Raw genomic sequence first — 57,671 nt, forward strand, 5'->3', positions numbered from 1 at the left:
CGTTGATCTTCACCATCAAGGACAATACTATGTAGAGGGAACTGACGACATCGTGACTATGTCCTTGTCAGGCGAGTTTGTGCCTGATCCAAATACTACGGCAGGAGCGAAATATGCGGAATATGCTGATCAATATAATGTTGAGTATTCAAAGCAGCTGAACTTAGCAGCATATAATGCACTTCAATCAATCGGCAACTCTCCTTTCAATAATATCACCCTCTATCAGCAGAACCTGGACCTTCCAGGCACTGCATTGGGAAGCTTCGCCCTTAACGGAAGCGGCACGGTCCTATTCGAGGTCAGGGGCCAGTCCCATACGCTTGGACAAAAGAAAAAAGGACAGCTTGTGAAGGCGGTTGAAACCGGCTTGAATGCCATTATTAAAGGAGTAGCGGATGGCTCGGTGGACAATCTAGATGCGGATGATTACAGCGAGATTCCGAATACCGCTTATGAGCCAGGGCTGTAAAAGATAAAAAAAGCCTCCATCCTGGATCCCCGGCAGGATGGAGGTTTTAATTCTATTAGTTACAGTTATATGTCATTAAACGCTGGCCTACATAAATTTTGTTCGGATCTGAAATATTGTTCAGTGATGCCAGATAGGAAGCCGTCACCCCATACTTAGCTGCAATTTCAGATAGAGTGTCCCCTGACTTTACATAATAATAGACCGGGCCAAAGCAGCCTGGAGGGGCAGCTTCAGCGGTGGATGCGCCGATATTTCCGACTCCGCCCAGGATACCTAAAGACATAGCAGACGCTAATACAATTTTCCCGAGTTTTTTCATAATATCTCCTCCTAAATAGTTTCGGGTCCTTCCCTTCAAAACTATCAGATATATTCCATACCAACAATGGTTTTAGAATTGGGAAAACCAGCTAATATACAGCAGTTTAAAACTAGGCATAATGGCGTGTTTATTACTGGATATATCTAAATTCAAAAGAAATAAATTCTTTATTAAGCAAGTTGGACAAAGCTGAAGCTGACAGGCTGTTCTTTATCGCATATCCTGCTTGGGAAAATAATAAAAAAAAGGATTTCTGCAGAAAAAAAGGAGACAAAGTACCTGCCCCCTTTTGACTCACATATCCTTAGACCGGGCGGATGGACCTGCCTGACACAGCTTTAAAACAGAGTTTAGGTCCTGTGAAAGCTGGCGCTGTCCTTATGTACATGCCTGCGGGTAAAATTTTTGATTACCAGGAAAAGAATAAGAGCAATTGCAATGCCTGCGCAGTCGACCCATACATCCAGCAGCCGGCCGCTGCGTGTAAAGTAAAGCTGCAGAATTTCTGTTGCAAATGCATATAAGATAGAGAGGACAGCGGCATATCTATAGGGAAGGATTTGCAGCAGCCCGCAGGCAAAAACAAAAAATGCAAGTGCATGCCCTGCCTTCTGGAAAGCAAAATTTCTGTCAGCATCTGATGGCCAAGGCAGCAGCAGCTCTCCAAATGCAGGGTTACCCTGCCATTCAAAATGAACTTCTCCTGATTCTTTTAAATCAGCAAAACTGCTCGAACAGGTACAAACAAATATAAAGGCACTCATCACAACTACAAAGAAAGTCCTCAAAATAGCGCACCGCCTTAGTTTCTTTAGGAACAGTCTCACCGCAGAAGATTTAAACTATACAGCGTACATCCCCGTGAGACCCCCGTTTCAGGCACCGCTCGTGGACAAATATGGGGAAAGTGTCTTTTCGCGGTGCCTGACACGGACTACACGGAAGACCAAAAAGGGGCAGCAGCTGCTGCCCCTTCTCTCTGTTCTATTTGCTATAATCTATAATTTCTCTTTCCTCCCCCAGCAGAATAGAAGTCTGCCTTGGGCTTGTCTGCGCAATGATTTTGCCGTTCTTAATAGAGTAAAGGACGGCTGCCTGTTTGCGGATGGCTTCGTATTCATTTTCAGCGTCGAGGACAATGAAGCTGGCCGGTTTTCCGGATTCTATACCGTAGCTGTCTTCGATATGAAGCGTCCTGGCGCTGTTATCGGTAATCAAGTCAAAGGAACGGACAATTTCTTCGTAGCCCATGAGCTGGGATACGTGGATGCCCATATGCAGCACCTGAAGCATATTGCCTGTTCCAAGCGGATACCACGGATCAAAGATGTCATCATGGCCGAAGCTCACATTCATTCCTGCTTCGAGAAGCTCCTTCACTCTTGTGATGCCTCTTCGCTTTGGATATGTGTCAAAACGGCCCTGAAGATGGATGTTGACGAGCGGGTTGGCTACAAAATTGATGTCGGACATCTTAAGAAGTCTGAAGAGCTTGTAGGCATAAGCATCATTATAGGAGCCCATCGCTGTTGTATGGCTGGCTGTCACTTTGCTGCCGAACCCGCGCTCATATGCTTCCGCTGCCACCACCTCAACAAACCGTGACTGCTCATCATCGATTTCGTCGCAATGAATGTCTACCAGGCGGTCATATTTTTCCGCGAGATCGAATGCAATCTTCATAGAAGAAACGCCATATTCTCTCGTGAACTCAAAGTGCGGAATGCCGCCGACCACGTCTGCGCCCATTTTCAGCGCTTCTTCCATCAGCTCTGCCCCGCTTGGATAAGAGAGGATTCCCTCCTGCGGAAAAGCGACGAGCTGCAGATCAACATGTGAAGCCATTTCTTCTTTTACCTCCAAAAGCGCCTTCAGCGCCGTCAAGGTTGGATCTGTCACATCCACATGTGTGCGGACATGCTGGATTCCCTGTGCGATTTGCCATTTGAGTGCTTTTTTAGCGCGCTCCTTTACATCCTCATGTGTCAAAGTTTCCTTGCGCTGAGCCCATCTCTGGATGCCCTCGAACAGTGTGCCGCTCTGATTCCATTCAGGCTCTCCTGCCGTAAGCGTTGTATCCAGGTGGATATGCGGTTCAATAAATGGAGCTGAAACTAGCGATCCTTTTACATCAAGCTCTTCGCCTTGCCACCCGGAGACTTCGCCCTGAGACAGCTCCGCAATCTTTCCGTCTCTTACTGTTATATTCCATAGCCCGTCCTTGCCTCTAAGCTGCGCATTTTTAATTAACATCATTCAGCTCACCTTTTCCATTTCTGTTATTGTGCCTGTGTTTGCCGTGAGAGCTGCAAGCTTGGTGATGACAACGAATGTGATCGCCGCTCCTAGCAGTGCATTGACCGGAGGAATTCCCGGGATGAAATTCGCAGCAAGCACACCCGCTCCCCATGCAATCATGGCCGGCCAGTTGACAGCTTTGAATGTCATTTGCTCAAATTTCTTATACTTGCCTCTGTTGATGATAAAATAGTCCGCGAGAATGATGGCTCCCACCGGCGGCAGAGCTGCCCCGAGGATAGTCAGCCATCCGACGAAGTTATTGTAGAGCCACATTGCCAGGATTGTACCGACGATTCCGTTAAAAATGACAACCTTGCTTTTCGCGATTTTTGTAATGCTTGAGAATCCAAGGCCGGATGCATACAGCGCATTATCATTGGTTGTCCAGATATTAAGCCCGAGCACCAGGATGGCCGGGAGGATCAATTTTTGAATGAACATCACTTCGGAAATATCAGATTGGCCGGTCGCAATGGCCCCGATGGCTCCGAAGATGAACATGAGCGAATTTCCGATAAAGAAGGCAATCACAGTCGTAATGACTGCTGACCGCTTCTTGTTGGCGAAGCGGGCAAAGTCAGGCGTAAGCGTCCCAGCACTGATAAAAGAACCCACACAGATCGTTAATGCTGCAGCAAGCCCGATCGCTTCTGTTGGCTGATACTGCATAAGGCCGTCAAGCCCTCCAACCGTTTCCGTTGCCTTGAACACTGAAAAACTGCCAAGAATGGTGATGAGCGGAACCGCGATAAAGCTCAAGATCGCCAGTGCCTTCATTCCGAAAAATGCTGTCGCCGTCATCAGGATGCCGGCAATCACAATCAGCAGATACGCATCAAGCCCAGTCACCTTCTGGACAGGAAGAGCAAACATCGCCACACCGACGCCAAACCAGCCAACCTGGGTCGCTGCCAGTAAGAATGAAGAAAGATAAGAACCTTTTTCACCGAATGCATAGCGCGTCAGCAGATGTGTCGATAAGCCGGTCTTGGCCGCGATATAGGCAAGCGCTCCTGTATAAGCGCCAAGTATCAGGTTCCCAGCCAGGACGATGCCGATAAACTGCATAAAAGTCAGCCCTGAACCAAGCGTTCCGCCTGACCACATGCTCGCCGAGAAAAATGTCAGCCCCAGCATTACCACAAGCATCCTCCAAAAACCGCTGCGGTGCTTCTGCGGAACCGCACTCAGTGAAAAATCCAAATCTACTTTACTCATTTCCATTCCTCCTATAAGTTTCAATAGTGTTGAAACTGGTACCGAAGGAGCCTTCGATGATAAGAAGCTGGAACGAAAAAAGGCTTCTCGCCGTTTCCGACAAGAAGCCTTTTTCCTCATGAAAAACCAGCGGGCAGGATACACCTCACCCAATGATTCTCATAATTTCCGCTGTCCTTGCCAGCCTCACGGGACTGAATTAAAGGTACCAGTATTTAATTGGTTATTATTATTGCAGAAAAATAGGGGGATGTCAAATGGGTGGGTTAGCGGGAAGAGGTGAGGTTATAAGATATTGTGGGTTCTTTTCGGAAAAATTGGGCGTCAGCTCTGCAGAAGGAGGCTGAATCGGGAGAGAAAGTCCTGCTGGATCGCATTTGAGTGTGGTATAGCATGAAAAATGCCCCTCTACTATATGTAAAAGGGACATTTTTTCTTAATAGAGCTCCGAAATGTATATGATTCTACATAAAATCAGAGTTACCCAACAAAAATACATTTATTGGAAAAATACATCCATTCAACGACCAAAATCAATTTCAGCTAAAGACAGACAAAGAACCTGCTCCCATAACCCACGCCCGCGCCATCAGCATATCCCCAGCCGATGTCATATGCACCCCATCCGTTGTCAATTTAAGGCTTCCCCCCGACTCCAGATATCGGATGAATGCCTTATGCTCCGGCACAACAACTGCCTGGAACTGTTCAGCAAGCTCATGAACAGCCTCAACATATGGAGTAAGCAGCCTATTGCCTTCCGAATGAACATCTTCCTCAATGACAGTCGGCTCCATGAGCACAATTCGGGCTTCAGTCTCCTCTTTCACCTGTGTCAGCAATTCCCCGTAAACTTCTTTAAATCGCTCAGGTCCTATCTGCACAATCCCCGGACTGTCCAGCTGCCGCCATACATCATTTATACCAATCGAAATGGACACAAGATCCGGCTGAATATCAATAACATCCGCCTTCCAGCGGTCAGCAAGGTCAGTAACACGGTTGCCGCCGACACCTCTGTTGATGAACTCAAGCGCCTTTTCAGGAAATGCCGTCATATAATAGTCACGGAGATTCCTTACATAACCGAATCCGATTTGTTCAGGATCCTCCCTTCTGCTGTGATCTGTGATGCTGTCTCCAATAAATAAGATTTTTTTTGCCGCCATATGCTTCACCTGCTTTTATTTGATACTTTTAATATTAGATAATCTCCCCGGGGATTCCTGCTGGTGAGATAAGGTTACGTGCTGCTCGTCTTATCAAAATGGGATACTGTTTCTCTGTATGTCTGTAACGAAGTGATTTATGCTTTAAAATGGACCGCCGCCATACAAAAAGATGGCGAAAAAAGGTAAAATTGCTATGCCGATGATAATTAAGAATGGTGAACGCATGAAAAATGCCCTTCCAGCATGTGCTGGAGGGGCATTTCCATTAAATTAGATGATATCCTATAGAAGTCATCCTCGGTTCCGGTATGATTCTACCTACTTTTATAGTTATTCAACCTGCATTTGGATTTATTCTACCTACTTTTTCAGTTATTCTCCCCACTTTTTCAGTTATTCCATCCATGTTACATTTATTGGAAAATAACCGTTCCAAACCTCCTATTAAATACCACCGACACCTCCGCTCATTGAATCAGTGACTGATAATACTCATACCCCTCTTTATCTGTAAACCCTTCATGCACCACTTTCCCAACGGCCTGCACCATTTCCTCCGGATGTTGGGACTGGAAGATGTTTCGGCCCATATCGACGCCGGCTGCTCCTCCCTGGATGGAGTTGTAGGCAAGGGTGAGTGCCTCTTTTTCCGGAATTTTTTTACCGCCGGCGACCACCAATGGAACTGGGCAGGCGGATGCTACTTTCTCAAAGTCATCGCAATAATAGGTTTTGACGATCTGGACACCAAATTCCGCCAGCATCCTGGTGGCGAGCAGGAAGAACTCTGTAGTACGCGCCATTTCTTTCCCTACTGCAACGACACCCAGGGTTGGGATGGAATATCTCATCCCCAGATTAACAGCTTTGTTCAGCTCTTCAATCGTCTCTTTTTGCCCATCTGCGCCAATAAAGGTCTGAATCGCAATGGCACTGGCATTCATCCGGACAGCATCTTCAATATCGACGACCATGGATTCATGGCTTAAATCGCTTTGCAGAATAGATGATCCTGATGAAGCCCTTAGCGCAATGGCCTTATTGAATGAAGGCGGCACGCTGCTTCTGATCGCTCCCCTTGTTCCCATCAGGCAGTCAACATATTTCTCAAGCCTGGGGACGAGCAGATCGATCCGCTCAAGTCCTGAGGTTGGCCCCATAAAGTAGCCGTGGTCAAATGCGAGCATAATCGTCTTTCCGGTCTTCGGATTGAAGATCCGCGACAGCCGATCCTTCATGCCCCAATCATAATTGGCGGCCCCTTTTACATGGAATCCCTCACCGCCCGCAAATGGTACATCCTCAAAAAAATTCTTCGCCGCTTTATTGCCGATATTGTCTGCCATTCTCCGCAACTCCCCCTAATTAAAAGTCATAATCACCTGTATTTTCTTTTGTAAAAACAATCCGCTCCGGCAGCACGATGATTCCGGAATCGTCAGCTTCATAGTCATAGCCCTGGATGCTGTTCGGTTCGACTGTCACTTCACCAAGATCCGGCACCTCCAGCTTGTCGCCAACCTTCAGCTCATTACCCTGTGCCAGGTGGTAAGCGATATAAACAGCAAGCGCTCCCTGATCCTGGACATCCCATAAGCCATGATTCAAGATGGTGCCGTTCTCCAGGAATGGCCTCATGGAATTCGGTGACGCAAACCCAGTGATTGCAACATCTTTCGCTGTCAGCCCTTTATTCTCCGCTGCCTGTGCCATTGCTGGAAGAGCAGTGGAATCAGGGCAGATGATCGCATCAATATCTGGATAGGAATCAAGAATGCTTTCCCCTACCTGCAGGGACTTCTGCTCATTTCCCTCTCCAAATTGCCTTGTGACAATTTCCCACTTCGGATATTTCTCTTTTATATACTGATCAGCATATTCAACCCAGGAGTTTTGGTCCGGAACGGTCGGGCTGGAATAGAACCAGGCTACCTGCTGGGCTTCGTCCGGATTTTCAAGCTGGCCGGCGACCATATCGACGAGCATCGCACCGAGTATTTCCGGTGTGCCCTGATTCACATAAACAGAGCGGTATTCCGGATCAACGTCAGAATCCCAGGTGACTACCTTGATGCCGGCATCCAGCGCTTTTTTCAGCGCCTGGTTCAGACCGTCTGAAGAAACAGAAGAAATGGCAATGGCATCTGCCCCGCTGCTTACGGCGCTGTTGATGATCTGGACCTGATTGGCCACTGTCCCTTCCGGTGCCCCGTCATACTTGACCTTGAACCCTTCTTTCTCCGCCATAGCCTGGGCTCCGTTATTGCCTGATTCAAAAAATGCATTCCCAGTCATTTTCGGGATAAAGACAACTTCAATGTCATCAGCTTTTTTCCCGCCGGAACTGCCGCCGGAGTCTTTCTCCCCGCTGCAGCCTGCCAGCAGAAGCGAAGCCATGGCCATACCAAGGAACAGCTTATAAGGCTTAAATCTCATCTCAATCGACCCCCATTTTTTTAGGTGCAAGAATCCTTTTCACCGAATGCTTGAAATCAGATGACAGTCCCAGGAATGCGACAGAAATAATGAGAAGCAGGCCGGTCGCAAGGCCAATATACTGTGTGGAAACGCCGCCCATCTGCAGGCCGAGCTGCAGCAGGCCGACGATGATGCTGGCAAGCGCAGTGCCGATAACACCTCCTTTGCCTCCCGTGATCAAGGTGCCCCCAAGCACAACAGCAGTCAGGATCGGCATCAAATATTCAGAGCCAAAGTCCGCCCGGGCACTGCCCAGGTAGGAAGTCAGCATCACCCCTGCCACACCTGCGCTCAATCCAGATAGAACATAGGTGCTGGCAATGATTTTTCTAGTGTCAATGCCGGCGTATTCTGCCGCATTCTGGTTGATGCCGGTTAGATATATATACCTTCCGTATTTCGTTAAATGCAGAAGGACATATGCGATGGAAAACATGACAAGAAAGAGGAGAACAGAGTTCGGGATGCCCATCACTTCCCCATAGGCCAGGCTGCTGAAGGCCTCCGGAAAACCTGATATCCCTTCATACGTACTCACTCCTGACAGGCCGACGATGACAATGGATATGCCGCTGTAGAGCAGCATCGCTCCAAGGGTGATCACCATTGCCTGGACTCGCCCGTAAGCGATCAATATTCCATTCAAGAGCCCGCAAAGCCCGCCTGCCGCTATCGCTAAAATGACCGACAGCCAAATATTGAGCCCTGCCACCTGCGATAGAATCCCCGCAAGGACTGAGGTCAGCCCAATGATTGATCCGCCGGATATATCGATCCCCCCTGTGATGATGACAAAGGTGACGAAGAAGGCAACGAGGGCAATGCCGATAAAATCATTAAAACTTCCCAGCAGGATGGAGATATTCCAGAACCTCGGATTGATCAGGCCGAAAACGAGTATTTCCACCAGTAAAATAAACAGCAGCATAAGGTTCCATTTAGGAATCTTCCGAATCACTTATATTTGCACCTCCTTCTGAAGGATCCGCGCATTCAGCCTTTCCTTCTTCGCCTTTTTCATCGCTTTCCTGGTCAGCAGGGTGTCGATGACCACAATAAGGATTAAAAGAGATCCGGATATGGCCGCATTCCAGAAAGCAGGAACCTTCATGAACACAAGAGCCGAATTGATTGAAGTCATAATGATAGCGCCGATCCCCGCTCCGATGACAGACCCGACCCCGCCGCTGAGAGAAACCCCGCCGAGAACAGCGCCCGCAATGACGGTCATTTCAATGCCGGCTCCCGCTGTGGTTGAGATGAAGCCTATCTGGCTGGCGAAAATCAGTCCGGCTATAGAGGCGGAAATGCCGGAGATGACAAAGGCATAAGTTTTATAGCGCTGCACGGGAATTCCGAGCAATACCGCTCCTTCTTCGTTATCACCGATTGCGGCAAAATACCTTCCTTTATTGCTTTTTGAAAGATAAAAATGGACAAGGATCACCACTGCAATCACCATCATGGAGAGAATATTCACACCAGCAAGGCTGAACTTGGATAGACCCTTAAAGCCTGCCGGCAGATTCTCCACCCATTTCCCATCTGCATAGATCACATGGAGAACCCGTGTGATTTCAAGCATTCCCAGGGTCATAATAAAAGAAGAGATCTTCAGCCTCGTTACTCCCAATCCATTGATGAGCCCGATGGCCGCACCTATGAAAAGGGCTGCCGCTGCTGCCGTGAAAAGGCTGCCGCCGCTTTTCAGGATGGTCCCTGCCACCGCAGCGCTAAGCCCCATAATCCCCCCTATCGAGATATCAATATTTCCTGTCAGCAGCACAAATGTCATGCCCACAGCGAGGACAATATAAAGAAGGCTGCTTTTCACAGAGGCCTGTATGTTTGCCAGAGTCAGAAAGTCGCTGTTTACGAGGCCGACAAGCGCAAACAGCATAATTAAGAATAATAAAGTCCTGAATTCCCGCCGTGACGCCGCCCATTTCAACGCAGACATCTACATCACATCCTTCATAACGTTCCAAAAGCAGATTTCATCACATTGGCAGCATTGATTTCATCAAATCCGAGGCATACATTGCAGGTCCCCTGGTAGATGGTGTAGATTCTGTCGCTGAGCCTCTCAATCTCCTCCAGATCGGAAGAAATCAGCAGAATGGAATAGCCCTTTTCCTTTAAGTCGGCTATGATGCTGTAAATATCGCCCCTGGCACCGGCATCAATCCCCCTGGTCGGTTCGTCCATGATGATCACCTGAGGGTTCCCAGCAAGGATCCTTGAGATGACAACCTTTTGCTGATTCCCGCCGGACAATGATTTGATTTCATCCTCCTGGCTGCTGACCTTAATCCTCAGCCGGCCGACATACTCCTCTGCAATGCTGCTTTCCTTCTTCCGGCTGCTGAAGAAGCCCTGCCGCCTGAGTATTTGGGCCGTCAGATTATTCCTTACCGAGCTGATAGAGAATATCCCATTCAGAAACCTGTCCTCTGGTATATAAGCCAGGCCATTTTCAATTGTTTGGCGGACAGGCAGATTCGTAATATCCTTCCCTGCCAGGAAGACCTTCCCGCCCTTCACTTTGCCTATGCCATAGATGGCCTCAGCAATTTCCGTCCGGCCGGCTCCAACCAGCCCCGCCACTCCAACTACCTCACCTTTAAAAACCTGGATGCTGATATCCCTGAAGCCATCCCCGCTGATATTTCTCACATCAAGGACCGGCTCCTCATCAGCACGCTCCCTCTGACTTTTTTCAAAAACATCCTTACCGCTTTCCTGGCTTTCTTCCGGCAGCAGCCCTTTTATGAGCATCTCCTTCGTAAATTCATCGATTCTCCCTTTAAGCGTTATCCTGCCGTCACGGAGAATGACTGCATGGGTCGAGATTTGAAAGACCTCATCAAGCCTGTGTGTGATATAAAAAATGGCCACACCCGATTCTTTCAGCCTATCAATCAATTGAAATAATGCTTTTGTTTCAGCAAAAGTCAGTGCAGAAGTAGGTTCATCGAGTATAAGGACCTTCGCATCCCTGAGGAGCCCTTTAATGATTTCCAGCTGCTGCTGCTCTGCAATTGATAAGGAAGCGGCCAGCCTCCCAAGTTCAAGATTCCAGTCCAGCCGGCGAATGAGCTCAGCTGCCCTTGCCTTCACTTCAGCCTTATCCCGGGCAAAGCCAATCGTCAGATTCTGCTCAACTGTCATATTGGGAAAAAGCAAAGGCTCCTGCGGAACTAGATAGATCCCTTTTTCATGGGCAATGGCGGGATGATAGTGGCCGATTTCCTCTCCGCCAATCTCAAGGGTCCCTGAATCTGCCTTGTGCACTCCTGTTAAAATCTTCATTAATGTGCTTTTTCCTGCCCCATTGCCCCCAATGATCGAAATCACTTCTGATTCATTTATTTCAAGCGAGACCCCCTTCAGGACCTTATTCTGCTGAAAGGATTTATGGATATCCGCAAGCCGGATAAGGCATTGAAGCTCTCCCATCTGCATCCCTCCTTCTACATACCTACTTATTTGAAAACGCTTACTTGTTACATTTTATTCACGGCAAATCATTTTATTAATTTTTGTTTGAAGAAAATATGAATTTATTATTTTTCTTCTGAAGTTCTAACCGGCCATGGCCCCCTGACGCAGTGGCATCCCCTTGCCCCTGCCATTTTTTCGTATCAGACGGCACGGAGCCACTTTACTGTCATATTTTCTTTTTCCCTGAACATATGTTTAACTGTAAAGATTTTGTTTACATTCCAACAGAAGATGAGTGATGACAAAATGTCCTATGAAAATGATCTGATTACAAAGATTGCCTGGAAATACTATATTGAGGGGCTGACACAAAATGAGATTTCTGAATCTCTGAACCTTTCAAGGATGAAGGTGATCAAATACCTCGAAAAAGCAAAGGCCAATCATGTGATCCAATTCAGGATTGATCTGGAGAAGATCAATTATCAGGAGCTTCAACAAGAGATAAAAGAAAAGTACCAGCTGAAGGATATCTATATTGTCCCGGCCAGCAATGATACGGAAAGCGAGAATTTCACGCTGGCCGCGGCGCAGTATATTGAAGACAGGATTACCGGGGATACGCTGATCAGCATCGGCTATGGGGAGGCCGTCTCCAAGACGCTTGGTCATTTGCGCATTTCCACTAAATATAATGTGACATTCGTGTCTTTATCGGGAGGTGTAAAGTTTTATATGCCGACCGCAATTGATACACGTTCCGATTACTATACCAATCCAAACTACAAGCACTACATCATACCCTCTCCATTGATGGTCTCATCCGAAAAGCTGGCAAAGGAAATGCTTGCGGAAAAGCCCATCAGGAATGTGCTCGAAATGATCCCGCATTCCAATATGACGATTATGGGCATCGGCGCCCTTAATGACAAAGCCACCATTGTAAAAGAAGGCTATTTGAATTCTATGGACATTGACATCATAAAAACCCAGGGCGCTGCCGGCGATATGCTGAGCCAATTCTACGATATTAACGGCGATCTCATTGATTTAGATCTTCATAAACAGCTGATCAGCAGCGAAATCGGCATACTGAAGTCACTCAATCACGTGGTGGCCGTTGCCGGGGGCGCTCATAAAAGGGAAGCGATCATCGGCGCCCTAAAGGGAGGATATATTGATGTTCTGATTACTGACGAAGCAGCAGCAAGAGGCTTAGTTGAGTGAACCGGCCTAGGCCGGATTAGATCAGGGGAAGGATGACTGTGAATGGATCAATATTTAATGGCGATTGATGCAGGGACCGGGAGCGCCCGGGTCATTCTCTTTGATACAAAGGGAAACGAGGTCTGCACCTCACAGGCAGAATGGAAGCATTTAGAGGATGAAAGATATCCCGGGTCAATGGATTTCGATGTGGAGAAGAACCTGAATATCATTATTGCATTAATTAAGGAGACCATTGGAAAAAGCGGCGTAAACCCTGATGCGATTGTCTCTGTCTCGACAACCAGCATGCGGGAAGCCATCGTCCTCTATGATGAAAACGGCCGGGAGCTTTGGGCCTGCGCCAATGTCGACTCCCGCTCGGAAAACGAAACAGCCAAACTGAACAGCGGGAACAGCTCCCTGGAGGCTGAGATGTACAGCATCTCCGGCCAGACCTTTTCTTTAGGCGCCATACCCCGCCTTCTTTGGGTCAAAAATAATCTGCCTGACATCTATCAGCAAACAAAGTATGTGACCATGCTGAATGACTGGATTATCTACCATCTAAGCGGCATCCTCTCTGTTGAGCCTTCCAATGGATGCACGACCGGACTGTTCAGCCTGGCGAACCGAAGCTGGGAAGCTGAGATTGGCAGGAAAGCCAATTTGAGAGATGATATTTTCCCATCGGTATATGAAAGCGGAACAGCAGTTGGTAAGATCACCTCTAAAATGAATGCGCTTACAGGTTTGAGCACAGAAACACTTGTTGTGGCTGGAGGCGGAGATGCCCAGCTGGCCTGCATCGGGGCCGGGATCATCAATGAAGGAGACGCCGCGGTCATCGGCGGGAGCTTTTGGCAATATGAATATACAACGAAAAAGCTGCAGATGGATCCTGGATGCAGGGTCAGGATCAACTGCCATAGCATTCCTGATACATGGCAGTATGAAGCCATCGCCTTCTTCCCCGGCCTTGTGATGAAATGGTTCAGGGACAGCTTCTGTGACCTGGAAAGATATCTGGAGAACGAAACGAATGAAAGCATCTATGAACAGATGGAGAGAAAAGCACTGCATGTTCCGGCCGGCAGCAACGGCCTGCTCTGCACCTTCTCAGATACCATGAATTATATTTCCTGGAAGCATGCTGCTCCCGGCTTCCTTAACTTCAGGCTCGACAGCGGCAGATTCAATAAGGCCGCCTTTTACCGGGCGATCATGGAGAATGCCGCCTTCGTTACAAAAGGAAATATGGAGCTGATCAGCGGAATAACCGGCGCTTCCCCAGACTTTGTCGTATTTGCAGGCGGAGCCTCCAAAAGTCCGTTATGGTGCCAGATTGTATCCGACGCCCTCAATAAACCGGTCAAAATTCCGGTGGTAAGAGAATCCACTGCCCTTGGTGCCGCCATCTGTGCAGGTGTAGGAGCAAATATATACAGCGGCTTCGATGATGCAATTGAGAAGGTCGTGGCATTTGAAAAAACCTATTATCCTAACAAAGAAAATCATGCAGTCTATGAAAAGCTGTATCAAAAATGGACCCGTATTTATAAAAACCAGCTGGAATTGGCTGACCAGGGACTCACCGACCATATGTGGATCGCCCCGGGACTAAAAGAGAGCGGAGTGTGATGAGAGATGAGCATCATCAATGAAAACGAGGAAGCATACCGTTTCGGGGACAGCGGACCGAAATATCTCCTGAGGGGGCCGCGAATGAACTTCGGACTCGTCGTCCTCCAGCCCGGCCAGGACTTCCCTGCCCACTACCATGAAATCATGGAAGAAAACTTCTTCGTCCTCGAAGGCGAGCTCGAAATCCATATCGACGGCGAGATCTTCCGCTGCCGGAAAGGCGACTTCATCCATGTTGAGCCAAAGAAAGTACACTATTTAGTCAATAAAGGCAAGGAAGTTTTTAAAGGGGCGTTTATGCTGGCTCCGTATCAGATTAAGGATAAGGTGGATGTGGATTATAGGCCATAGGGCACGCAGGGACAGGGTTTCAAGCCCTGTTTTTTTTATTTTGAGAATACGGTCCAATAGAGCTTTTCATACATTATCTGTATCTTTTTCCCAGCCGTTACGTCTAATGAAAAAAGGAGGGAATCTGATGAAGCGTATTTCGGCTATTCTGTGTTTCTCCCTGCTTCTCCTTTCCGGATGCCAGGAAAGCGGTCAAAGCGGGGCGGCATCAGGGAGCAGCGACCCCAAAAAGTTGGACGAACAATCTCAGTTTGTGGAGGATGCGCCCCGTTTTGTTGGTGAATTCCAGGAGAATATTCTTGATAAGTACACCAATAAGGTAAGAAACCTGCAAAACGGGACCGGTACTTATGATTACTTTATCCAGGACCATTTTTATGGTGATGGAAACCCAGTGCCTGTGCAGGCTGGAGGAACATTTAAAGGATTCACCGTCCCATTGGAACCGGGACAAAAGTTGATTGTTGAGTTAGGCAAGTGGGATAAGTTTGGACGAAACACAGAAAAAATTGATTCACGGACTACTGCAGACGGCGGAGATACAGCAGTAAGCATTCCACAGCAGGAAAGCACCATTTATTATTACCGGCTGGCTGTCATGGATGCCAGTGGGAAAATCTTAAAGGAAAACTATTTTCCTTTATATACTCCATCAGAGGAGAATCACATGATTGCCACAGCCTCCAAATCTGTGTACAAGAAGGGTGAAACAGCAAGCATTTATTATGAAAACTGGGCGATGCATGGAATGGAAACCGGGTCAGCTTATGGGATCTATAAGCAAACATCTGATGGGTGGGAGCCAGCTAATAAAGGCATGGCATTTACTGATATTCTTATCATTATGTCTCCTTCAAGCATAAAAACAGAGCATATCAACCTTGCCGGTCTTGAAGAAGGGAATTATAAGGTTTTAAAAAGCTTCAGCAGGGAAGGAGAAACTGGTAATAGAAATGTAACCTTGGGAGTCGAGTTTAAGATAAAGGGAGGATGAAAAGTTGAAGAAATTGCTGGTATTGGCTGTTTTAATGTTTTCTTGTTTCTTTTCTTTTACTCAAAATACAGATGCATCCGGTTCGTTTAAGGATATTGAAAATCACTGGGCGAAAGTAGAGATGGAGTATTTGGTTGGCAAAGGCGTGATCGGCGGGTATGCCGACGGCACCTTCAAGCCTAATGAATTTATCACCCGCGCACAAGCTGCCATTATGATCGGCCGCTCCAAAGAGCTGCCCGGAGAACCTGCGGATACCAGATTCAAAGATGTAAAAGCAAGTGTAGCCGGTTCAGGCTATATTCACGCTTTAACCGAAAGGGATATCATTGTCGGTTACCCGGATGGAACCTACCGGCCGCACCAGGCGGTTACTCGCGGGGATGCTAGCATCCACATTGACAGATCCAGCAGATTTGAAAATAAGACTGGCATAAAAAACCCTTTTAACGATGTTTCACTTGAAATGATGGCATATCCGCACATCATGAACCTGACCGGCAATGGAATCGCAAGCGGTTTTGCTGACGGAACCTTCCGTCCTAACCAGCCTATAACACGTGCGCAGTTCTCGGTGTTTATGGCGCGTGCTATTCAGTATGGGAATTAAGCGCGGCTTGCTGTCCTATGTCAATTTAGAAGTAGTTGCTTGAGCTACTCTAAAAAGAAAAATTCTCTATATCTGTCACTCGGGTGGCAGGCCAAATGATCAGATATGGAGAGGAGTTTTTTGTCAAGAAACTGAATAAGTATGCAAAAAGAGCTCCTCTTCTAGAACAAGGGACTGCCCGTCCACTCAATTATAACTGTAAGTTTTTAAGAGAATCCCCTCATAATCTTGTCAAAATAAGATGGCTGTCTCATACTCAACTAAACATGCAAAAATAGAATGAGTTTAATTTTCAACTCCAATGGGGAGGTTTTGGTGATAACATAAAAGTCATCTGAACCGGTGACAATTCCTCTAACCTTCTACCTATACAAAGGTATCCTTGAAGAGAGTTCTCATTTACTACCACACTGTTGGGAGAACGATTCTTTACCTCCATTTCTCAAACTTATTTTAGATAAATAAATAAAGAAAGGGCACCTTGGCCCTTCCCCTTTGCTTATTTGAGACATTATTAATTGTACAGAACTGCCTTTAGCACTTTTTGGTTCATACTCTCAGTAAAGGCTCTTTCAGCCTCTATTAATGGAAAATAGGAGACGATATTTCTCAGTTGGCTCTGGTACTTAATAAGAAGATCAGCAGCATCGCGATAATCTTCGGGATCACATCCATAGCTGGTCAGTATCGGCCACTCATTGCGTACCATCTCGGTCAAAAATAAGGCGGTCTCCTGCTCGTATAAAGCTACAGCAACGAGTTGTCCTCCTTTTCTCAAATACCTGAAGCTGCTTTTCAATGCTGCAGAAGATCCGGAGCATTCAAAAACGTAGTCCACTTTATCTGGCAGCTCCTCCTTATCGGCAATAAAGGGTTTCATATTAAATAGATAAGCCTTTGATAATCTGTAATTATAGTCCCTTTCCAGGCCGCTGATTCTTACCTCAGCTTTTTTATCCGAACATATCAAGCCAGTGAAGAAGCCAATGATTCCCGGCCCTTGAATGAGAATGTTATCTTGCGGCATTATTTCTTTTATTTTCTTAACCGAGTGCACCGCTATGCTCATTGGTTCGAGCAATGCTGCCATATCCACTGGAAGCTGCGGAGGTAATTCTTGTATAAATTTCGGCTTTACTTTAACATATTGGGCCATTCCCCCATCAAAGTGAAGTCCGATTACATTTATTTCATGGCAGACAGAAGTGCGTCCTTCCCTGCAGTTCTCACATGAACCGCAGTAGTGCATCGACTCTATTACAACATGCTTGTTCAGCAGATGGGCATTCTCATCTCCGGAAACATTTATCACCTTTCCGGATATTTCATGCCCGAGTGTGGTGCCGGTGCCTACAAATTCATATCCCTTTGCATGTTTGGCAGCATGTATATCGCTGCCGCAGACACCGCAATATGAAACCTCTACCAAAACTTCCCCATCACCCAATTGAGGGAGTTCTTTTTCTTCTATTCGTATCCTTCCTGCCTGCCTTGCTTTAACTATTGCTTTCATAAAATGTGCTCCTTTGCTCTTAAGATGCGGTCCAGCCGCCATCTGCATAAATCGTTTGGCCAGTGATATAGTCGGCCGCGTCTGAAGCAAGAAACACTACGAGACCATTCAAATCATTGGGATATCCGGTCCTTCCGGCTGGGATTCGGGACAGCACCTTGTTCTTCCACGCTTCATCTCTGAATAACACTTCTGTTAGTTCTGTCTGAAAGTACCCAGGTGCTATGGCATTAACTTGGATGCAAGGCGCCCACTCTATAGCCATTGCTTTTGTGAGCTGATTCACTCCCCCCTTTGAGGCACAGTAAGGACCCATATTGGGCAATCCTAAATGGCTGCTGAGAGAAGCCATATTAATGATCTTTCCTTTTCCTCTGGCGAGCATGTTTTTAGCTGCCGTCCGAGATGAAAAGAATACACCCTTTAAATTTACATCGATTACCTTCTCCCAGTCCTTTTCAGTTATATCCAGTATTGGTTTTCTGATATTTACACCCGCACAGTTTATTAATATTTCGATATCAGGATGGGCAGAAATAACAGATTCAACTTGAGATACAACCGACACATCCATATATTCAAAGCGGACCTTTAAATTCTCTCTTTCAAATTCTTTCTCAACAGCGGTAACCTTATCCTCATTGTCTACCCCTGCCATTATAATAGAGGCACCTGCCCGCCCCAGAGCCATGGCCATGCTTTTTCCCAAATCTCCTGCGCCACCTGTAATAAAGGCGATTTTTCCGGATAAATCAAACATTTCAAATCACTCCATTGCAAAACTGATTTACAATTCTTCCGATTTCCTGAAGAAGGTATACTCCCCATCTGTCTTTACTATCTTTCTAAGGACTGAGATCAGATAAATAGACAGCAGCCCAAATCCAATTGTTACAAGGAAGAAGAATGGGTATAAGGGCATACTGTTTATACCTGCCAGAAATGTAATGTTTGTATTTAAGCCATGGAGGCCGTATAAGAAGCTATAGTACATAATTAGAATAAAAGCCACTAATTCTAGGGCCAGTACGGCAACAACAAGCTTAGCAATAACCTTACTGCTGAACTTATTGACAACAATGTCCAGTCTGGGAAAGATTCCTGAAAAGAATGCATAAGGCAGACCGCAGAAAAAGGCTAGAGGCATTAAATAGTTTTGAACATATAAATAGCTTCCGGGTATGGTAGAGCCAAAGAGATTTTTTAAGGTTACATCAATAAAAGTAATGAGCATCATAAGGACGATGGCAGCACCACTAACATACATGCCAGCTCTCGATAGTTTGACCAGCGGGGAAGCATTATGGGAATTATTCATTTCTTCCCTTCCTTCCTTTACATATTATTAGGCAGCCAAGTGATTAGCTCTGGCCATAGTAGCAATGGCGGGAGAACAAGTAAGGTTATAATAACAGCATAGATGGTCCCATAATAAAAGACCCTGTGAACAGCCAGATTTGAAACCCCTGCAACACTGTAAACACTTAATCCTACTGGTGGGGTCAAGAGACCTGCTGCACATACAATCGTCAATAATACCCCAAACACGATTGGGTCATATCCAGCTTGCGCTGCAATGGGGACAGCAACGCTTACGGTTATTAACACAACTGCAGTACCCTCTATTACCATGAACAGCAGGAAATAGATAGACAGCAGAATAGCCATCAGCAGTACAGGATAATTTAAAAGTGGCTCAATCCAGTAAATGACCTTAGTCGGGACAAGCGTAAGAGTCATGAACTTTCCAAAGATGCTCGCTCCTAATATGATGAAAAGAACCATTGAAGAAATCTTTACAGTACCCTCAAGGGCTGTCTTGATGAATTCCAAGTTAACCTTCTTTAAAAGGACAGCCATGACAAAGCTCAGGAGCGCACCAATTGCACCTGCTTCTGTGGGTGTGAAAAGTCCAAAGAATATGCCAAAAAATATAGAACCAATAATTATAAACATGTTGCTGATGGATATCGCATAGTTTTTAAAGCTAGGATCCATATCCCCACTGGGAAGCTGTTCAGTGGAAAGCGCAGCGGCAGTCTCAAGTGCAGAGTCATTAGCGATCTCCTTCTGCGTAAACCTGTGCAGGATGAAAATAGCTGTAAACAGAACTGCCATCGTAATGGCAACCGGGATAGTCATGGCAATAAATAATTTTCCAATTGAGGTTTGAGTCGCCGCTCCATAGACGATAAGAATGATGGATGGCGGAATCAGAGTTGAAAGTGAACCTGCCGTCGCAACTGTGGCGGCAGCGAAATATTTATTGAATCCATGTTTCCTAAGCTCAGGGAGCGAAATTTCTGCCAGAGCTGCGCTTATAGCTGTAGCAGAGCCGGATAGAGCACCCAAAAAACCTCCTAACAGAAGAGTGAATGCACCAAGCACCCCACCCTTTTCTTTTGAGATCTTAAAAACAAGCCTATAGAGAAGCCCAATAATATTTGCCCTCACAATGAATTGTGCCATTAAGATAAACAGCGGTATAGTGGTCAAGGAATAGGTAGCCACACTGTAAAAGCTAGAATCCTGGATTACCGCCGGAAAAGAGCGGAAGCCATCTAGCATCATTAATCCAACAATACCGGTTACAATCAATACAGTACCTATATGCATACCGGCAGCCAAAAGGATAACAAACAAAATGGCTATAAGAAATAATGCGAGAGTTCCATCCATATGTTCACCCTGTCCCTTTCATGTTTATTTCATTTGTTTGATTTCTTCCGGTACATCTCCGCCATGCTTGATAATCAAATCTCTCCACATTAAGGCAGTCTCCTTCCCCGGAAGGCCATTCTCATCATTCATTTTAATCCACTTCTTCCAAGTCTCTACGATTGCCTTATCTATCGCCTCTTGGACTTCAAGAGGCTGGGCGCTCATATCCTCAATTACTCCGCCTTTTTTCTTATTATTATTTAGAGCCTGCTCCATCCTCTCCTCATAAAATTGGTATGTCTCTTTTGAATCAAGCAGTTCGGCCGCGACCTCATCCATTACCTCCTGGACATCATGCGGCAAAGACTCCCAGGTCTCCTGGGTCATGCCAAATATATGACTAAAATGTCCAAGGTTAACGCCTTGTATTGTATAACCTAGAAGCTCGTCTATTCCATAGCCTGGCCAGTCGGGAATTGAGAAATATAAACCATCAATAGACCCTCTTGATAATCCGTCATAGATATCACCCGCTGGCATAGCAATTGCGTTGATTCCAATTTCTTTAGAAAATATTTCGGCAACCCGCCCGGAGCTCCTAAATGTAACATTTGTAAGTTCTGTCAAGTTTCTGGGACCCTTTTTATTTGCATAGCTGAAGTTGTAGCCTTCAGTTGTAGGAGTAGTCCACATTTTCAGCCCTTTGCTTTTCAGTTCATAATCGTAAAATGATTTCCCTTCTTTAAGCGGCAGATTTCCCATGACCAATTCTTTATAAGCAGCAGATGCCGTCGTTACGTTAGACTCCAGAAGCGGGAGCATAGATACCTCCGAAAGAGGGAATCTGACTGGATCGTAAACTTGAAACATTGGCATTACCATATCAACAATACCTGACACAAGTGCATCATATTCCCTTCCCATTGCCACCACGCTGCCCCCATAGTGCACTTCAAAATTTACCTTACCATTCGTTCTATTTTCCACTTCTTCCATCCATTTGCTTAAATAAGCTGTGTAAATAAGATGAGTTGTACCGACTCCAGTCCCCACTCTTAATGTAATAGACTCTGCAGAATGTGCCACATGCTTAGAGGTCTCCAATTTATTGCAGCCGGCCAGCAATATCATCAAACATGCTGTTAATATAAAATTTTTCTGCTTCACTAAAGCTCCACCTCTTCCATGATTATGTAAGCACTTCCAATCATTCGTAATGGAAACGGGCTGCATGACAGCCCGTAAAAAAGTCGAGAGAATCTTAATATGCCAGATTTTTCACAGGGATATTGTGCTCTGCACAATAATCCTGGTACTTTTTCATACGATAGAAAATATCGTCCTGCAAAAATACTTTTCCATTCTCATCAAAATACTCAATTACTCCACCTAAATAGAAAAGGGTAACCATATCCTCCCCTTCATCTACAGTTAATGTATGAATATCTCCAGGCGGTTCGTAAACAAATGTGCCCGGCTTTGCCACCCAATCCCTTTCAAGATACCGCCAACTGCCCTGCAGCGTGTACGCAAACACAGTCCCTCCTGTATGGCGATGGCGGGCATTGCCTTTGCCGGCTGCAAACTTAGAGATATGGATCCAGTTTCCTGTTGTCAGGTCAAAACGAATTGGTTTGAACCATACACCATCTGCTTCAGTAAAAGTCGGCACCCAAGGAATGTCTGTCACATCGATGGCCTGATCCGGCAAATTATATTTTTCAACAAAAGCTTCTAAATTCACGAATATTCCCCCTAATGATAGTTTTGTTAGTTTCACAGTAATTAAATGCAAGTACTGTGCCAACTGTAAAACGCTTACAAAACAAGGGGCACCACTGTACTACCTGTGCAAGTTTGCACAATTGGTGCAAACTAGCACAGGCATTATGTAAGGTGGATATTTAATTTATTTAACTTTCTCATCAATGTTGTTCGATGAATCTGAAGACTTTTTGCCAGCTGATTCAGATCTTGGATCTCCTTCCATTTGTTAATGATAATTTCCCTTTCTACATCATCCATTATTTGCTGCAGCCCCTGTTCCTTTACCTTTGAATGGAGAGTGGAAAATTTTATGTGTTCAGGCAGGTCTGCACCTTCAATTATTTCCTTTTCGGACAGCACCACCAATTGCTCAATCAAGTGCTGAAGCTCTCTGACATTGCCGGGCCAAGTGTAGTTTCTCAGATAATAGTAGGCATTTTTGTTAAATGAAAGAGCCTTCCCATACTGAGAGTTATATTTTTGCAAGAAGTATTCTGAAAAAATTTCAATATCTTCGTTAATCCTGCGCAGTGGAGGCATGGCCACCGGAACAACTGAAAGACGGTAATACAGATCTTCCCTGAATTGACGTTCAACGACAAGCTCTTCCAGCTTTCTGTTCGTTGCCGCAATCACACGGACATCAATTTCGGTACTGGAAACTCCTCCTATCTTTCTTATTTTTTTGTCCTGCAGGAATGTTAATAGCTTTACCTGAAGGGCAAGCGGAAGTTCCCCTACTTCATCCAAGAAAATAGTCCCTTTCTGAGCAGACTCAATTAGACCCTTCTTTCCTCCTCTTATAGCACCTGTGAAAGAGCCCTCCACATATCCAAAAAGCTCCGATTCTATTAAATGTTCCGGAATTGCACCGCAGTTTACTTCAATAAAAGGCTCGGAACATCGGCTGCTCAGCTCGTGGATTGCCCTGGCAGCTACATTTTTACCGCTTCCAGTTTCACCAATAATCAGCACAGTGGAATCAATCTCTGCCAGCTTTGAAATTTTCCTTTTAACCTCTTTCATTTGCGAACTATGTCCAAGCAAAAAGGGCACGTCCCTTACCTTTGATTTTAGTCGGTTGATTTCTTTTTGCTGGTGGCTGTTAATTTGCTCTTGCTTCTTCAAATTTTGCCTAAGCTGATTTAAAGCAGTCATATCATAAACTGAATTAATGATTAAGCTGATGAGGCCATTTTCATCCATGACGGGATTTCCATTCACCAGCCAAACCTGTTCCTGCTCTTTTGTTTTTTGAAGAACGGAGACTTTAGCTTTCTTTGAGAGAACTTCAAGAGTCACTGAACTATCAAAATAACCGTCAAATACAAGCTCGGCAATATGCCTGCCCCTCACTTCCTCCACTTTGATTCCGGTCATCTCGGAATATTTGTGATTAACCAGGAGAGTAAATCCCTTATCATCGGAGATATAAATGCCATCATTAATGGTATTCAGGATTGTTTCTACCTCTGGGGAATACAAATAAGAAAAATCTGGTTTATTTTCCAACCCGAGGTCCATAATTATGAGAAACAATGCCGTTTCTCCAAAGTTAAGCACCTTAATGACGCCATCCTCAAATTTCGTCTCCTTTTCTCCATGTAAAAGAAGATTTTCTATTTTCTCAATGATATTAGTCATTTCTTCCACTTGGCCTGCTTTATTTTGATGAACAATTCTTCCTTTAGAGTTATAAAGAAAAGCCGGAACTGCCAAATTATTGATAAATTGATCCAGCTTCGTTTTTTGAAAAATATGTTCCAGATTCATTTCTTTTCCCCTTTGCTTTTATGAGTGACATTCTATTAAAATAATATTTACATTTTAACAGTTTTTTCTGAAATTAAGAAATATTCACAAACTAGCAAAGACAGTAAAAAACTAGCTTATTTTACCAAGCTAGTTCATGAACATATTTAGAGATTATATTTTTGAAATCTTTATTTATCTATACTCACTCCCCCCGCCCCACACTTCCCTACCGCCTGTGTGGGCCGTCGCTGCATGCGTTTCTTCATCTACCAATTCCAGCACTCCCGGCTCCTGATTGTGATGCCAGGTGTAGCCTTCAGGATTCGTTCCTTCACTAAGTCCATTGATATCATGCTGTGATAGTCCCAGTTCCCCTGCCAGCCTGGGGTTATCCTGAATATCCTGATATAACTCTTGATTAGCATAGGAAAAATGGACATGATGCAGACTGCATATACAAACTTTCATCTATATGTACTTCACAGCGTGCATCAAATTCAGGGAATACGCCTGCAACTGAAATCCCGCCAGGAAGATCAACGACATCCTCTTCAAACGGAACTCCGGTCACAGGATGGACCGAACCGGCCAACTCACTGTTAATAGTCGAGATATGTCCAGCATCCATGCCGCCCAGGTCACTGTCTGTATCTGAAGCATCAGCAAGATCTGCTCCATCCATCACATCAACGATCCCTACAGCCAATGCTCCGACCGCGACTGTTTTGACAATGGAGGAAGCCCCCTTCTTTACCCGGTAAGCATCTCCCTCCATCATGCCTCCTATAACTTCCCCGCCGCTCTCAAGCGTATTCTTCGCTGTATAAAATGCCCCTTTAGCTGTTCTCGAAACCGCCTGGCCCATCTCTCCCAAACCTCTATTGCGCTCTTCCGGATCAGAGTGAAGCATGCCCGATATGATTCCTGCCGCTCCTGCTGCCGCCTGCCCTGCAGTATCACCGGCAAACTCCGAGGCTTTCCTCACACCTTTGCCAATATCCTCTACCAAATCAAACCCCTTCAGCTTGCCCGCTATCTGTATGGGCCCGCCGACCACTGTCCCGGCTGCCTTTCCTGCAAACTTACCCAGCCCTCTAATCATAGACATTCATACCCCCTCCTTTTTACCTATTAAAATCTATTATATTGGAATTTAATGGGTTTGTCTTCCGGTTTACAAAAATCAAAAGTGGCACGTAATAACGTACCACTTTTGAAAGTGCATATACTTAAATTGACTTGCTGACTTTCACAGGCCGGGACACAAAACCCTTCCTCTTCTCCCAACCCGAAACCACATACCCAGCTGCCCCCAAAACCAGCACCGCCCCCATCATCACCCAGCATCCATTGGTAAAACTAATACCAGAGTTATTCAACTCAACCGACATCTCCCCATTAATTATCTTAGCAGGATTAAGATAAGTGAAAGGCAGCATATGAGCAAAAGACGATAAAATCTTGGTGCTTGCGGCATAGCCGGATATGCAGACAATCGCTGCCACTGCCAGCACACTGAACTGATTCTTGATGAATAAAGAAAGAAACACAGACAATACGATTAAAAACACAAGGACCAGGCTATGCAGCGCATAATTCTCCAGCACCACTCTCCCCAAGCTTTCCAAGTGGAAGCCGGTGCTCCATCCGGCCGGACTTTGGCCGGTGTAAGAAGCCGAACCAACCGCGGCGGCACTGTCATAATGGACAATTGGATACAGCCAATCCCCGAATCCATTTGCAATCGCACCGGCCAGTACCACCAGAAAGACCAGGACTGTCCAGCTTAAAAGACTTAAACTTGAAGCGGCTATCAGCTTTCCGATAAAAACCTGTCTGCCTGTTACAGGCTGCGTCCTTATGAATTGAATGGCAGGCCGCTTGCCCCTTTCCCTGGCAAGCCCTCCCCCAAGAAGGAAGAAGAATACAACGATAATATAAGAAAAATAGTGGTCAAAATAATAATACAGCGAATATAGGCCGGAGTTATCAATCTTTTTGTTCTGATTGACCCATTCCTCTTGAGTCTGATTCGGCTGTTCATGGGTCCAAGTGGTATTGATGGTTGGATTGAATTCCCCGGCTATGATGGGGTCTATCTGCTTTTCCATCATCCATTGTTTTTCAGCCAGACTCACATCAACAGTGAACTGGCCCAGCAAATCTACATAGCTTTGAGAAATATTGTTTGTATCAAACTCACCATTAGCAGCCTGCAGCTCAAATAGATGATACTCCTGTAAAGGTGCGAGCTCATAATGGTAGTAGCCATCAACTGCTTTATTCACTTTTCCCAACCGTTCCTCAAATAAATTCTGCACAGTTTTTAATTCCTCAGCGTACTCTTTGTCCCCTTGGCTATTTTCAGAAAGCCCAATAGCTTCTTCATAATAAGGTAGCAGCTCTTCCTCTATTACTTTGGCATTTTCTTCAAGCCCCGCTATATAAGCTTCAGCTCTTTCATTTTTCTCATAAGTAAGAATGACCGAGCCAAGGACAATAAACACCGACAAAACGGCCATTACCTGCAGCAGCAGCCCTTTTCTCCTTTCTTTCCTCCATTCAAACAGAATGAAATTCGCCAGGGTGCTGCTGGTCCGCTGTGTTCTTCCTTTGTAAAATGGCCGGTGAATAGAGGAAAAACGCTGCTTTCCTTCCTTTTTCAATAATCTGCCTGCCACTATTAAAAGGGCAGAGCTCCAGAGTAAAGCACCAAGAAAATAGAGAAAATCAGTCTTCGATGGGACTGTCATGGCCAGGGTGTCAGCCATCAGCAAGCGAAACGGGTTGAACGGCCACTGTAAAACAGCCTGCATATCCGTCAAAATAAAGCCTGCCAGTGAGAAAAAAACAGTCAGCATGATAGACATAAAGGTGTTCTTCGTCCAGCTGCTGAACAAGAAAATGAGGCTGAACAGAAAGGCACTCGCACAGACAAAAAACAAAATGGCGCGGAAGACGAATTGGTATATAGGCATAAGAGCAGCCACATCTCCCGTTCCGGCTATCACTGGATATTGCATGCTTAAATCCTGTCCGTGAAACAGCAGGGGAATCAGGACACTGACTCCTGTCACAATCACTACAAACAATAGCGCTGACACCAGCAGGCTCATATACTTCCCGGCTGCCAGCCGCCAGCGGGATATCGGCTGGGTCGCAAGTGTGGACCAGGTGTTCTGCTCTTTTTCCTGCGAAAGGCTTCCGCCGAAAAATAATACCATAAGCACTAGCCCGATCACGCCCAAAAATACAGAGCTGCCCTCCTTTAGGATTAGATGAGGCGAAAGAGGATACTCTTCATCCTCATAAGGCAGATTGTACTTCTGGAGCCAGCGGCTTTTATCAAGCCTTGCCTGGATCTCACTCTGCGTAATCCCGGTGAATACTCCGCCGCTGTCTAAAAAAGCCTGCAAATGTGAGAGAAACTCACCCTCCGGCTTTGGAACGTCCCCCCATCTCTCTTCTGTAACAGCCACCTTCCACTGGAATATGCTGCTAAGCATCCCTTGGACCTCAGAAAGCTGTTCGGCAATGAGCTGATCTTCCGGAGTTTCCTTTTGCTCGAGCGTCAGCTGCGTCTGGGCACCCCTTGCCTCTACATCCAATTGCTGGACCACGAAATAGGCCCGGTCCTTCATTTCCGGGTACTGCTGGTAATGATAAAAATAGACCGCCATTGTGTAGAGCAGAACAATGAAAAAGAGCCATAGAAACTTCTTCTGCCTGATCAGCTTTTTCAGCTCGAACATGATATGCTTCATAGCCCGGCTCCATTTTCCATATAAATCCTTTGGTACCTTTCTTCTGAACCATGCACCTTTTTCTCAATATCCAGGATGCCGATGCCATTCTCCCCCATTAGCTGGATGAATGAAGGCAGCGTTACATCTTCACTCGCCAAAACAAATTTTCCTTCATTAAATGAGACATCAACCTGGTTCTCTTTTACTATGGCCGCTGCCCTTTCCTGCTCATCAACCAGAACATGGTAAAATACCTTCTCATATGATGCGATATTTTCCTCTATCAATTCCCCGCCCTTCATGAACAGGATGTGCGAGGTGACCCGATCGATTTCTGATAAGTTATGGGAAGATAATAAAATACACGTGCCCTTCTGCTGTTCTTCCAGCAGAAGATTCCTCACCCGGATGCTGCTCGTTGGATCAAGCCCATTCAAAGGCTCATCCAAAATCAAAAGCTTCGGCTCGTTCACAAGTGCCATCGTCAAAAGAAGATGCTGCTTCATGCCAAGAGAATACTTCCCCACCTTTTTATTCAGATAAGCATCCATGCCAACCCGCTTAGCAGTCGACAGCAATCTTTTCTTAGAAATTCCCTGCATATCGCCGATGAACTGGAGATGGTCATATCCAGTCAAATAATCGTAGAGGACTGAGTTGTCCTGCATGAACGAAATTTCTTTAAAGATACTATGATCCTGATTGCTTTTATGTAAAATGGTTACCTTGCCCTGGTCGGCCTGCTGCAGATTGGCAATGATATTCAGCAGCGTAGACTTTCCCGACCCGTTCGGTCCGACAAGCGCCACAATTTTCGGTTCATCGATTTGAAATGTTATACCCTTTAATACCTTGTCTTTTCCATACGTCTTATGTATTCCGTCAACAGAAAGTATCATCGTTTCCTCCTGGCTGTTTTATTCAAAAAGAGAGAGTGGGACTCGCTGAGGAGTTTGAGTAGTATTATATATTAATAGACGGATGGACATGACAAAAGTAACAGATTTAGGGGTTGGGAAAATTTTAATGCCCTATATAAAATGGAACAATGGAAAAGGGCCATACTCCACAAAAAAGGAGTATGGCCCCGAATGTCTATTTCGCCCGATGAACAGTCAAATTAACTTTATTTGTTTCACATACAAATGTGGAAAGATGGACTGGTTCGTCACTGGAATCAAACGCAATCTTGACGATTCTGAATAGATTGGCGCCGATATCGCATTCCAGCAGTTTTGCATGGTCTTTAGTGGCTCCGATCACATCAATGATTTTATCATTGCTGATTATTTCAGTGCTGTAATCCTCCAGGAGGATCTGATAGGTGGATTCAAGCCTCGCGATTTTTTTTTCCAAATCAGGGAATCGCATGAGAGAGTAGTGTGCGATGTCGTAGAATAAAGGGCGGTCATTTACATACATCAGCCGCTCCAATTCAAGAACAGGGCTGCCTTCTTCAATGCAGAGATGCCCTGCGACCTCTTCTGATGCGGATAAGACTTCGCTTCTTAATATCCGCGAGTTGGGAATCATCCCAAGCTGGTGGCTGAATTCCGAGAAGCCGCTTACAGACAAGAGCTCGTTATGAAACTTATTTGATGTTACAAACGTCCCTCTGCGCGGTACGCGTGTAAGCGTTCCTTCATTCACTAATTCCTCTATGGCTTTGCGGATCGTAATCCGGCTCACATTATAAATATCGCAAAGCTCTGCTTCTGTTGGAATTTGTTCATCGGGCTTGTACTTTCCGCTCTGGATGTCATTCTTCAGCATTTGCCTGATTTGCATATACAGCGGCTGAGGCGTTGAAGGATTTAAATTCATCTGGTTCATCCTTACCGTCAATAGATTGTTAAGATCTATTATACATTGATCTAACTCCCCAGTCACCAGGCACCAAAATATCTGATTGTATTGGCGGCAGTCTTTGCGCCCAATTCTAAACAGCTTTGTATTGAAAGGCCTTTCAAAATACCGTAAGTAAACCCGGCTATGAAAGAATCTCCCGCTCCCATCGTATCCACAACGTCAGTATCCACCACACCATACTCGTAAAAGTCTCTTCCATTATAAGCAAGCGAACCTTTTTCACCCAAAGTGGCAATCGCGATTTTTGCTCCTTTGCCAACCGCATTTTTTAAAAACTGACGGATAAACGCATCATCTTCCTTATAAGAGAAGAAAGGATAATCAACATATGGCAGCAGGCTTTGAACCAGCTTATGGGCCAGCTGATCAGAAAAATCAAAGGACGTCAGCAGCCCTTTTTTCTTAAAAAGAGAAAAATAGTTTTCCGCATGTCCCCATAGGCCGGCATGAACCAGCTGATGAGCAGCAATAAATTCAAGTTCTTCTCCTGTTAAAGCAAACTCGCTCATAACACCTTCATCATAGTCACCAAAGCGCCGGTCATTGCCTTCCATATGTACATCTGTAACGGCTGTTTTTCCTTCCTTTATGGAAAGATGGGTTGTATCCACCCCCTTATTCCGGATGCTTTTGATCATTTCTTCTCCATAGTTGTCTGTGCCTACCCAGCCAATATACGCAGGCTCCGCTCCCAGTGCTTTTAAATAAACTGCCACATTTACCGGATTCCCCCCAGGATAAGCTTTCCCGCTGTCATTATAGACATCCATGCAGTTATCCCCGACTGTAACGACCTTCATGGTGCTTTCACTCCTTTCAGCTTAAGAAAGGAGCACTGCCGCTAGCAGTGCTCGATCATTCTTAGTACTCCATTTTGCGATAATAGCGTCTGAGTTCCAAAGGATGATTTCTCTCCCGCTCAAGGTAAACGCTGATGCGGCTGAGGACAGCCCAGTTGATATTGACAGCGAAATGCTTCCTGAATTCATCGCTGATTCCGTCCATTTTAAAATCCTTCGTATCAATTACAGTCAGTTCTTTGGTGATCTTCTCAGCGAAACGCTCAACACGCTCGGCAAGCGGACGGGTTTCATCTTCCCCTTTTAGCAAAATGACACTTGTATCTTCGACAACCAATTCAAGCGTACCATGGAAAAACTCAGCAGCATGGATCGATTTTGCGTGGATCCACTGCATCTCTTCCAGTATGCACATTGCATAGGAATACGTATTGCCCCAAAGATTTCCTGATCCGACCATCATATGGTAGTCCGTATCTTTATGCTTAACAGCAAATTCCTCTGCTTTTTTATCAAAAGATTTTACTGCATCTAGAATGGCTCTTGGAAGCAATGATACTTCTTTCACGAATTGATCATATTGCGGAAATTCTTCATTGTTATGCATGAACCGGAAGGACACCATATATAAAAGCATAAAGAATGTATCAAAAGAATGCTTCTCAGATCCAGTCGTGATGCAGTAGTCGACGATTTTTGTCAGCGGCGTGTCACTTTCAGCGACCAGAGCCAGCGTTGTTGCTCCTCTTTCCCTGCAAGATTCAGCAGCAGCAACCGTTTCCTCTGTTGTGCCTGACACAGAAGTGAAGATGCAGACAGAATCCTTCGTAAAATGCTTAGGATTTGTGACCATGAATTCTGAAGCAATTTCTGCGCGGACATCAATGCTCGAGTTTGTTTTGAACATATATTCATAAGGATACATCATGGCGATCGTTCCTCCGGCGCCAATCATATAAATATTGCTGTAGCCGTTTTTGCAGATACCATCTACGATCTCTTCAATCTTGCCCCTGTAGCCAAGGCCCTCTTTTTCTACTAGTTTCAAAAACAATTCTTCATCAAACTTCAACATGGGAAACACTCTCCTTATGAGTCTCTTGCTCGCGACTTTATTTGTTATGTCTTGTATTATAAATAAACATTACAAATAATTCAATCTTTTTCCTTTGAAAATTTTCAGGGAGTCAGCAATCACTAACTCCCCTCCTTGGTATCAGGCAACTATATTGTCTTTGGCAGCCTTTGAGCCATACTTTCTTTCCCAATAATAATAGACAGGAAGCCCGGTGGCGACGACAACCAATGCCGCAATCATGCCCTGGATCGGCGCCCAGGTAAAAGTTCCCCAGGCAAGCCAGGCAGCACCGGCGATGGCCAAAATCGTTGTAATCCTCCATAAAGGCATCCGGTAGACCGGCTTATAATCGTCTCTTTTCCGGCATTTATAAACGGCCGCAAAGTCCATAATGTTGATCAGGAGCTGGATAAGCGTAAAGTATCCCAGCAGGGCCGTTAGATTGCCGAAGAAAACCAGGAAGCACGCATAAATGACCTGCACCAATATCGAAAAGCTCGGAGTTTCATATTTCGGATGAACCTTGGCAAAGCGCTGAAAAAACAGCCCATCCTTTGCCATCGCATACTCCAGCCGCGGCTGGAACATGATGCAGGAGCTTAAAGAACCGAGTATGACAACAATCGCTGTCACTCCTACAAATGATGAAGCAATATCCGATAATCCCGGTATATACTTAACCGCATCAGAAACAGCCGCATTGGATTGGATAAGCTGTTCAAAAGGCATCAATCCGATTACACAGACTGCAAGCAGCGTATAAAGCGTAAGGATAATGAAGATTGAAGTAATCAGCGCACGCGGCAGCACCTTGCCCGGATTCTTAAATTCCCCGGCCATAAAACAGATTGCCGCCATGCCTGTGTAAGCCCAGGTTGTAGCTGAAACGCCGCCGATTAGGCTTGTTTCCGTACTGCCGGATGCTGGAGTGTAAGAAAAGTTGCCTGGGTTCATATAGATAAAGCCAAGCGCAATGACAATCAGGAATGGAACGATTTTTACTGCTGTAATAATGACTTGAAAGAGGCCGCCTTCTTTTACGCTTCTGTAATGAATTGCTGTGATGGCCAAAATAATGGCGATTCCGAGCAGCTTTCCATTCATCCCGTCAAAGAATGGGAAGAAAGAAGCAACATACGAAACGATCGCAAGGGCCATAATCGAGATGCTTGGCGGATCAAGTGCCCAGAAGGTAGACCATCCATATAAGAAAGCCAATGGCCGCCAGCCTGCTTTATTTAGATATACGTAACCGCTTCCATTTTGCGGGTAGGCTGTAGACAGCTCTGCCAGCACCATGACTTGCGGAATCGCAATCAGCCCGCCGATGACCCAGGCCAAAATTGAAATAGTCGGGGTGCCGGCCGCTTTTGCCACTTCCCCTGTAGAAACAAAGATTCCTGATCCTATTGTCGTCCCAACCGCAATAGCCAGCGCAGCCCAAAATCCAAGCTTGCGTGTAAGAGCCCCATTACTCATTTTGAGTTCCCCCAGTTTTAGAATGGAATGTTTCCATTTCTCTTAATTTTTTCACAGACTCTGAAACTATTTCCTTTGGATTCTTATAATAATTAGATCCCATAATCTCCAGGGTACACGCCCCCTCATACCCGCTGCGTTCTAGAGACTCCATATATACCCGCCAGTCCAGCACTCCATCATCCAGGGCCAGATGGGCATCTGACACAGCATCCCCATCAATTAAATGAAAATGCTTAACCTCACGGAGAGCGGAAAAATAATCTTCAGGAGTTTCCCCCGCTAGCTGCATCGCCACGGTATCAATCATTCCGGTCAGAGAAGGTGATCGGATATCCTCATGCATCCTCTTAACTCCCTCAACATCCATCACAAGATTGGTCTCAAACCTTGTTAACGGTTCCAGGACAAGGTTCATCCCTTCCTTTTCCGCTATCTTTGCTAACTGATGAATTGAATCAGCGGCATAATTCCACGATTCTCCCGTGCTCACAGAATGATCTCCAATGCCTGAAGTGATCAGCATCATAGTGCAGTCCAGCTCCAGCGCTGCATATAAATTATCCTTAAAGTACTCCACACTGCTTCTTCTCCAACCAGAATCGGACGCCGCAATATTATACGGATAAACACATTGCTCCGGTGTAAAGCAAACCAGCTCCATATTTCTCGTTTTCAGCTCCCGCTTCATGCTTCTTAAATGGCCAGGCAGATTCCGGTATACATAGAAATGCGGCTCTCCAGCCCACAACTCAATATGCCGGATATCAAGACTTGTCATGCACTCCAAAAACTCCTTAAACGGATAATGCCTGAATGTAATATTCATCCCGGCAAGCTTCATATAGTTCCCTCCTTTTTTGGAAACGCTTAATTATTTGTTATGATTTGTATTATAGTTAGGTAGTACAAAACAAGCAAGACTTTTTTGAAAATTTAATATTTAAGCGTAGACACATAAATTTTAAAAAATTCCATACTCCTGCTCTGCTGATAGACCAGGGTAAACCGAATTAAGCTTTATTTTTAAATAGTCCATATCTCTTTTGCCAAAATTTTTAAATGCAGAAGGAATACTGAATAAATAGTCGAAATATTATAACTATACCTACTCATTAATGATGAGCAGGTATAGATGGGAGAGTAAATATGCCAGAATATATACAAACTTTCTTTAAGTCCAAACATGATTACAGGAATTATGCTCTTTTGCGGATATTAGCAGATTCGCCTGTCCCCCTGGGCTCTTGGGTCCTGCGGGAGAAGATGGCACAATTCGACATAGACATAAGCACTGCCAGCATAGGGAGGTTATTGAAGGAGTTTGATCATAAGGGATATACCGAACTGATAAAAAACCAGGGAAGGAAGCTTTCCCATATAGGTATGAAACAACTGGGGTATATCGAAGATGAGCTGAATCGTTATCAAATAGAAAAAGAATTTATCAATGCCTCCAAACCAAAAAGCTATCAGGACTTGCTCGACCTATTGCACGCAAGGAAGGTTATTGAAATGGAGACGGCCAGGCTCGCAGCCCTTCATGTCCATGAAGAGGATATAAAAAAAATGGAACTTACTATTGAAAAACACAGCTGTGATGCTTCCCATCAATTAGATTTGACAGAGGTCAGCTGCCATTTCCATGAACTAGTCGCAGACGCATCAGGCAATCGTTTTTTATGTTCTACTCTGAAGCTCCTTATATTGGAGGAGATAGAATTGGAAAAGACCTTTCCATACCTTGCCGCTCATACCCAGGGAGGACATTTTGCCCCCGATCATAGTAAGGTGCTTGAAGCCATTAAAGCCGGAGATGCCGATACGGCATCAGCCGAAATGGAAAAACACATGGAGAAGCTGATCTTAGCAATAAAAACTTCCATTAAAGGGGGTGAGAGATAGAACTGGCTTTTAATTTCTTATCTAAATAGGGGGAAAGTGAGATGGAGTTTGGTATTTTGGCTTTACTGCCGCCGCTTATTGCAATTATTATCGCCCTTCTGACAAAGCAAACGATTTTATCCTTATTCATTGGTGTTTGGGTCGGGTCCACCATTATTAATTCATGGAATCCGTTTTCGGGTTTTGCCAGGAGTATCTCTGATTTTATGATTCCTTCGATTGCCGATCCATGGAATGCCGGATTGCTGGTCCTGGTTTCCCTTGCCGGAGGATTTATCCACATTTTGCGGGCAACAGGTGCTGCTCAAGCTTTCGCGAATATCGCTACAAAACGGGTCAATACACGAAAAAAGGTTCAAAATATCACGTGGGGAAGCGCCTTTTTATTCTCCTACACTGAGCCTGTCCTCATTCTTGGAACCATCATGAGGCCGCTCACAGATAAGCTTAATGTTTCCAGGGTTAAGCTTGCATACATCCTAGACTCCATGGGTGCCTCACTTGCAGCAATGTCTCCGATCAGCAGCTACGGGCCTTTTATTACAGGGCTGCTAGCCACACAAATAACTGCTCTCTCTTTATCAGAAAATCCCTGGTCTCTTTTTATTCAGATGATTCCTTATAACTTATATGGATTATTTGCGATGGTAGGGGTTTTATATGTCATTAATACAGGATTGGATATTGGACCTATGTACCAGGCAGAAAAAAGAGCAATTGAATCCGGTGAGGTTTTCGGCAAGAATGACAAACCTTTAGTGGCAGACAATGCGGATTCATTTCCTGAAGGCCATGTCTTTAAGTTCAGGCAGTTCCTCGTGCCTATGGTGCTCTTATTCCTAACAATCTTCACTGTTATCTTTTGGACAGGGGATATTGCCGAAAATGGATTCAGGGGAGCATTTATCAATGCCAATATAGTTCTTGCTATCTCTTGCGGTTTTCTGGCCGGATCCGCCGGAGCAGCAGTGATTTCAATTTCTTCCGGGCTTCATTCTGTGAAAACAGCTTTCGATGAATGGACACAAGGAGTAGTCAACCTGATGATTGTACCCATGATTCTTGTCATGGCATGGTCAATTGGAAAAGTAGCTGGGGAAATGGAGCTCGGGGCCTATATGGCAGCAATAGTAGGCGATAATCTCCCCTCTTTCTTGGTGCCTGCATTAATCTTCCTGTTGGGATCAGCCATTGCATTCGCGACAGGAAGCTCATGGGGAGTATTTGCCATCATGATGCCTATTGCCCTGCCTATAGCCGCGGCAATGGATATCAGTATCCCCTTAGTTATAGGGGCTGTAATTAGCGGCGGTTTATTCGGCGACCACTGCTCCCCTATCTCTGACACGACTATCCTCGCTTCGACGGGAGCGGCCTGCGATCATATTGAACATGTACGCACACAGCTTCCATATGCATTGCTGATTGGGATCTGCTCCTTTATCGGTTTTCTGGCCGCGGGAGCAACCGCCGGATGGGTTGGCATCGTCATTACTGCTGCAGCAGTATTTTCGAGCCTTTATGTGTTATACAAAAGAATGAAACGTACGGACTATCCAAAAAACATAACTATGTAAGCAAGGGAAGTGTCATGATTGAAAGTAGATATCATTATACAAAATGCACATATTTTAACGATGGAAGGACAAGGAGTAGGCTTCATAGAAAATGGCTCCATTGCGATAAAAGGAAACAGGATTCACGATATCGGGAGCTTTGATGAGATTAAGGCAAGTTATGAAGGCGAGCGGGTGATTGATGCAACAAACAAACTAGTCATGCCAGGCTTTATCGATGCCCATATCCATACCGGTATTGCCATCTTCCGGGGGGTTGCCCAGGATATGTCCAACTGGATGCAAAAAGGACTTTGGCCATTTATGAAGCACCTGACACCCGAAGAATCCGCCAAAGGGTCTATGGTCAATATTATAGAAGGCCTTAAATCCGGCACTACTACCTTCTGCGACTATGATGGAAGGATGGACCTTATAGTAGAAAACTATAAAAAGATTGGGGCACGTGCCAGGGTCGCCGAACTGGTGAATGAAATTCCCGATAATGTCGGCGACCTGCCGGTAGGTGAACTATATCCATTTGATCCTTCCATTGGAAACACGAAGCTAAAAAGAAATCTTGATCTCTTTAATACCCACCATGAAAGCGAAAATGGCAGAATTTCAGTCATTTTAGGTCCTCATGGGCCAGATATGATGAGCCTTGAACTCCTTAAAGAAATAAAAGGTCATGGGGAAAGATTAGACACTAAACTTCATATGCATGTAGCCCAGGGAGACAGAGAGATTGATCAAATGATCAAACGCTATGGAAAAAGGTCTATTGACTTTCTGGAGGAACAGGGGCTATTGAATGAGAGATTGATTGCTGTCCACCTGACAGAAGCAACTAATGAGGAAGCTGCCAGAGTGGCTGAAAGCGGGGCCGGCATGATTTATTGCTCCGGAAGTATCGGTATCATAGACGGCCTTGTCCCTCCTGTCTTTCACTTTATGGAATCAGGGGGAACAGCCTGCTTAGGTTCTGACCAGGCTCCAGGGAATAACTGCAATAATATGTTTAATGAAATGAAATTTTCCGCTATATTAAACAAAGTCAAAATGGCTGACCCGAAGGTGTTCAACGCCACCCGCGCCCTGCGGATGGCAACCATTGAAGCAGCAAAAGTCATGGGGATTGATCAGGAAATTGGGTCTTTAAAGAAAGGCAAAAAGGCTGATATGATTATTATCAATCTCCAGGATCCATCCTTCTTCCCTGTCCTTACAAAGCCGATCAGAAACATAGTTCCGAATTTAGTCTACTCGGCCAGGGGGCATGAAGTCGAAACTACCATTATAGATGGGCAGGTTATTATGGAAAACAGGAAACTGCTAACCATTGATGAAACTGCCGCCATCACAGAAGCCCAAAGAGCAGCTGAAAACATCTCTAGCCGTGCCGAAAAAGATATACTCAGTGCTGAAAGCGATATTTTAGATATGGTAAAAGAAGGACTGCTGTAATAAAGGATAGGCATGTCCCTGCTAATAAGAGAGGGACTGCCTAACTCCGCATCCAGAAGCTGCCCTACATTTAATCCAACGCTTAAAATAATGAATTGCAAGAAAAACATATAACATTTTCTAATGCCCTTTCTTCTGTATATTCCCCTTTACTTTAAAACCATCCTTTCGCAAACCGAACCCACTTTTTTCAACTAATCATCAAACAGACGCAAAGACAGGCACCTTGTCCCATAATAGGAAATACATTAAAATGGCCTAGAAATCTAAATACAAAGCTAGGAGCTGCCCTGTTGATAAAAAATTTGCTTTTTTTCTCTTTCAAATGATCTTATTCAATATACTTCTCACCATTAATTACTTTGTCGATCAATATGTAAGCAGCCCCTATGATTCTGGTGACCTGTTCGGCATTGGAGAAATGCTGCTGTTATTCATCCCGCTTGCCCTCATTGCTGAAAAGGTATATAAGCGCTTTACAGAGATCCCTTTTTTCCATAAGCTGCTGTTAAGTATTCCCGCCCTTGCTGCAGCTGTCTTGATAACCGGTTTGGCATTGGAGCAGATACAGACTGGGTGAATGTTTAAAAGTATCTAGTTAATTACAGTATCTGAAAGTGGTTAAAATAAAAGAACGCCTGATTATTATTGTAGAATAATCAGGCATTCTTATTTTAGTCGCTCTCTAGTTTGAAAAATAAAATACAAGTCCCTTCCACCACTTAGATGGCAATAGATAGGTCATTCAGTGTCTAATTCTTCTTTTCCAACCGGTGCAAATTGATATGCCCCGGTTTCTTCATCAAAATCTCTGTTCAAGCTCATACCTTCAATCTCCACAAGGATAAGGTCAACCGTTATAACAGGATTTTCCCCTTTGACAAGGTGCCCCCCGAAGACATTGCCCGTCTGCCCGCACATAGTACCGTGCAGATGGACCTCATAATCCCCGTCACGCTGGCAAACAATGCCTGTGCCGCCGAGGAATTCTATGGGTCCTTCTGCCTGGATCAATTCCCCGTAGCCAACCCCTATCTTAGAATCCGGCTTAGGGACCAGGTATAGGTAGCCTGACCGCTGAAAGCTGCCAAAGCAGTTTTGGACAGAAGCAAACTGCATATCATTTTTTTTGCACACCTCGATTATTCCTGTCATCAGATCAGTTCCCGGCAGAAGCCTTGCAGCCACTGTCTTGCCGGTTTTTCCGGACGCGGATTGAAATCTGGTACTTTCTATCATGAGCATACACTCCTTAAACTTTTCCTCCTAGTATAATATGGGAATTTGATTTTTTCATAGAGTTTCTTTAAAAGAATAAGAAAACGCTTTATAAAACAGGGTGATTTTCATTTAATTAAATAGGACGAAGCCCTCCACTTCCCCTGTCATTATTATCTGAAATTTTTTATTGACTTGAGGAGAAATTTACTGTAAATTTTAGCAATAAGATTCATTAACTTAATATTTTGATATCTCTTATCAAGAGTAGCGGAGGGACTGGCCCGATGAAGCTCGGCAACCGTCCATGTGTTTTTTTACATGGAAAGGTGCTAAATCCAGCAAAACGTTTTGTTTTGAAAGATAAGAGGGGACATACTTTTATTATAGAATTGTGCCTCTCTTCTTTCCGAAGGGAGGCTTTTTAATTCCCTGAGGACATTTTAAAAAATATATAGGGGGAAGAAACATGAAAAAGTTTGGATTAATCTTATCATTTGTTTTACTGCTCGGAATTTTATCAGCCTGCGGCAGCGAAGGCACTTCAGGGGGAGAAGAAAAAGGATTGAACAGCAAAAAGCTGGTCATCGGCGTGACGGCTGGCCCGCATGAGCAAATTGTTGAAAAAGCAAAAGAAGTGGCAGCAAAGGATGGACTTGAACTTGAGCTGAAGGTATTCACCGATTATGTTCTGCCAAATACTGCATTGGATGAAGGAGAGCTGGATGTGAACAGCTACCAGCATAAACCCTTCCTCGATGCATTCAATGAAGACCATGGCACTGATTTAGTGACAGTCGGAAAAACAATCCTAAATCCAATGGGCGTCTATTCTGATAAGTTCTCAAGCATTGAAGACCTTCCAAAGGGCGCCAAAGTCGGACTTCCCAATGATCCGACAAACGGGGCAAGAGCCTTGTACATCTTTGAGGAAGCTGGCTTGATCAAAATTAAAGAAGATAAAAAAGAAACAGCCTCCATCTATGATCTGGAGGAAAATCCGAAGGAAATTGAATTCGTAGAGCTGGATGCCGCACAGATTCCGAAGCAGCTCAGCGAACTTGATGCGGCTGCCATCAATACAAATTTTGCCCTTGAGGCAGGCTTGAGCCCGAAAGAAGATTCCATCCTTCTGGAATCATCCAATTCTCCATATGTAAACTATCTGGTTGTCAGGGCTGAGAATGAAAACGACCCTGTCCTCGAAAAGCTGAGAAAAGCCTATCAGTCTGAAGAAGTGAAGAAATTCATCGAAGAAGAGTTCGGCGGCTCGGTCCTTCCAAGCTGGGAAGAGTAACTGCGATTCGGCCGGAAAAGGAAGTGGATCAGATGATTATTCTGGAAAATATATCTAAGGTATTTGAAACAAAAAAAGGCACAGTGGCTGCTGTCAAAAATGCCTCCCTTCATGTGAAAAAGGGGGAAATCCATGGTGTGATCGGCTACAGCGGAGCAGGGAAAAGTACCCTGATCCGCTGTGTCAACCTGCTAGAAGCACCTACCGAGGGAAAGGTGCTCATTAACGGGGAAGAGCTGACAGCTGCAGGCAAACAGCATCTAAGTGACAAAAGGAAAAAAATCGGGATGATCTTTCAAGGCTTCAATCTTTTAAAAACGGCGACTGTCTATGACAATATCGCCATTCCTCTGAAGCTGACTGGAGTAGGAAAGGCGGAGATGCATACCCGTGTTGAAAAATACTTGAAAATTGTAGGTCTTGAAGACAAAACGAATGCCTACCCTGGACAGCTTTCGGGAGGCCAGAAGCAGCGGGTGGCCATTGCCAGGGCTTTGGCACAGGAGCCCGAAATCCTGCTCAGTGATGAAGCGACCAGTGCCCTGGACCCGGAAACGACCGATTCCATCCTTGATCTCCTCCTTAACATCAACAGGGAGCTCGGAATCACGATCCTTTTGATCACACATGAAATGAACGTCATTCAGAAAATCTGCGATTATGTATATGTGATGGAAAGCGGCAGCATCATCGAGCATGGTTCTGCCATCTCTTTGTTCACCAAGCCGGAGAAGGAAACAACGAAGAAGTTCTTAAATACGATTTCCCAGCGCAAGCTGGCTCCTTCTCTCATCAAACAATTAAAGGTTTCCGGCTCTGTCCTGCGCCTGACATTTGCAGGCGAGTCGACGGGACAGCCGCTCCTTGCCGAAGTGACTCACAGGTTCAACATCAAGCCGAATATCCTGACAGCAAATATCATCGAGCTGAAGAATGGCATTGTCGGGAATATTGCCGTCCACATGATTGGGAAACAGGAAGATATCAACGCAGCACTTGCCTTTTTACAAGAAGAGGGAGTCGCAATCGAGGAATTGGAGGGATAACCATTGGAGAGATGGAATACATTCTGGGAACAGTGGACACCGATTATTGGAAAAGCCATTATAGAGACCTTTCAAATGGTCAGCGTATCACTCCTTTTTTCCGTATTGATCGGAATCCCGCTGGGCATTTTGCTCGTTTTAACACGGCAGGGGCAATCTTTTGAAAACAAATGGGTGTATCATGGGCTGAATCTAATCATCAATATTATCCGCTCAGTACCCTTCATCATCCTGCTATTCTTCATACTCCCGTTTACAAAGCTGATTGTGGGAACAACAATCGGGGTGCAGGGTGTAATTGTGCCGCTTGTGATTTATACAGCTCCTTATATTGCAAGATTAATGGAAACCTCGCTTCTTGAGGTGGACAGCGGAGTACTTGAAGCTTATAAAGCCATGGGCATCAAAAACCGGCAGATCATCTGGAATGTTATGCTTCGGGAAGCCAGACCCAGCATGATTCTCGGACTGACCATTGCGACTGTCGGACTCATCGGGGCCACAGCGATGGCAGGCCTTGTCGGCGCTGGCGGCCTTGGTGATCTGGCCTACCGTTTCGGCCACCTCCGTTATGAAGTTGATGTCATGTATGCCACTGTCCTTATTCTAATAATCCTTGTTCAAAGCATCCAAAGCATCGGCAACCGTCTGGCTGCCCGATTAAAAAGAGATTAAAGGCGGAATCTGTTATGAATGATTTATATATAGAAAAAGCGGGCCCAATAGCTTCCCTGGTCATTAACCGACCGGAAAAAAAGAACGCCTTCACCCTTCAAATGTTTAAGCAGCTCTCTTCCCTGCTGGATGATCTGGAGCAGGATGAGGCAGCAAGAGTGCTGATTGTCCGCGGAGTGGATGATACCTGCTTTGCAGCTGGTGCTGATATCAGCGAGTTCCTTGAAAATCGTTTATCTGCAGAAAAAGCGAAACTCTATAATGACACTGCCCTTGAAGCAGTCGAGAGGCTGTACAGATTTTCAAAGCCGACCATCGCCGTCATCCGCGGCCTCGCCATCGGCGGCGGACTTGAGTTAGCACTGGCCTGTGATTTCCGGTTTGCGTCTAAAGACAGCAGGCTTGGCATCACTGCAGCCAAGCTCGGAATTGTCTATAACCTTGCCAGCACAAAAAGGCTGGCGGATGCTGTCGGCATCTCGAGAGCAAAGGAGCTGCTTTATACCGGGAAACTGGTGAACGCTGCCGAGGCAAAGGAAATCGGGCTTATCAATGATTGGGCAGATGGAGCCTCTGCACTAGAAAGTGCACTGGAGCTTGCAGGACAAATAGCCGGACGTTCTGCTGTCTCTGTAAACGGCATCAAGAAGGTCATACATGCGATTGCAGACGGAGCTGTTGAAGAAGACGAAACAATTGCCCGCCTGATCCTGGATTCCTTCAGTTCAGAGGATTACCAGGAAGGCATTCAGGCATTCCTCGAAAAAAGAAAACCTGATTTCTCCCCAAAGGAGGCTTCCTTAGATGAGTACAGCCGAAAGTAAAGACCTGCTTCTCCAGAATATCAGCTCACCTGACTTTTTTCCGCTCTCATTCACAGAGCTGGAAGAAGCAGCCGCGAAAAAAATGTCTGCCGGGGGGTTTGGCTATGTCCGGTCGGGTGCTGGCGGAGAGGAAACCTTACGAAGGAATACCGAGGCTTTTTCCAACTTTTCGATTGTCCCGCGGATGCTGAATGATGTGTCACAAACGGATACAAGCATCGAATTATTCGGCCATACCTATCCCCACCCGCTTTTGATTGCGCCTGTCGGCATGCTCAAGCTTGCCCATGAAGAGGCCGACCTTGCAGTGGCAAAGGCGGGAGCGTCCTTTGGCATTCCCTTTATCCAAAGTACTGTATCAAGCTTCCCGATCGAGGAGGTAGCTGCAGCTGTCCCGCACAGCCCCAAATGGTTTCAGCTATATTGGTCCAATAATGAAGAGATTTCCTATAGCATGGCAGCCAGGGCTGAAAAAGCCGGATACCAGGCAATAGTTTTAACTGTTGACACAGTTATGCTGGGGTGGCGCGAAGAAGATATCCGCAATAAATTTTCCCCCTTAAAACTTGGTTTCGGCAAGGCCAATTATGAGAGCGACCCCGTCTTCATGGATACTCTTCCAGCGGGTGAAGATGAAGCAGTGATTCAAGGGATTCTGAATAATATCCACCATCCCTGCTTGAATTGGAAGCATGTGGCCGAACTGAAAAAGAGAACCAGCCTGCCAATTCTCCTCAAGGGCCTTCTTCATAAAGATGATGCAAGGCTTGCCTATGAACACGGTGTTGACGGAATCATCGTATCCAATCATGGAGGAAGGCAGCTGGATGGGGTCATCGCGGCTATCGATGCCCTCCCTCATATCGTAAAGGAAGCCGGCGGGCGCATACCGGTATTATTTGATTCCGGGATCCGCCGCGGCATTGATGCAGTCAAAGCGATGGCACTTGGAGCAGATGCAGTCCTGATCGGGAGACCAATAGTCTACGCACTTGCGGCCGGCGGCCAGGCAGGAGTCGAAAGAACACTTGCGAATTTTATTGAAGAGACAAAGGTGTCCATCTCCCTTTCTGGCGCTTCCCGGGCAATAGACCTCCAAAAAGTAACAGTGATCAGAAATCAGCAGGAATAAAGGAGTATTTCATGAAACAGGCATTAGACGGCTTAAAAGTAGTTGATGTATCCCAAGTGCTGGCGGGCCCTTACTGTACGATGGTTCTCGGCGACATGGGCGCAGATGTGATAAAGATCGAAAAGTTTCCGGCTGGAGACGACACCCGGAAAATGGGACCTTATATTAATGAAGAAAGCTATATGTATATGATGGTCAACCGCAATAAACGGGGCATGCTCCTTAATCTCAAAACGGAGGAAGGACTTGCCGTCTTTTACCGGCTGATTGAGGATTCCGATGTGTTTGTGGAAAATTACCGCCCTGGCGTGGCCAAGAAACTAGGCATCGACTATGATACCTTGAAACAAAAAAATCCGGCATTGATTTATTGCTCTATCTCCGGCTATGGACAGACTGGCCCTTACAGCCAAAAAGGCGGGTTCGATATCATGGCCCAGGGATTATCCGGCATGATGGACATGACAGGAGAAAGAGATGGAAAGCCGGTTAAATCAGGAATTGCCATCCATGATATTGCAGCTGCGCAAACCGCAATCCAATCCATACTGGCTGCTTATATCCACAGGCTGAAAAGCGGCGAAGGACAATATATTGATGTGTCCCTCGTTGATGCTGGACTGGCCTGGACGGTCTGGGAAGCAGCCGCCTACTTTGGGAAAGGCGAAGTTCCCCGCCGCAACGGCACAGCTCATCGTGTATCAGCACCTTACCAGGGATTTAAAACAAAGGATGGCTTCATTTTAATCGGAGCCGCCAACCAGAAACTATGGGAAACATTCTGTCTCCAGGTTGCAGGACAGCCGGGGTGGCTGGAGGATCCGCGCTATCTGACCAACACCCTGCGGAATGAACATGTCTCACAGCTGGAGCAGGACATTGAAAGTATTTTAGCTGAAGAGACATCTGAATATTGGCTTCAGCTGCTCGAAAAGCACAAAATCCCATGCGGTCCCATCCATTCGTATGATCAAGCTCTTAATGATCCCCATATCCTTGAAAGACAGATGGTTCTTACTTATGATCATCCGGCTGCCGGAACAACAAAAACCCTCGGATTTCCTGCCAAATTTTCCGAAACCCCTGGGAGGATAACAAGGCCGGCCCCAAGGCTCGGGGAGCATAATGAAGAGATATTCCGGGAGCTGGGTCTCGCTGTATCGGAAAAGTCATAGAATTAGGAATACAGTCATACGTCCGGCCATCTTGGCTGGACGTTTTCATTTTTTATTATATTGAAGAGTATAGAACCCTCCCGCTGCCGCCCGTGCTCTATTTTGCCAGCCACCAGCAATCCCATCGTTCTTCACCTCATAGACCCTTTATCCAACCGGGATACCAGACCTCTCCCTGCACCCCACAATGCACAAAGCATCAGCACGCCTCCAAACCCAGAAATCACAATCCCAGGCGATAATATTTTCACAAAAGAAATCCCAATCATGCTGATGCCGACAATCAGATAGTGATGAATAGCATGCAGCCGGAAGGTTTTCTGCTCAATATGCCAGGCATGGTGATAGCCTTGAAGGAATCCAAGTATGGTCTGAAGCAGGAGTGCTATGTATGGCAAAGAATCCGCAGGCTTGCTGATGGTGCCTGCAAGGATATAGACAGCCCCCATCCCTATGTAGATGAACGGGTGATGGGAGCGGTATTTATTGCCTTTGGTCTGATAAAGCCGGTAGCCGAAGGCAGCGGAGAAGGAGAATATGGCGAACAGCCAGCCAAACAGGGTAAATAACAGGGCAGCCTGCTTTAGCCATACAATATAATAAGGGAAAACAACAACCTGCCCGACCGACACCAACAGGGGGATGGCCTGTTCACTCTTGATTTTCATGTGCTGCTCCTTCTTTCAGGTAATAATCATAGAATAGATTCTGAAAAACTTCATTCGGGTCGCGCTTCAGCTTTTCCGCGCGGAACTGCTCCCACTCTGGGTACGCATCTCTGAATTGCTCCTTTGTTTGATAATGACAGTATGGAAGATAATAGGTTCCGCCGTGTTCAAGTGTAAGACTGGTCCACTTTTGGATGATTGCTTCTGCATCTGCTATCTGTTCTTCGCTGAGACCGTGCTGAATCAAAACGACCAGGCCCAGCATATCTTCCTTGGCATAATTCAAGCTTGTTATATCGTCTTTTGCTGCATACCGGACCGTAATATTATGGATTTTAAAATCTTCACCCTGATCCGATGCTGGCAGCAGATTTTTCAAATCCTCCATATACTCCCCGTATTGATTGACAGGCACGAAAAATTCCTGCAGAACCTCTACCCGCCCCGGCTTTGTAAATTCCATGAACGCAGAGTTGCCGCGCATCACATTATTCCTGGTGATGTTTTTTCCATTCAGAGACCTTGCCATAAGCTTTTGATTGCTCCAGAACAGGTCCTCCCACATCCCGCCTTGGCGGCCGATATCCATGGCAAGCTTGCCCAGCCGTGCTCCTTTCTCCTCCTTAAGGGGAACAGCTCTGTCCTGCCTTCCTGTGTGGTTATAGTCCACCACATACATTTCATCGAGGAAGGTACCCGGGGCGACGCTTACCCTTGCATAATGCATAGCTGTGTTATCATGGTTAAGCAGATTGGTAAAATAGGATTCATATTCATCCGTTTTCAGCTCTTCTGTATGGATGGTGTATACCTCATCCTCAGTCAGTTCCAGCGTGACATCAAGGATCACCCCAAATAATCCGTATCCGCCAAACATATACTTCATCCATTCCTCCGAGTCATCCTTCGTTACTGTCTTAATATCACCATCCGGTGTCAGCACAGTCATTTCCCTTACAGTCCCTGCCATCGGACCAAAGCGGATATCCCTGCCATGGGCGTTCACCGACAAAGACCCTCCAATCGTAAAAATCGATTGTGACTGCGTAACCTTCAAGGCTAATCCATCATCCTTCACCGCTTCCTGGACATCCTCCCATGAAGCACCGCTCTCCACCTTAACAGTCTTAGCTTCTTTATTGATTTCAAGGATTTTATTAAATGACCGCATATCCATAACCACACCATCCCTGTAATAGGTATGGCCTCCCTGTGAATGCTGCAGTCCGGCAATCGAAATATGCCGGCCGTTTTTATTGGCTTCTTTTACAATCCGCTGCAGTTCATGGCGGTCATCTGCTTCGACCACCCGCTCAATCCGTTCTGGCAGAAGGCCTGTGTAATCTGTTGCAAGGGCACTTTGGGTAAGGCCATATTTGCGTGTTTCGATTGGGATGCTGAACAGAATCCAGAGAAGGAATAGGCATACGATACTTCCCAGAAACCAGGGACTTTTTATTAAACCGTTTATACTCTTCATTTTGTCACCTGTTTTATTAGTATTCGAATAGCAGGATGGTTACCCTTATACTATGCGGATAAACGTTATTAGCAAAACTAAGCACAAAGCTGATCCATTAAGAACAATTCCAGCTACTCTTACCCAGCTCTTTCCCCCAAAGAACGCAAACAGTACACCAAGCAGAGGAAAAACAAACCACAAATAGACTGTAAATTCCCCCAATGAACCAAAAACTCCATTCATTGCCATAAATATGATTGAAGGATACAAAATACAAAGAAGTAAAAATAAATACGAAAGTAAGACAAACATTCTCTTCATGCTGTTTCTCCTTAAAATGATTGAATTTAAATATGACTAAGCACCTTAAAACCCTGACTGCCAGGCAATGATAATAAATGTAGTACACAATAATGTAGCAATCAGAAGCAGTACATTTACTATCAGCAACACTATGTAAATTACATTAGATGGAAACTCTTTAAAACTGAAGCGTATTAACATCATGGAGACAAAGGTGAACAAATAGGATATGATGGCACCAGCCCAATACCACCCCATCGTTAGTGACCCATCTTCTCCCCAATATGCCATCGTTTGAATGTTCAAGCTGAAAGCAAAACCTATACCTGCTGTAATCAATGACACTGCGATGGACTTGAGTTTACTCATTGCTTCACTCTCTAAAATACATTAAATGTGTAATATTACACTAATATTACCATAACCCACCAAGATGGAAAACAATTATTTATAAGCCAGGGGGTCAGACCCCTTGGCCCATTTTCAGTGAAACATTTATCTGTGAAACAAGATTTTTCGGGTGGTACCTGTCACAACTTCAACTAAAAAAACCTGCCTTGCTCATTATGCAAGGCAGGTTCTTCCTTCTAACATCCACAATTCGTGAAACAGTTTGTGAAACAAGATTTTTCGGGAGGTGCCTGTCACCTTTCAGCTGCAAGCAACAAAGCCCCCGTTATTCCAGCCCGGTCCCCAAGCCCCGGCTTTACGATATATTCCTCCAATTCCGGCAGTGCAACATAGTCTTTCATCAGCTCTGACAGGTATTTGTAGATGGAGTCAAATACTTGCGGCTGCTTCATGACGCCGCCGCCCAGGATGATTTTCTTTGGTGAGAGGACAAGGATGTATTGCATGAGCGCCTGGGCAAGATAGTATCCTTCAAGGTCCCAGACCTCTTTCCGGTCTGCCAGATCTTTTCCTTTGGCTCCCCAGCGTTCTTCGATGGCCGGTCCGGCTGCAAGGCCTTCGAGGCAGTCGCCATGATAAGGACATTTCCCCTGGTAAGAGTCTTCTGGATGCCGGCGGAGAAGGATATGCCCCATTTCCGGATGGGAATGGCCCTGAAGCAATTGCCCGTTTACCACGGCACCTGCCCCGATGCCTGTCCCCACTGTGATATAAAGGCAGCTGTCCAGCCCTTTAGCGGCACCCTGCCTCGCTTCGCCCAAAGCAGCAGCGTTAACATCTGTGTTGAAGCCAACCGGAACACTGAACGCTTGTGAAATGGTTTCGACGAACGGGTAGTTTGTCCATGCCGTTTTCGGTGTGGATGTGATATAGCCGTACGTCGGGCTATCATGGTTTATATCTATCGGGCCAAAGGATCCGATGCCAATGGCTTCAATATCATATTGCCTAAAAAATGAAATGGCGGCTGCCATGGTTTCTTCGGGTACAGTTGTCGGTATTTGGATAGAATCAGCAATCCTCCCGGTTTTATCTCCGACTGCACAGACAAATTTCGTACCGCCGGCTTCAATCGCTCCTAGCATATTCATTCCCCCATTACCTTTTAAAGTTGGCTGATGTGACTTCGAATTTATCATAGCGGTGCCTTGCAAATGAGTATTCGAAAGGAACCCCATTGTCCAGGAAGGCGACCTGTTCAACCTCGAGGATGGGATCATCATCCTTGCATACCAGGTGTAGATGATCCAGTTTACCTGACTTGCTTGCCCTGATTTTTCGATGCGAACCGGCAATCGTCAGCCCCAATTTTATTCTAATATGTTCATAGATGGAGCCCTGGAGGACATCATCATCAATTCCCCTGATCAGTGCAGCTGGCATATAAGTTTTTTCCAAAACATATGGTTCATCCGCAACAAGCCGCAAGCGGATGATATGATAAACCGGGGTTTTCTTGTCAATGGCCAGATGGGCAGCTACTTCATCATCAGGAAATTGGACTTCGAATTTGATGACCTTGCTCGTCACTTCTTTTCCTTGCAAAAGTCCCGTCAGGCCGATTGATTCATTGCTCACCACATTGACCCGGCTATTCTGAATGGCCGATTTTACAATGAATGTTCCATGTCCCCTTTTCCGGTACAGCAGCCCTTCAAGCACCAGGATATCCAGCGCCCGCTTCATCGTCATACGGCTGCAGCCGAATTCCTTTGCGAGTGTAATTTCGTCTGGAATCGGTTCATCTGGCGAATAAGAGACATTAATGATCCTCTGCCTGATTTCAGATGATATTGTTTCGTACTTGGTCATAACGGATCCACCCTGTTAAATAGATTCTCACTTTCATTATAAATGGATTCTGGTAAGTTATCTAAAAAAGATGGTCATAGCGACCATCTTTTTATGCAAAATCAGAAACCGTTTTTTTCAGACACAGCCTTAAACCACTTGCCGCTCTGCTTAATTGTCCGCTCCCCATCTTTATCTAGATTAACGGACACAAAACCGTAGCGGTTTTTATAGGCATTGGACCATGACCAGTTATCCATGAACGTCCATAGATGATAGCCCCTTACATTGGATCCTTCCTGAATCGCTTTATGCACCCATTCTAGATGCCCTTTAATAAAATCTATCCTGTAATCATCCTGGATGATGCCATTTTCGTTCCGGAATTTTTCTTCTCCTTCAACGCCCATCCCGTTTTCGGAAATGAAGCATTCAATGTTTCCATAGTTTTCCTTCAGGTTGATAAGGATATCATAGACACCTTTTTCGTAGATTTCCCAGCCGCGGTGAGGGTTCATTTTGCGGCCTGGCATGACATAATTATCAAAGAAACGTTCTGGCATAAATGGCGCTTCCGGATTTGGCAGATTTTCTTTTGCTTTTACGCGGCGCGGCTGATAGTAGTTCACGCCCAGGATATCAACAGTATTATTCTTGATAAGTTCCAGATCGCCTTCTTCCACAGTTGGAAGGAATCCTTCTTCCCTCAGCAACTGAACGAGCTCCTCTGGAAATTCACCCTTAACGGAAGGATCAAGGAAAGAGCGGTTAAAGAATGCATCAGCGAGAACAGATGCTTTCAAATCAGCCGGATTCTGGCTACGCGGATATGATGGTGTCAGGTTCAGGATGATCCCGATTTTCCCATCCTGGTTTCTTTTTTTATAAGCTTTTATTGCCTTCGCGCTTGATAAAATGGTATGGTATGCCACTTGGACGGCTTTCCCGAAATTAACCTCGTTAGGATAATGAAAATCATAGAGATAGCCGCCTTCAACAGGAACAATCGGTTCATTGTGGGTAAACCATTTTTTCACACGGTCCCCGAACAGCCCGAAGCAGATTTTTGCATATTCCTCATAAGCATCGACCACTTCACGATTTGCCCAGCCGCCGATCTTCTGCAGCTCCATCGGCATATCAAAGTGGAACAGATTCACAAAAGGCTCTATATCATTATCAATCAATTCATTGATGACATGATTGTAAAATTCAACAGCCTTCTCGTTCACTTCGCCTTTTCCTTCTGGAATCAGTCTTGACCATGAGATCGACAGGCGGAAAGAATTGTGGCCGATTTCCTTCATCAGCCTGATATCTTCTTTATATTTATAATAGAATTGGGAAGTTTTCTCTGGCCCTACACCATTAAAGAACCGGTTTGGCTCTATTTCATACCAGTGGTCCCAGATGTTTTTCCCTTTGCCATCAACATCAGCCGCACCCTCCGTCTGGGTCGCGGAAGCAGAAGAGCCCCACCAGAATCCTTCCGGAAATGAATATTGAATTTCATTCTCGCTATGATTAGACATATGATTCTCTCCTTTTGTGTTTGTAAAAGATACAAGGGCAGAAGCCCCGGCCCAGCAAAGGATGTTTTGCTTTTTCCGTCACTCTGCCCTATGGTTATTAACTCAAATGGAAATCCCTGAAGTGATCTTTTTATGATGTCAGACTCTCTATTTTTTACAGTCAGCTTTCTAACTAATTTACATAATTTTATTAAAACAATATTTATTTGTCTAGACATTTAATTCAAAAGTATAAATATTTAAAAAAGACCGTCCTTGAACCGGACGGTCTAATCTCTTATTGAATTTCCTCAAGCAGCTGATACGCCTGCTCTTTAGACTCAGCTTTTAGCAGCTGTTCGCGGAATTCATCATCCATCAGTTTGCGCGACAGCATCTGCAGGATTTTCAGATGGGCATCGCCGGCTGCCTGTTCGGGCACGGCAATCATGAAGATCAGCTTGGCATCTGTCCCGTCAAGGCTGGACCAGTCCACACCATTTCTCTTGATGCCAAAAGCAACAGCGGGGCGTTTGACTGCATTTGATTTTCCGTGCGGAATGGCAATATTCATCCCCAATCCAGTAGAACTCTGTGCCTCACGGTTAAGGATTGCTTGCTTGTACGCTTCTTTCGAGCTTAGTACACCTGCTGCATCGAAGCGTTCAATCAGTTCATCAATGACATCATCACGCGCTTCACCTTCTAGGCTGATGTCAATCAGTTCAACGCTAGTAATGTCAGTCAGTTTCCGGATTTCTGCATTTTCCTGCTTTTCTTCTGCAGCTTGTACAGATTCTTCAGGAACTGCGCTGCCTTCTGCGCCGGCAAGAGCTGGGACAGGGGCACCTTCAACATTCTTCTTCAGTGCAGTAACCATCAGGGCAGTCACGACAGCACCAGCAATAGCAGCAACAAAGAACATCAGGACATTGTCGACGGCTCCAAGGACAGCTACAATCGGTCCGCCGTGCGCTACGCGGTCTCCAACCTGGGAGATCATGGCGATAACCGACCCAACCATGGAACCAGTGACAATGCTGGGAATAACTCGCAGCGGATCCTGCGCTGCAAATGGAATCGCACCCTCTGTGATTCCAAAAAGACCCATCGTAAAGGAAGCTTTTCCTGCTTCCCTTTCAGTTTGCGTAAATTTCCGCTTGTTAATAAAAGTTGCCAGGCCAAGGCCGATTGGCGGGATACAGATGGCCACCGCAATCGGGCCCATGATTTCATAGTTTCCTTCCGCAATCATGGCAGAGCCGAACAGGAAGGCCACTTTGTTGAAGGGACCGCCCATGTCGACCGCAATCATAGCGCCAAGGATAAGCGCCAATACAATCGAGCTTCCTCCCTGCATGCTGCTGAGGAGATCGGTCAAGCTTTCGAATACTTGTGCAACTGGAGCACCGATAACATAGATGAACAATAAACCAACAATGACAGACGAGAGAATCGGGATAAAAATGATGGGCATAACAGGCTGTACGGCTTTAGGCACCTTGAGCTTCTTAATAGCCAGAGCCACATATCCTGCCAGGAACCCGGCAATGATTCCGCCGATGAATCCTGCTCCTGCTTCACTTCCATAAAAGCTTCCGTTCGCAGCAATATAACCGCCGATCATACCCGGCACCAGCCCCGGACGGTCGGCAATGCTGACAGCAATGAACCCGGCAAGAATAGGAACCATGAACATAAAGGCTGTTGCACCAAGGCTTTCAACCTGCTTCCAGATGGAATCCTCCGGAATGACGATTCCTCCAGGTGTCTGTTCCCCGCCAAGTGTGAGCGCAAGGGCAATCAGAAGCCCTCCGACAACGATGAATGGCACCATATAAGAAACACCGCTCATCAGATGCTTATAAATAGGGTTTTCCTTCTGTTTCTTGGCAGCGCCTTCATTTTTGGCCAGTTCCGGCTTATAAATTGGGGCGTCTCCATTCTGAATCCTTTTGATCAGCTCCTCCGGCTTGCGGATACCATCCTGAACGCCGGTGACAATCACTCTTTTTCCAGCAAAACGGTCTTTAGGAACCTCCTTGTCTGCTGCAATGATGATGCCGTCTGCTTCGGCAATATCCTGTTCAGTTAAAGCGTTTTCTACACCGATAGAACCTTGCGTCTCTACTTTCATTTCAACGCCGAGCACATCGCCTGCCTTTTGCAGGTTCTCGGCAGCCATATACGTATGGGCAATGCCGACCGGGCAAGCTGTGACAGCCAATATCTTCGCCATATCTAAAACCTCCTGGTTAAAAAAATCTGTTGTAATCGCTTACCATTATAATAAACCCTCCCTCCTGTCTATATTTTTCGGATTTTTACCGGAGACTCCGGTAAAAAGGAATTATTAAAAAAAGCAGCGGGCTTTCGCTCCGCTGCTTTTTATTGTTGTTTAAGCATTTTTAAAAATTCTGCCGCATTTCCGGCTGACACCAGTTCATGGACAGCAGCAGGCGACTCGCTCAATGAAGCGATCTTCCCGATGATCCTCCGGATGTCACGCTGATTTTCTTTTGCAACGGCAAGCAGAAATACGAGTGAAACCTTTTCGGAGCCCCACTCGAGCGGCTTATCCAGTATTGCCGCTGCAATCGCCGTCCTGCTGATCATGGATGGATCTCCATGCGGGATGCTGATACCCCCGCCAATGGCAGTGGCCGAGTTCCTTTCACGGTTCACCGTGCTGTGAATGAACTCTTTTGCAGCATAGCCTTTTTGATAGAGGGCCATTGCCAGCATTTCAACAACCTCATACCGATGCTCTTTTTTTACATGGAGAAAAATCAGATCCTCTTCCATAAGATCAGCAAAAGACTCTTCCCGGCTTCCGGTCTTGCCGGTATGAAGATTGTCCACAAATTGGCTCAGCCTCTCCTTATCCTCCTGCCCAAATAGGGGAGAAATCTGGATATAGCCAGTTCCTGCTTTTTCAAGGGGGACGGTTGAAATGATAAAATCAGGCTTATGTGCTTCCAGCGCTTCTGCCACTTCAGCCTTGCCGATGCAAGCGGCAATCTCAATGGCAGCATACTGCTGCTCAATCTTTGCTTCAAGCAGGTGCGACATACCGATGCCCATATGGCAGACAATGATGGCCCGCTTCTTTTCAATATTTCTTTTTCCTTCAAGCCTTTCAATCGAAGCCTGAAAATGAAGGACGATATAGGCTGCTTCATCCTCAGGGATGCTAATATGGAATCGTTCCTTGATATCGTCGAGCGCCAGGATGACCATGCTGAACATATAAGGATACATTCTTTTAATATTTGCGAGAAGCGGGTTGGTGATTGGAAAACCGTAATGGATACGGCTGATGACCGAGTGCATATGAACAGCAAGGCCGTTAGCAAGGATATGGTCATTTCCAAACGGAAACAGTGTCAGCTTTTCCATTCTTTCGATGAGCAGCTGAACAACATGCTCTGCCTTCTCATCCTGGATCAGCACAGATTCAGCCTCTTCTGAACGTTTGGCGCTGATAAAATGCCAGGTATAATACACAATTTCTGCTTCCGGGAAGGCTAACTGGAAAGAATCCGCAAGCCTGGTAAAAAAAGCAGCAGCATATTCATATTCTTTTCGCGAAGCTATTTTTTCCATTTCGGCCGGCTCAACGAAAACCGGTGCCCTCTGCCTGGTTCTTTTGATCATAATAAGCGCATGGACGACAAGGCTGTCGAGTGCCTCATCCGTAAACCTGATGGACTCATGTGTCTGTATCTCTTTAAGCGCTTTGCGGACCATGTCAATTTCATACGGCTGGAAAAGGTCCAAAACTGGATTCCTGCCTATACCGCCTGAAGGAATCAGCCCGGACAGATGAGCCAGGGCATTCCGCTTATTGAGCTCCGTTCCTTCAATAAGATGTCCAAGCCGCTGCCTGGAAACAAGCAACAGATCAAACCGCTCGAGCCACTGGGCAATGATCTCTAAATCCTTTTTGATTGAAGCGTTGGGGACAAAATACCGTTCTGCCCAAAACTTTAAAGTGATGGCTTTCCCGCTGGTCAACAGCTGAAAAGCCATCTCAAACAATCGCTCTTCCATTGTTTTTGAGTCTTCCGAGAAAAGGCTCTGCAGTATTTCCGAACGTGCGGCCTCATCAATCTCAATCGAGATGCCAACCCCCGGCTTGCGGATAAGGCTTGTTCCTTCATATTGACCGAGGTAATCCTCGATCCGGTCCAAATCATTCCTGACCGTCTTCTCCACACAGCCAAGCTGCCCGGACAAATCCTTTATCTGCAGAGCACCTTCCTCATGAAGAAGCAATATCCTCAGAAGCTCCTTTTGTCTATTTGTCATGCTGCCACCTGCCATCTATTGAATAATTAAAAGTGTAGCCCTACTGGGCCGGGGAATCAAGGCTTTATGGTTGTGGGGGATGTCTTAGTTTTTGAGCGAAAAAAAAACTCTATAAGATTGGGCTGGGTGTTAGACACGATTTGGGCCATGGGACCTGTCCCCCTGGCTCTTCCTGGCGAAAAAAAAGCCCCTATTAGGATAGGGGCTTAGGGGCTGGGCGTAGTTTGCGCCAAGGGACCTGTCCCTCTGGCTCATACATGGGACACAATAAGTTCGGCCTGGCCTTCGACTTCGTATTCTCCGAAATCGGAAGGGAGAATGAAATGGTCTCCTCTGGTAAAAGCATATTCTTTTCCATCTGCCTTCAGGACGCCGCTGCCGTTCAGCACACTGCCCAAAAGGAATGGTTTGTCCTGTGCAAAGCTCGCCTTGCCATTGAGGTTCCATTTGTAGACCGTGAAGTACTCTGCTTCAACGAACTTCGTGACCTCGGCACCTCCCTGCTTTTTCACAGACGGCTCAACACGTGTGGACTGATGCGGGATAGCAGTGACCGCAATTGACTTATCAATATGCAGCTCACGTGTATTTCCTTCAGCATCCTTCCGGTCATAGTCGTACACACGGTAGGTTGTGTCAGAGCTTTGCTGTGTCTCAAGAATCAGCGTGCCTTTGCAAAGCGCATGGATCGTTCCGCTCGGTACATAGAAAAAGTCGCCCGGCTTTACAGACACGCGGCGCAAAAGCTCATTCCACTCACCCTTTTCCACACGCTCAACAAACTCTTCCTTCGTCTGGGCCGTATGGCCGAAAATCAGCTCCGCATCCTTATCACAATCAATGATATACCAGCATTCCGTCTTGCCCAATTCGCCATTTTCATGCTCTTTCGCGTAAGAATCATCCGGATGGACCTGAACAGACAGATCAGCGTTGGCATCAAGAATCTTTGTCAGCAGCGGGAACACCGGAGAAGAATAGCTCCCGAACAGCTCCCGGCTGCTCTCCCAAAGCTCTCCAATGGTCTTACCGGCAAACTCCCCATCCTTCACTGTGCTCTGTCCGTTCGGATGGCCGGAAATTGCCCAGCATTCTCCTGTATGGTCAGAAGGAATGGAGTAATCAAAAACATCCCTCAATGCCGTCCCGCCCCATATGCGCTCCTGAAAAACAGGCTCTAAAAATAAAGGTTCCTTCATGATGTAAAGCCTCCTATGTAAATGGTAGTAGATTCCTGTTCGATTGTAACTTGAAATGGGGATGTTCACAAGCGGGGGAAAAAGGACCACGGTTTCCCATTAGCCCTATATATTGAATAAGGGTAAATACATCTTCTTCATTTTTCCCCGTTCTTCACTCCAACTAGTAAACCTTCATCTCAGCGTAAGAAAAAGGGACAGCAGCCCGCAGCCCCTTAGTGAAACAACTGTGTGAAACAAGAATTTTCGGGAGGTGCCTGTCACCTTTCTATGTACTAAGCTCCTCAAAAGTATCCCACTTCACTACTTCCTCATACTCCTCACCATCAATCGTGTAAATAACCTTCGCCGCCCTGCTTTCATCCTCCTTCACCTCACCAAGCAGAATTTTTGCAACAACCCTGCTCTCTCCCTGGACTTTAAATCCAGTAATATCTTTGATTTTCCCGATATTGCGGTCTGCCGAATATAACCCCATTTCTTTCAAAGGATCGGCACCGTAAAATTCATAGGCAATCCCATCTTCATCAACAGTTACAGGCGCACCATCTTCTTTAACTAATTCAATAGAAGCAATGATTGCCGGCTCATCCCCTGTCCATTCAATTGGCAGAACCATATAGTAGCTTTCACCAGATTCCATTGAATCAGCATACAGATTACCGAACATAAATTCACCATCATCTTTGGTTTCCGGCTCGCTGCAGGCAGTCAGGAACAAGGCCAGAAGTATAATTGCTATTACCCTTAGAGTTTTCATCATCAGCCTCCTCTTCGTGATCCCGCTGCCAGAACACTTCTCTAGGCAAAAATAGATTCCTGTTAAAAGTTCATAGT

At 45.7% G+C, this 57,671-nt stretch carries 52 protein-coding genes and 1 riboswitch (1 of these 53 running past the window's edge); of the genes, 16 read left to right on the forward strand and 36 right to left on the reverse strand.

All coding sequences use genetic code 11. The features are described from left to right. On the forward strand, positions 1–472 hold the final stretch of the coding sequence (locus tag FZD51_RS07390; RefSeq protein ID WP_148974159.1) for a M14 family zinc carboxypeptidase. Its footprint begins 737 nt before the window's first position; the window shows 472 of its 1,209 coding nt (coding positions 738–1,209); its start codon lies beyond the left edge, outside the window; its stop codon occupies positions 470–472. 55 nt (positions 473–527) lie between these two features. On the opposite strand, the gene FZD51_RS26855 is transcribed toward FZD51_RS07390, so the two are convergent. The 10 genes from FZD51_RS26855 to FZD51_RS07440 all read right to left on the reverse strand — a co-directional run bounded on the left by FZD51_RS26855 (position 528) and on the right by FZD51_RS07440 (position 11,425). Next, positions 528–794, reverse strand: coding sequence for a LysM peptidoglycan-binding domain-containing protein (locus tag FZD51_RS26855; RefSeq protein WP_148974160.1), 267 nt, complete (start codon positions 792–794; stop codon positions 528–530). Positions 795–1,147: 353 nt separating this feature from the next. Next, positions 1,148–1,585 carry a VanZ family protein gene (locus FZD51_RS07400; RefSeq protein WP_148974161.1) on the reverse strand — a complete coding sequence of 146 codons (438 nt, stop codon included), beginning with the start codon at positions 1,583–1,585 and terminating at the stop codon, positions 1,148–1,150. Positions 1,586–1,781: 196 nt separating this feature from the next. Then, entirely contained in the window at positions 1,782–3,050 is a 1,269-nt protein-coding gene (locus tag FZD51_RS07405) for a cytosine deaminase (protein ID WP_148974270.1), read from the reverse strand. Positions 3,051–3,053: 3 nt separating this feature from the next. Beyond that, positions 3,054–4,316, reverse strand: a complete 1,263-nt coding sequence (gene codB / locus FZD51_RS07410) for a cytosine permease (protein WP_148974162.1) — start codon at positions 4,314–4,316, stop codon at positions 3,054–3,056. Positions 4,317–4,855: 539 nt separating this feature from the next. After that, complete coding sequence (locus FZD51_RS07415; protein WP_148974163.1) at positions 4,856–5,485, reverse strand: SGNH/GDSL hydrolase family protein; 630 nt, start codon at positions 5,483–5,485, stop codon at positions 4,856–4,858. Positions 5,486–5,955: 470 nt separating this feature from the next. After that, positions 5,956–6,834 carry a 3-hydroxy-5-phosphonooxypentane-2,4-dione thiolase gene (gene lsrF, locus FZD51_RS07420; protein WP_148974164.1) on the reverse strand — a complete coding sequence of 293 codons (879 nt, stop codon included), beginning with the start codon at positions 6,832–6,834 and terminating at the stop codon, positions 5,956–5,958. Between the two features lie 19 nt (positions 6,835–6,853). After that, a complete protein-coding gene (gene lsrB / locus FZD51_RS07425) occupies positions 6,854–7,924 on the reverse strand; it encodes an autoinducer 2 ABC transporter substrate-binding protein LsrB (protein ID WP_222928611.1) in 1,071 nt (356 codons plus the stop codon). 1 nt (position 7,925) lies between these two features. Then, positions 7,926–8,924 (reverse strand): ABC transporter permease, encoded by a 999-nt coding sequence (locus FZD51_RS07430; RefSeq protein ID WP_262380777.1) that lies wholly within the window; start codon positions 8,922–8,924, stop codon positions 7,926–7,928. Further along, positions 8,925–9,926, reverse strand: a complete 1,002-nt coding sequence (locus FZD51_RS07435) for an ABC transporter permease (RefSeq protein WP_148974165.1) — start codon at positions 9,924–9,926, stop codon at positions 8,925–8,927. It abuts the gene before it with no gap. Positions 9,927–9,940: 14 nt separating this feature from the next. Beyond that, positions 9,941–11,425 carry a sugar ABC transporter ATP-binding protein gene (locus FZD51_RS07440; protein WP_222928612.1) on the reverse strand — a complete coding sequence of 495 codons (1,485 nt, stop codon included), beginning with the start codon at positions 11,423–11,425 and terminating at the stop codon, positions 9,941–9,943. Positions 11,426–11,716: 291 nt separating this feature from the next. On the opposite strand from FZD51_RS07440, the gene FZD51_RS07445 reads away from it, so the two are divergent. The 5 genes from FZD51_RS07445 to FZD51_RS07465 all read left to right on the forward strand — a co-directional run bounded on the left by FZD51_RS07445 (position 11,717) and on the right by FZD51_RS07465 (position 16,215). After that, a complete protein-coding gene (locus FZD51_RS07445; RefSeq protein WP_187445661.1) occupies positions 11,717–12,637 on the forward strand; it encodes a sugar-binding transcriptional regulator in 921 nt (306 codons plus the stop codon). A gap of 42 nt (positions 12,638–12,679) precedes the next feature. Beyond that, positions 12,680–14,257 carry an autoinducer-2 kinase gene (lsrK, locus tag FZD51_RS07450; RefSeq protein ID WP_148974168.1) on the forward strand — a complete coding sequence of 526 codons (1,578 nt, stop codon included), beginning with the start codon at positions 12,680–12,682 and terminating at the stop codon, positions 14,255–14,257. Positions 14,258–14,263: 6 nt separating this feature from the next. After that, positions 14,264–14,611: a cupin domain-containing protein gene (locus tag FZD51_RS07455; RefSeq protein WP_148974169.1), complete on the forward strand. Its 348-nt coding sequence runs from the start codon at positions 14,264–14,266 to the stop codon at positions 14,609–14,611. A 127-nt stretch (positions 14,612–14,738) separates the two neighbouring features. Then, on the forward strand, positions 14,739–15,605 hold the full coding sequence (locus FZD51_RS07460; RefSeq protein WP_148974170.1) for an immunoglobulin-like domain-containing protein: 867 nt from the start codon (positions 14,739–14,741) through the stop codon (positions 15,603–15,605). 4 nt (positions 15,606–15,609) lie between these two features. Then, on the forward strand, positions 15,610–16,215 hold the full coding sequence (locus tag FZD51_RS07465) for an S-layer homology domain-containing protein (RefSeq protein ID WP_148974171.1): 606 nt from the start codon (positions 15,610–15,612) through the stop codon (positions 16,213–16,215). A 514-nt stretch (positions 16,216–16,729) separates the two neighbouring features. On the opposite strand, the gene FZD51_RS07470 is transcribed toward FZD51_RS07465, so the two are convergent. The 16 genes from FZD51_RS07470 to FZD51_RS07545 form a co-directional block, all read right to left on the reverse strand. Next, positions 16,730–17,728, reverse strand: a complete 999-nt coding sequence (locus FZD51_RS07470; RefSeq protein WP_187445662.1) for a zinc-dependent alcohol dehydrogenase — start codon at positions 17,726–17,728, stop codon at positions 16,730–16,732. A gap of 19 nt (positions 17,729–17,747) precedes the next feature. After that, the gene (locus FZD51_RS07475; RefSeq protein WP_148974173.1) at positions 17,748–18,488 is read right to left on the reverse strand and encodes an SDR family NAD(P)-dependent oxidoreductase; all 741 of its coding nucleotides are present in this window, start codon (positions 18,486–18,488) and stop codon (positions 17,748–17,750) included. 27 nt (positions 18,489–18,515) lie between these two features. Next, on the reverse strand, positions 18,516–19,046 hold the full coding sequence (locus FZD51_RS07480) for a TRAP transporter small permease (RefSeq protein ID WP_148974174.1): 531 nt from the start codon (positions 19,044–19,046) through the stop codon (positions 18,516–18,518). A 17-nt stretch (positions 19,047–19,063) separates the two neighbouring features. After that, on the reverse strand, positions 19,064–20,407 hold the full coding sequence (locus FZD51_RS07485) for a TRAP transporter large permease subunit (protein ID WP_148974175.1): 1,344 nt from the start codon (positions 20,405–20,407) through the stop codon (positions 19,064–19,066). A 24-nt stretch (positions 20,408–20,431) separates the two neighbouring features. Continuing rightward, positions 20,432–21,556 (reverse strand): TRAP transporter substrate-binding protein DctP, encoded by a 1,125-nt coding sequence (gene dctP / locus FZD51_RS07490; protein WP_187445664.1) that lies wholly within the window; start codon positions 21,554–21,556, stop codon positions 20,432–20,434. Between the two features lie 94 nt (positions 21,557–21,650). Next, positions 21,651–22,133, reverse strand: a complete 483-nt coding sequence (locus FZD51_RS07495; protein ID WP_262380780.1) for a 2,4'-dihydroxyacetophenone dioxygenase family protein — start codon at positions 22,131–22,133, stop codon at positions 21,651–21,653. 143 nt (positions 22,134–22,276) lie between these two features. Continuing rightward, a complete protein-coding gene (locus FZD51_RS07500) occupies positions 22,277–23,929 on the reverse strand; it encodes a sigma-54 interaction domain-containing protein (protein WP_148974177.1) in 1,653 nt (550 codons plus the stop codon). Positions 23,930–24,103: 174 nt separating this feature from the next. Further along, positions 24,104–24,379 carry an HNH endonuclease gene (locus FZD51_RS07505; RefSeq protein WP_148974178.1) on the reverse strand — a complete coding sequence of 92 codons (276 nt, stop codon included), beginning with the start codon at positions 24,377–24,379 and terminating at the stop codon, positions 24,104–24,106. Beyond that, a complete protein-coding gene (locus FZD51_RS07510; protein ID WP_148974179.1) occupies positions 24,330–25,019 on the reverse strand; it encodes a hypothetical protein in 690 nt (229 codons plus the stop codon). Before FZD51_RS07510 ends, FZD51_RS07505 begins: the two co-directional genes overlap by 50 nt. Before the next feature lie 121 nt (positions 25,020–25,140). Beyond that, entirely contained in the window at positions 25,141–27,675 is a 2,535-nt protein-coding gene (locus tag FZD51_RS07515) for an ABC transporter permease subunit (RefSeq protein WP_148974180.1), read from the reverse strand. After that, a complete protein-coding gene (locus FZD51_RS07520) occupies positions 27,672–28,556 on the reverse strand; it encodes an ABC transporter ATP-binding protein (protein ID WP_148974181.1) in 885 nt (294 codons plus the stop codon). The genes FZD51_RS07515 and FZD51_RS07520 overlap by 4 nt, the downstream gene beginning before the upstream one ends. A gap of 196 nt (positions 28,557–28,752) precedes the next feature. Continuing rightward, positions 28,753–29,481: a GntR family transcriptional regulator gene (locus FZD51_RS07525; RefSeq protein ID WP_148974182.1), complete on the reverse strand. Its 729-nt coding sequence runs from the start codon at positions 29,479–29,481 to the stop codon at positions 28,753–28,755. A 62-nt stretch (positions 29,482–29,543) separates the two neighbouring features. Continuing rightward, positions 29,544–30,326, reverse strand: coding sequence for a fructoselysine 6-kinase (gene frlD / locus FZD51_RS07530; RefSeq protein WP_148974183.1), 783 nt, complete (start codon positions 30,324–30,326; stop codon positions 29,544–29,546). 61 nt (positions 30,327–30,387) lie between these two features. Beyond that, positions 30,388–31,401, reverse strand: coding sequence for an SIS domain-containing protein (locus FZD51_RS07535; protein ID WP_148974184.1), 1,014 nt, complete (start codon positions 31,399–31,401; stop codon positions 30,388–30,390). A 141-nt stretch (positions 31,402–31,542) separates the two neighbouring features. After that, entirely contained in the window at positions 31,543–32,883 is a 1,341-nt protein-coding gene (locus FZD51_RS07540; RefSeq protein ID WP_148974185.1) for an amino acid permease, read from the reverse strand. Next, positions 32,876–33,727 carry a sugar phosphate isomerase/epimerase family protein gene (locus FZD51_RS07545; RefSeq protein WP_148974186.1) on the reverse strand — a complete coding sequence of 284 codons (852 nt, stop codon included), beginning with the start codon at positions 33,725–33,727 and terminating at the stop codon, positions 32,876–32,878. Before FZD51_RS07545 ends, FZD51_RS07540 begins: the two co-directional genes overlap by 8 nt. A 305-nt stretch (positions 33,728–34,032) precedes the next feature. On the opposite strand from FZD51_RS07545, the gene FZD51_RS07550 reads away from it, so the two are divergent. The 4 genes from FZD51_RS07550 to FZD51_RS07565 all read left to right on the forward strand — a co-directional run bounded on the left by FZD51_RS07550 (position 34,033) and on the right by FZD51_RS07565 (position 38,391). Continuing rightward, positions 34,033–34,788 (forward strand): FCD domain-containing protein, encoded by a 756-nt coding sequence (locus tag FZD51_RS07550; RefSeq protein ID WP_148974187.1) that lies wholly within the window; start codon positions 34,033–34,035, stop codon positions 34,786–34,788. A gap of 41 nt (positions 34,789–34,829) precedes the next feature. Next, positions 34,830–36,365 (forward strand): Na+/H+ antiporter NhaC family protein, encoded by a 1,536-nt coding sequence (locus FZD51_RS07555; RefSeq protein ID WP_148974188.1) that lies wholly within the window; start codon positions 34,830–34,832, stop codon positions 36,363–36,365. An 18-nt stretch (positions 36,366–36,383) separates the two neighbouring features. Then, positions 36,384–37,811 carry an amidohydrolase family protein gene (locus FZD51_RS07560; protein ID WP_148974189.1) on the forward strand — a complete coding sequence of 476 codons (1,428 nt, stop codon included), beginning with the start codon at positions 36,384–36,386 and terminating at the stop codon, positions 37,809–37,811. A gap of 325 nt (positions 37,812–38,136) precedes the next feature. Continuing rightward, positions 38,137–38,391, forward strand: coding sequence for a hypothetical protein (locus tag FZD51_RS07565; protein WP_148974190.1), 255 nt, complete (start codon positions 38,137–38,139; stop codon positions 38,389–38,391). Between the two features lie 161 nt (positions 38,392–38,552). Here the strand turns inward: FZD51_RS07565 and FZD51_RS07570 are convergent, their stop codons facing one another. Continuing rightward, positions 38,553–39,050 carry a PPC domain-containing DNA-binding protein gene (locus FZD51_RS07570; protein WP_187445665.1) on the reverse strand — a complete coding sequence of 166 codons (498 nt, stop codon included), beginning with the start codon at positions 39,048–39,050 and terminating at the stop codon, positions 38,553–38,555. A 234-nt stretch (positions 39,051–39,284) separates the two neighbouring features. Beyond that, positions 39,285–39,399, forward strand: a riboswitch (SAM riboswitch). Between the two features lie 99 nt (positions 39,400–39,498). Between FZD51_RS07570 and FZD51_RS07575 the strand changes: the two genes are divergently transcribed. From FZD51_RS07575 to FZD51_RS07600, 6 genes are read left to right on the forward strand one after another with little or no spacing between them, the layout of a single operon-like run. Further along, positions 39,499–40,326, forward strand: coding sequence for a MetQ/NlpA family ABC transporter substrate-binding protein (locus tag FZD51_RS07575; RefSeq protein WP_148974192.1), 828 nt, complete (start codon positions 39,499–39,501; stop codon positions 40,324–40,326). A gap of 32 nt (positions 40,327–40,358) precedes the next feature. Beyond that, positions 40,359–41,372, forward strand: a complete 1,014-nt coding sequence (locus tag FZD51_RS07580) for a methionine ABC transporter ATP-binding protein (RefSeq protein WP_148974193.1) — start codon at positions 40,359–40,361, stop codon at positions 41,370–41,372. A 3-nt stretch (positions 41,373–41,375) separates the two neighbouring features. Further along, positions 41,376–42,047, forward strand: a complete 672-nt coding sequence (locus FZD51_RS07585) for a methionine ABC transporter permease (RefSeq protein WP_262380782.1) — start codon at positions 41,376–41,378, stop codon at positions 42,045–42,047. 14 nt (positions 42,048–42,061) lie between these two features. Then, a complete protein-coding gene (locus FZD51_RS07590; RefSeq protein ID WP_148974194.1) occupies positions 42,062–42,871 on the forward strand; it encodes an enoyl-CoA hydratase/isomerase family protein in 810 nt (269 codons plus the stop codon). Further along, on the forward strand, positions 42,852–44,003 hold the full coding sequence (locus FZD51_RS07595) for an alpha-hydroxy-acid oxidizing protein (protein ID WP_148974195.1): 1,152 nt from the start codon (positions 42,852–42,854) through the stop codon (positions 44,001–44,003). Before FZD51_RS07590 ends, FZD51_RS07595 begins: the two co-directional genes overlap by 20 nt. An 11-nt stretch (positions 44,004–44,014) precedes the next feature. After that, complete coding sequence (locus FZD51_RS07600; RefSeq protein ID WP_148974196.1) at positions 44,015–45,178, forward strand: CaiB/BaiF CoA transferase family protein; 1,164 nt, start codon at positions 44,015–44,017, stop codon at positions 45,176–45,178. Positions 45,179–45,309: 131 nt separating this feature from the next. Here FZD51_RS07600 and FZD51_RS07605 read toward each other — a convergent pair whose 3' ends face one another. The 9 genes from FZD51_RS07605 to FZD51_RS07645 all read right to left on the reverse strand — a co-directional run bounded on the left by FZD51_RS07605 (position 45,310) and on the right by FZD51_RS07645 (position 57,597). After that, positions 45,310–45,846, reverse strand: coding sequence for a hypothetical protein (locus tag FZD51_RS07605; protein ID WP_148974197.1), 537 nt, complete (start codon positions 45,844–45,846; stop codon positions 45,310–45,312). After that, positions 45,830–47,326 (reverse strand): FAD-binding oxidoreductase, encoded by a 1,497-nt coding sequence (locus tag FZD51_RS07610; RefSeq protein ID WP_148974198.1) that lies wholly within the window; start codon positions 47,324–47,326, stop codon positions 45,830–45,832. The genes FZD51_RS07605 and FZD51_RS07610 overlap by 17 nt, the downstream gene beginning before the upstream one ends. Positions 47,327–48,255: 929 nt before the next feature. Beyond that, entirely contained in the window at positions 48,256–49,107 is an 852-nt protein-coding gene (locus tag FZD51_RS07615) for an ROK family protein (protein WP_148974199.1), read from the reverse strand. A 13-nt stretch (positions 49,108–49,120) separates the two neighbouring features. Continuing rightward, a complete protein-coding gene (locus FZD51_RS07620; protein WP_148974200.1) occupies positions 49,121–49,834 on the reverse strand; it encodes a GntR family transcriptional regulator in 714 nt (237 codons plus the stop codon). Between the two features lie 101 nt (positions 49,835–49,935). After that, a complete protein-coding gene (locus tag FZD51_RS07625) occupies positions 49,936–51,345 on the reverse strand; it encodes a glycoside hydrolase family 1 protein (RefSeq protein WP_148974201.1) in 1,410 nt (469 codons plus the stop codon). A 277-nt stretch (positions 51,346–51,622) separates the two neighbouring features. Further along, positions 51,623–53,563, reverse strand: a complete 1,941-nt coding sequence (locus FZD51_RS07630) for a PTS fructose transporter subunit IIABC (RefSeq protein WP_148974202.1) — start codon at positions 53,561–53,563, stop codon at positions 51,623–51,625. A gap of 149 nt (positions 53,564–53,712) precedes the next feature. Then, positions 53,713–55,635: a BglG family transcription antiterminator gene (locus FZD51_RS07635; protein WP_262380783.1), complete on the reverse strand. Its 1,923-nt coding sequence runs from the start codon at positions 55,633–55,635 to the stop codon at positions 53,713–53,715. A gap of 251 nt (positions 55,636–55,886) precedes the next feature. Continuing rightward, the gene (gene manA, locus FZD51_RS07640) at positions 55,887–56,834 is read right to left on the reverse strand and encodes a mannose-6-phosphate isomerase, class I (protein ID WP_148974204.1); all 948 of its coding nucleotides are present in this window, start codon (positions 56,832–56,834) and stop codon (positions 55,887–55,889) included. A 268-nt stretch (positions 56,835–57,102) separates the two neighbouring features. Next, positions 57,103–57,597 carry a hypothetical protein gene (locus FZD51_RS07645; RefSeq protein WP_262380784.1) on the reverse strand — a complete coding sequence of 165 codons (495 nt, stop codon included), beginning with the start codon at positions 57,595–57,597 and terminating at the stop codon, positions 57,103–57,105. Between the last annotated feature and the right edge of the window lie 74 nt (positions 57,598–57,671).

Source organism: Bacillus infantis (assembly GCF_008180445.1).
GTDB classification, from domain to species: Bacteria; Bacillota; Bacilli; order Bacillales; family Cytobacillaceae; genus Bacillus_AB; species Bacillus_AB infantis_B.

Coding starts and splice junctions, on each gene's coding strand:
- FZD51_RS26855 (WP_148974160.1), bottom strand. CDS start 794: ATGAAAAAACTCGGGAAAATTGTATTAGCGTCTGCTATGTCTTTAGGT.
- FZD51_RS07405 (WP_148974270.1), bottom strand. CDS start 3,050: ATGTTAATTAAAAATGCGCAGCTTAGAGGCAAGGACGGGCTATGGAAT.
- codB (WP_148974162.1), bottom strand. CDS start 4,316: ATGAGTAAAGTAGATTTGGATTTTTCACTGAGTGCGGTTCCGCAGAAG.
- FZD51_RS07415 (WP_148974163.1), bottom strand. CDS start 5,485: ATGGCGGCAAAAAAAATCTTATTTATTGGAGACAGCATCACAGATCAC.
- lsrF (WP_148974164.1), bottom strand. CDS start 6,834: ATGGCAGACAATATCGGCAATAAAGCGGCGAAGAATTTTTTTGAGGAT.
- lsrB (WP_222928611.1), bottom strand. CDS start 7,924: ATGAGATTTAAGCCTTATAAGCTGTTCCTTGGTATGGCCATGGCTTCG.
- FZD51_RS07435 (WP_148974165.1), bottom strand. CDS start 9,926: ATGTCTGCGTTGAAATGGGCGGCGTCACGGCGGGAATTCAGGACTTTA.
- FZD51_RS07440 (WP_222928612.1), bottom strand. CDS start 11,425: ATGGGAGAGCTTCAATGCCTTATCCGGCTTGCGGATATCCATAAATCC.
- FZD51_RS07445 (WP_187445661.1), top strand. CDS start 11,717: ATGTCCTATGAAAATGATCTGATTACAAAGATTGCCTGGAAATACTAT.
- lsrK (WP_148974168.1), top strand. CDS start 12,680: ATGGATCAATATTTAATGGCGATTGATGCAGGGACCGGGAGCGCCCGG.
- FZD51_RS07455 (WP_148974169.1), top strand. CDS start 14,264: ATGAGCATCATCAATGAAAACGAGGAAGCATACCGTTTCGGGGACAGC.
- FZD51_RS07460 (WP_148974170.1), top strand. CDS start 14,739: ATGAAGCGTATTTCGGCTATTCTGTGTTTCTCCCTGCTTCTCCTTTCC.
- FZD51_RS07470 (WP_187445662.1), bottom strand. CDS start 17,728: ATGAAAGCAATAGTTAAAGCAAGGCAGGCAGGAAGGATACGAATAGAA.
- FZD51_RS07475 (WP_148974173.1), bottom strand. CDS start 18,488: ATGTTTGATTTATCCGGAAAAATCGCCTTTATTACAGGTGGCGCAGGA.
- FZD51_RS07480 (WP_148974174.1), bottom strand. CDS start 19,046: ATGAATAATTCCCATAATGCTTCCCCGCTGGTCAAACTATCGAGAGCT.
- FZD51_RS07485 (WP_148974175.1), bottom strand. CDS start 20,407: ATGGATGGAACTCTCGCATTATTTCTTATAGCCATTTTGTTTGTTATC.
- FZD51_RS07500 (WP_148974177.1), bottom strand. CDS start 23,929: ATGAATCTGGAACATATTTTTCAAAAAACGAAGCTGGATCAATTTATC.
- FZD51_RS07505 (WP_148974178.1), bottom strand. CDS start 24,379: ATGAAAGTTTGTATATGCAGTCTGCATCATGTCCATTTTTCCTATGCT.
- FZD51_RS07510 (WP_148974179.1), bottom strand. CDS start 25,019: ATGTCTATGATTAGAGGGCTGGGTAAGTTTGCAGGAAAGGCAGCCGGG.
- FZD51_RS07515 (WP_148974180.1), bottom strand. CDS start 27,675: ATGAAGCATATCATGTTCGAGCTGAAAAAGCTGATCAGGCAGAAGAAG.
- FZD51_RS07520 (WP_148974181.1), bottom strand. CDS start 28,556: ATGATACTTTCTGTTGACGGAATACATAAGACGTATGGAAAAGACAAG.
- FZD51_RS07525 (WP_148974182.1), bottom strand. CDS start 29,481: ATGAATTTAAATCCTTCAACGCCTCAGCCGCTGTATATGCAAATCAGG.
- frlD (WP_148974183.1), bottom strand. CDS start 30,326: ATGAAGGTCGTTACAGTCGGGGATAACTGCATGGATGTCTATAATGAC.
- FZD51_RS07535 (WP_148974184.1), bottom strand. CDS start 31,401: ATGTTGAAGTTTGATGAAGAATTGTTTTTGAAACTAGTAGAAAAAGAG.
- FZD51_RS07540 (WP_148974185.1), bottom strand. CDS start 32,883: ATGAGTAATGGGGCTCTTACACGCAAGCTTGGATTTTGGGCTGCGCTG.
- FZD51_RS07545 (WP_148974186.1), bottom strand. CDS start 33,727: ATGAAGCTTGCCGGGATGAATATTACATTCAGGCATTATCCGTTTAAG.
- FZD51_RS07550 (WP_148974187.1), top strand. CDS start 34,033: ATGCCAGAATATATACAAACTTTCTTTAAGTCCAAACATGATTACAGG.
- FZD51_RS07555 (WP_148974188.1), top strand. CDS start 34,830: ATGGAGTTTGGTATTTTGGCTTTACTGCCGCCGCTTATTGCAATTATT.
- FZD51_RS07565 (WP_148974190.1), top strand. CDS start 38,137: ATGATCTTATTCAATATACTTCTCACCATTAATTACTTTGTCGATCAA.
- FZD51_RS07570 (WP_187445665.1), bottom strand. CDS start 39,050: ATGATAGAAAGTACCAGATTTCAATCCGCGTCCGGAAAAACCGGCAAG.
- FZD51_RS07575 (WP_148974192.1), top strand. CDS start 39,499: ATGAAAAAGTTTGGATTAATCTTATCATTTGTTTTACTGCTCGGAATT.
- FZD51_RS07580 (WP_148974193.1), top strand. CDS start 40,359: ATGATTATTCTGGAAAATATATCTAAGGTATTTGAAACAAAAAAAGGC.
- FZD51_RS07590 (WP_148974194.1), top strand. CDS start 42,062: ATGAATGATTTATATATAGAAAAAGCGGGCCCAATAGCTTCCCTGGTC.
- FZD51_RS07595 (WP_148974195.1), top strand. CDS start 42,852: ATGAGTACAGCCGAAAGTAAAGACCTGCTTCTCCAGAATATCAGCTCA.
- FZD51_RS07600 (WP_148974196.1), top strand. CDS start 44,015: ATGAAACAGGCATTAGACGGCTTAAAAGTAGTTGATGTATCCCAAGTG.
- FZD51_RS07605 (WP_148974197.1), bottom strand. CDS start 45,846: ATGAAAATCAAGAGTGAACAGGCCATCCCCCTGTTGGTGTCGGTCGGG.
- FZD51_RS07610 (WP_148974198.1), bottom strand. CDS start 47,326: ATGAAGAGTATAAACGGTTTAATAAAAAGTCCCTGGTTTCTGGGAAGT.
- FZD51_RS07615 (WP_148974199.1), bottom strand. CDS start 49,107: ATGCTAGGAGCGATTGAAGCCGGCGGTACGAAATTTGTCTGTGCAGTC.
- FZD51_RS07620 (WP_148974200.1), bottom strand. CDS start 49,834: ATGACCAAGTACGAAACAATATCATCTGAAATCAGGCAGAGGATCATT.
- FZD51_RS07625 (WP_148974201.1), bottom strand. CDS start 51,345: ATGTCTAATCATAGCGAGAATGAAATTCAATATTCATTTCCGGAAGGA.
- FZD51_RS07630 (WP_148974202.1), bottom strand. CDS start 53,563: ATGGCGAAGATATTGGCTGTCACAGCTTGCCCGGTCGGCATTGCCCAT.
- FZD51_RS07635 (WP_262380783.1), bottom strand. CDS start 55,635: ATGACAAATAGACAAAAGGAGCTTCTGAGGATATTGCTTCTTCATGAG.
- manA (WP_148974204.1), bottom strand. CDS start 56,834: ATGAAGGAACCTTTATTTTTAGAGCCTGTTTTTCAGGAGCGCATATGG.
- FZD51_RS07645 (WP_262380784.1), bottom strand. CDS start 57,597: ATGATGAAAACTCTAAGGGTAATAGCAATTATACTTCTGGCCTTGTTC.